The sequence below is a fragment of the Ruegeria intermedia genome, from assembly GCF_900129345.1.
In the GTDB taxonomy this organism is placed as follows: Bacteria; Pseudomonadota; Alphaproteobacteria; order Rhodobacterales; family Rhodobacteraceae; genus Ruegeria; species Ruegeria intermedia.
The window spans coordinates 1-55670 of sequence record NZ_FQVK01000003.1; the positions used below are offsets into that span (position 1 = coordinate 1).

The following is a 55670-nucleotide window of genomic DNA, read 5'->3' on the forward strand; positions in this document are numbered from 1 at the left end:
CAACCCGTCGCGACCAATCCCGGTCGCGGCATAACCGAGCGGGAAATCCACCTACAAAACGGCTCGAAACTGTTCAAACGAACCGAACCACCTCTCCCACCTCTGCCTTTGCCGTCACCGGCGGGCCGGACGGGGCCGCCTGCGCTCTCTGCGACACCTGCCGCACCCAGGTCGAGGGCGGTCTGGACCCCAACCACATGCGCTGCCTCGCCACCGCCATGTGGTCCGAGGACCCCGCCACGCAGGTTCTGGCCGCGCGCCTTCTGAAACGCCTCTCGGATCACGACTGGGCCCGCGACCTGTCCGAGCAACTCTGGCTGGACGAGGAAACCCAGGCCTGGGCCGACAACGTCCCAACCAAAAGTCAGCACCGCGACAGCAACGGTGCGCCGCTGGCTCAGGGCGATACCGTGGTTCTGATCAAGGACCTGCCCGTCAAGGGTGCCGGCTTTACCGCCAAGCGCGGCACGGCAGTGCGTGGCATCTCGCTTGTGCCCGACAACCCCGAGCGTATCGAAGGACGTGTCGAAGGCCAGCGCATCGTCATCCTGACCAAGTTCGTCAAACGCAAGTAATCTGACACAGAGGCGTCGCCGCAGGCCCCACGTCGCGCCTTCAATCATCAATTGACCCCTGCCGCGATTTGCGCCGCAGGGGGGGTGTTTCAGAAGGTCCGGGCCATCCCGGATGTGTCACCGCAGCACCGCGGCCTTTGGGTCGTGTCTGCGGTGCGTTTCAGCCCTGAAGGGACCTGACCTCGACATCGCCCTCGGCCTGCGCCTTGATGGCCAACGCGGCGGCGTGGCTGGCTGCGGCCGTGGTGTAGTAGGGGATCTTGTCATAGAGCGCGATCGAGCGGATCGCCTTGCTGTCCTCGATGGCCTGCGCGCCCTCGGTGGTGTTCATCACCAGCTGCACCTGACCGTCCTTCAGCATGTCCACCACGTCGGGGCGGCCTTCATAGACCTTGTTGACCACGTCACAGGGCACGCCCTGGCTGTCCAGCCAGGTCTGCGTGCCGCGCGTGGCCACCAGCGTAAAGCCTTGTTCCACCAGTACCTTCGCCGCCTCGAGCATTGCGGGGCCCTTGTCGGCGTCCTTGATCGAGATGAAGGCCCGCCCGGTGGACGGCAGCACCATGCCGGCACCCAGCTGCGCCTTGAGGAAGGCACGGGGGAAGTCGCGGTCCCAGCCCATGACCTCGCCGGTCGAGCGCATCTCGGGGCCAAGGATGGTATCGACGCCGGGGAAACGGGCAAAGGGCAGCACCGCCTCTTTGACAGAGAACCACGGCATGTTCGGGTCGGCCAGGGTCATCTGGTCGGCGATCTTGGTGTCCTGGCCTGCCTTGTAGGGCGGGCGCTGCGGGAAGTTAGACAGCGGCTCGCCCGCCATCACCCGCGCCGCGATCGAGGCGATGGCGCTGTCGGTCGCCTTGGCCACGAAGGGCACGGTGCGGCTGGCGCGCGGGTTGACCTCGATCAGGTAGATCTCGCCATCCTTGATCGCGAACTGCACGTTCATCAGGCCGACCACGTTCAGCGCCTTGGCCAGCTTATATGTCTGCGCCTTGATTTCGTCGATGACCTCGGTCGACAGCGAATAGGGCGGCAGCGAACAGGCCGAGTCGCCCGAGTGCACGCCGGCCTCTTCGATATGCTGCATGATGCCGGCCACATGCACATCCTTGCCGTCGCACAGCGCGTCCACGTCCAGTTCGACCGCCCCGGCCAGATAGCTGTCCAGCAGCACCGGGCTGTCGCCCGAGACCACCACGGCCTCGTTGATGTAGCGCTTCAGCTGATCCATGTCGCGCACGATCTCCATCGCGCGGCCGCCCAGAACGTAGGACGGGCGGATCACCAGCGGAAAGCCGATTTCCTCGGCGATTTCCAGCGCCTGCGCGTCGGTCGAGGCGATGCCGTTCTTGGGCTGCTTCAGCCCCAGCTCGTTGACCAGCGCCTGGAACCGCTCGCGGTCTTCGGCCAGGTCGATAGCGTCCGGCGACGTGCCCAGGATCGGGATGCCGGCCTGTTCCAGCGCGTTGGCCAGCTTCAGCGGGGTCTGGCCGCCGAACTGCACGATCACACCGTGCAGCGTGCCGTTCTCCTGCTCGACCCGCAGGATCTCCATCACGTGTTCAAAGGTCAGCGGCTCGAAATACAGGCGGTCCGAGGTGTCATAGTCGGTCGAAACCGTTTCCGGGTTGCAGTTGACCATGATGGTCTCATACCCGGCATCCGTCAGCGCGAAACAGGCATGACAGCAGCAATAGTCGAACTCGATCCCCTGGCCGATCCGGTTGGGGCCGCCGCCCAGAATGACCACCTTCTTGCGGTCGCTGGGACGGGCCTCGCATTCGACCTCGCCCATCGTGGGCGCCTCGTAGGTCGAATACATGTAGGGTGTCTGCGCTTCGAACTCGGCGGCGCAGGTGTCGATGCGCTTGAACACGGCCTTGACGCCCAGGTTGTGACGGGCGCGGCGCACATTGTCCTCGTCGCGGCCGGTCAGCTTGCCCAGACGGGCATCGGTAAAGCCCAGCATCTTGAGCCGGCGCAGACCGTCCTCGGTCATTGGCAGGCCGTCCTTGCGGACGGTGCGTTCCGCTTCGATGATCTCGCGGATGCGGGCCAGGAACCACGGATCGAACTTGGTGACCGCCTGGATCTCGTCATCCGACAGCCCGTGCCGCATCGCCTGCGCGATGGTGCGCAGCCGGTCGGGCGTCTGCTGGCTGATGGCCTTGATGACATGCGCCTTGTCGTCGCCGCTCTCGACCGGGTCCCACAAGCCGATGCTCAGACCCGGGATTTCAACCTCGTCGAAACCGGTCAGCCCCGATTCCATCGAGGCCAGCGCCTTTTGCATCGATTCGTGGATCGTGCGGCCGATGGACATGACCTCGCCTACCGATTTCATCGCGGTGGTCAAGTAAGGCTCGGATCCGGGGAATTTCTCGAAGGCGAATTTCGGGATCTTGGTGACCACATAGTCGATGGTCGGCTCGAAGCTGGCCGGGGTGACCTTGGTGATGTCGTTGTCCAGCTCGTCCAGCGTATAGCCCACGGCTAGCTTGGCCGCGATCTTGGCGATCGGGAAGCCGGTCGCCTTGGACGCCAGCGCCGACGAGCGCGACACCCGCGGGTTCATCTCGATCACCACCATGCGGCCGTCGGCGGGGTTCACCGCCCATTGCACGTTCGAACCGCCGGTCTCCACGCCGATCTCGCGCAGCACGGCGATCGAGCCGTTGCGCATGATCTGGTATTCCTTGTCGGTCAGCGTCAGCGCCGGGGCCACGGTGATCGAGTCGCCGGTATGCACGCCCATCGGGTCGACGTTTTCGATGGAACAGACGATGATGGCGTTGTCGGCGGTGTCGCGCACCACCTCCATCTCGTATTCCTTCCAGCCCAGCAGGCTTTCGTCCACGAGGATCTGGTTCACCGGCGAGGCATCCATGCCCGAGCGGCAATAATGGATGTAATCCTCGCGGTTGTAGGCCACGCCGCCGCCGGTGCCGCCCAGGGTAAAGGCGGGGCGGATGATCGCGGGCAGACCGATGTTTTCCAGCTCGTCCAGCGCCAGCTGAACGCCGGCATCCAGATCGGCGGTGCCGTCCTCGCGCTTGGGGGCGGTGACGATGGTGGCCTTGGGGTTTTCAAGGCCCAGGCGGTCCATCGCCTCGCGGAACAGCTTGCGGTCCTCGGCCATCTCGATGGCCTCGCGCTTGGCCCCGATCATCTCGACGCCGAATTTTTTCAGCACGCCCATCTCTTCCAGTGCCAAGGAAGTGTTCAGGCCTGTCTGACCGCCCATCGTAGGCAGCAGGGCGTCGGGGCGTTCCTTTTCGATGATCTTGGCGACGACCTCGGGCGTGATCGGTTCGATATAGGTGGCGTCGGCCAGTTCCGGGTCGGTCATGATCGTTGCCGGGTTCGAATTCACCAGGATGACCCGATAGCCTTCCTCGCGCAGGGCCTTGCAGGCCTGGGCGCCGGAATAGTCGAATTCGCAGGCCTGCCCGATGACAATGGGCCCCGCCCCGATGATCATGATCGACTGGATGTCGGTTCTCTTCGGCATGGCCTGGTCCCTTCGATTTTGCACGAGTCGCTGGCGCCGCCCAAGCGCCCAAATTGTCGTGCGTTATAGGGACCCGGGCAAAAGGTGCAAGGGGGATCGGAAACGGAAGCGAAATTGCCGCTTTCCCCCCTTTCCCTCGGCGCCGTATTCTCTATATGCCGCTGCACGGCAGATGAGGAAACAAGTGCGCATTCGTTTCGATCAGGGACCCGCCGGTCCGGGCACCGGTTTCGATCGGCCCGCCCAGGTGATCCGCGCCGACCGGGCGGAGCAGGTGCCCCAGGCGTTGGCGGCGCTGGATGACGCGCGGGCACAGGGCGGCTGGCTGGCCGGATATGCCAGTTACGAGTTGGGCTATGCGCTTGAGCCCAAGCTGGCCGCAAGGCTGCCCGCGACCCGTCGATTGCCGCTTTTGTGCTTTGGCGTGTTCGATGGCCCGAGCGTGCAGGATCTGCCGTCCGGTGCGGCCGGGCTGACTGCGTTCCAGCCGCGTTGGAGCGAGGCGCGCTATGCCGAAGCTTTCCGCGCCGTGCATGATGCGATCGGGGCCGGGGACATCTATCAGGCCAACCTGACCTTTCCCATCGACCTGGAAACCGAGGGCGACGGCGCCGCGCTCTATGCCGCGCTGACCGCCGGGCAGCCGGTCGGTCATGGCGCGCTGGTCCAGCAGGACGGGCTGCCCGATCTGCTCAGCCGCTCGCCCGAGCTGTTCTTTCGCACCGATACCGACGGAATGATCGAGACCCGGCCGATGAAGGGCACCCAGCCGCGCAGCGCCGACCTGGCCGAGGATGCGCGTCGGCGCGACTTCCTGTCCTCGGACGAAAAGAACCGGGCCGAGAACCTGATGATCGTGGACCTTCTGCGCAATGACATCAGCCGCGTGGCGCTGCCGGGAACCGTTCAGGTGCCCGAGCTGTTCAAGGTCGAGACCTACGCCACCGTGCATCAGATGGTGTCGCTGGTGCAGGCGCGGCTGCAGGTGGGGGCGGGGTTGTCCGACATCCTGACGGCGCTGTTTCCCTGCGGTTCGATTACCGGGGCGCCCAAGATCCGCGCGATGGAGATTCTGTCGGATCTGGAGCCCTGGCCGCGCGACATCTATTGCGGCACCATCGGCTGGGCCGCCCCGGACGGGCGGTCGGAGTTCAACGTCGCGATCCGGACCTTGATGGTCGAGGGCAATCGGGCCACGTTGAACGTCGGCGGAGGCGTCGTCTGGGACAGCACCGCCGCGTCGGAATACGAGGAAGCGCTATGGAAAGCCCGGTTCGCCCGCCAACTGAGCCTGATTTCCGCCTGATCGAAACCTTTGCGTTTCGGCCCGGGCAGGGCTTTGTACGTGTGACCCGTCACCTGCGGCGTATGGCGCGGACTGCGGACTGGCTGGGTGTTCGGTTCGACGTGCGGCGCGTCGGCGAAGTGTTGGACGGTGTGTCCGGCGCTGACCCGCTGCGGTGTCGGCTGACGCTGGACTTGACCGGTGTACCCAAGATCACCACGGGGTCTTTGGCAGACAACCCGCCGGGCTGGACGGTGGGCCTGGCGACGCCGCGGCTGACGTCCTCGGACATCTGGCTGCGCCACAAGACCACCCGCCGCGCGATCTATGATCAAGCGCGGGCGGAATTACCCGACGGCGTGGACGAGCTGTTGTTCCTGAACGAACGGGATGAACTGTGCGAGGGCACCATCACCAACCTGTTCGTGGAAACGGAAGACAGGCGCCTGTTGACACCTCCGGTTGCCGCGGGCCTGCTGCCGGGCATCCTGCGTGAGGAGTTGCTCGAAACCGGACGCGCGACCGAGGCGGTCCTGACCCTGCATGACCTGGCCGCCGCGCACCGGGTCTGGATGGGCAATTCCCTGCGCGGTTTGATCCCGGCCCGGGTGATATTGCCATGAGCGACCGCAGTTCTGCGCGTGGATTGCAGGTGTCGAACCTGCGCCTGAAGGCTGAATTCGTGGCGTTCTTTGTCGCGGTCCCCTTGCTGATCGCGGTTCTGTTTCCACCCGACTGGATGTTTCCGGCTCTGTTCTTCTTCACCGCCATCGGAATCGCCCTGCTGCATCGCACTCCGGGCTTTTCCTGGGCCGAGCTGCGCTATGGCTGGCGCAACTGGCGCTGGGCCGAGGTGATCGGGTTCTCCTTCGCAATGGCGGCGATCTGTTCGGCCCTGGTGATGGCCACGCGCCCCGATGCGGCTTTTTACCTGTTGCTGAACCGGCCCGAATTTCTGGCCGTGATCTGGCTGGGCTATCCGTTGCTGTCGGCGCTGCCGCAAGAGCTGCTGTTTCGCACGCTGTTCTATCGCCGCTATCACGCGATCCTGCCCGACGGCGCGGCCTTGCCGTTGCTGAACGCCGGGCTGTTTGCCTTTGCGCACCTGATGTATTGGAGCTGGATCGTCACCGTGATGACATTCGCGGGCGGGCTGCTGTTTTCATGGGCCTACCGCAAGCGCGGGTCGTTCTTCTATGCGGTGCTGCTGCACGCGATCGCGGGCAACATCATCTTTGCCGCCGGGCTTGGCGTGTTCTTCTATTCCGGCAACGTGCAGCGCCCGTTCTAGGGGCGCTACTCGGCGGCGTCGCGCATGTCCTGATCGGGTTGATACAGATAGTCCCGCGTCAACGGCGCCGCGTCGCGGCGATGGCCCAACTGCAGTTGGAAAACGGTCTGGTCGCGCTCCTCGAACACCAGGATGCAGGCGGTCAGATAGAACCGCCACATGCGGATGAACCGGTCGTCATACATCGCGCGCACCTGATCCAGATTGGTCTCGAACCGGTCGCGCCAGGCGCGCAGGGTCAGGGCATAATGCAGCCGCAGGCTTTCGACATCCAGGAACCACAGACCGGTGCGTGCCACGGGTCTGACGATTTCCTCGAGCGACGGGACATAGCCGCCCGGGAAGATGTACTTGTTCAGCCAGGGCGACTGGCCGGTGGGCGGCCCGTTGCGGCCGATGGAATGGATCAACGCCACGCCGTCGGGCTTCAACAGGGCGGCGACTCGGTCGAAATAGGTGCGCAGCTGTGGCGCGCCCACATGCTCCAGCATCCCGACCGAGACGATCCGGTCGAACTGATCCTGCATCTGCCGATAGTCCATCAGCCGGACGTCGATGCGGTCGGTCAACCCGGCCTGCTGCACCCGCGCGGTCGCGGTACGGTGCTGATTCCGCGACAGGGTCAGCCCGGTCACATGCACGCCGTGGTCACGCGCCAGCGTCAGGGCCAGACCGCCCCAGCCGCAGCCGATGTCCAACACGCGCATGCCGGGTTCGAGGCACAGCTTGCGCGCAATATGCGCCTTTTTGGCGGCTTGCGCCTGTTCCAAAGTCATCCAGGGCTGCTGAAAATAGGCGCAGCTGTACTGCATGTCAGGGTCCAGCATCAGCCGGTAGAAGTCGTCGGACAGGTCATAGTGATGCGCCACGTTGCGCCGCGCTGAGCGGACCGAGTTGCGCTGCAGGATCGGTCGCAGCAGATACCCGGCCCAGTCCTGGATCTGCTGCAGCAGGGGCAACGACCCGCTGGCCGCGCATCGGATCGCGATCCGCATGGCGCCTTCCAAACCGCCTTCGTCGACGGTCAGGGTACCGTCCATGTAGCCCTCGCCAAATGCCATCTCGGGGCTGTGCACCAGGCGCGCCATCAATGCAGGGTCATGCAGAGTGATATGCGCCTCTGGCTTCGTGGCGTCGCCATAGGTGCGCGCAGTCCCGTCCGGGAAGGTGACCCGCAGAGTTCCGCGGGTGATGAAACCCCGCAATACGCGATCCAAAACAGTTTGCCACATCGGCCGAAAACCTCCTTGCTCAAGGGGCCTGGCTCCCGCGTGCCGGGAAAGCTATTTGAGTTCACCTGTCCGAAACATAGCGATTTTTTTCGAATTTGTCTGCATTCCGGCCCGCATCGCGCCCCGACACTTGACTTCCCGACCCGATCGCGGTGTATCGGCGCGACGAATTCAGCGCCCGAAGGGATATCATCCATGCACGCTTATCGCAGCCACACCTGCGCCGATCTGACCGCCGCCAATGTCGGTGAAACCGTCCGCCTGTCGGGTTGGGTTCATCGGGTGCGAGATCACGGCGGCGTGCTGTTCATCGACCTGCGAGACCACTATGGCGTGACGCAGGTTCTGTGCGACGGCGACAGTGAAGCATTCAACGCTTTGGAGAAAGTGCGCTCGGAATGGTGCATCCGCATCGACGGCACGGTCAAGGCGCGCGACCCCGAATTGGTGAACCCCAAGCTGCCCACCGGCGAGATCGAGGTCTATGTCCGCGAACTGGAAGTGCTGGGCGCGGCCGAGGAACTGCCGCTGATGGTGTTCGGCGATCAGGAATATCCCGAGGAAACCCGCCTGCGCTATCGGTACCTGGACCTGCGCCGCGAGGCGATGCAGCGCAACATGGCACTGCGCTCGGACGTGATCGCCAGCATGCGCCGCCGCATGTGGGATCAGGGATTCCGCGAATACCAGACGCCGATCATCACCGCCTCCAGCCCCGAGGGCGCGCGCGACTTTCTGGTGCCCTCGCGCCTGCATCCGGGCAAGTTCTACGCGTTGCCGCAGGCGCCGCAGCAGTTCAAGCAGCTGATCATGGTGTCGGGCTTCGACAAGTATTTCCAGATCGCGCCCTGCTTCCGCGACGAAGACCCGCGCGCCGATCGCTCGCCCACCGATTTCTACCAGCTCGACCTCGAGATGTCCTTCGTCACCCAGCAGGACGTGTTCGACACGATCCAGCCCGTGCTGACCGGCATCTTCGAAGAGTTCGGCGGCGGCCGGAAGGTCGACAAGGTCTGGCCGCAGATCTCCTACAAGGACGCGGCGCTGTGGTATGGAACCGACAAGCCCGATCTGCGCAACCCGATCAAGATGCAGGTGGTGTCAGACCATTTCCGGGGGTCCGGTTTCGCGATCTTCGCCAAGCTGCTGGAACAGGAAGGCACCGAGATCCGCGCGATCCCCGCACCGGGGGGCGGCAGCCGCAAGTTCTGCGACCGGATGAACGCTTTTGCCCAGAAGGAAGGCCTGCCGGGTATGGGCTACATCTTCTGGCGCGAGGGCGAGAACGGGATGGAAGCAGCCGGCCCTCTGGCCAAGAACATCGGTCCCGAACGCACCGAGGCCATCCGTCTGCAACTGGGGCTGGGCAAAGGCGACGCGGCCTTCTTCCTGGGCGGCAAGCCCAAGGCCTTCGAAAAGGTGGCCGGCAAGGCCCGTGACGTCATCGGCGAGGAACTGGGCCTGACCGAAAAGGACCGGTTCGCCTTTGCCTGGATCGTGGATTTCCCGATCTACGAAAAGGACGAAGAAACCGGCGAAATCGATTTCGAGCACAACCCGTTCTCGATGCCGCAGGGTGGCATGGAGGCGTTGCAGGGCGACCCGCTCGAGGTCAAAGGCTATCAGTACGATTTGGCCTGCAACGGCTACGAGCTTGTGTCGGGCGCGATCCGGAACCACAAGCCCGAAATCATGCTCAAGGCCTTCGAACTGGCCGGCTATGGCGAGGACGAGGTCAAAAGCCGCTTTGGCGCGCTGTTCAACGCGTTCCACTATGGCGCCCCGCCGCATGGGGGCTGCGCCGCCGGCATCGACCGGATCGTCATGCTGCTTGCGGACGAGGCCAACATCCGCGAGGTGATGATGTTCCCGATGAACCAACGCGCGGAAGACCTGATGATGCAGGCGCCGTCGGACCCGACCTCGGATCAGTTGATGGAACTGGGCCTGCGCGTCATTCCGCAGGATTGATCCAGCCCGCTCGGACCTCTCCGTACCCGCTGCCAAACCAGGTTCAGCGGGTGCGCACGTATCCGCTGGCCTGTCAGGTTTTGCCGTGGGCGGCCGATCTGGGACGGTTGTTCCGGCCGGGATCCTTTCGGCTGGGCTAAGATCCCAAGGCCGCAAGCTTCAATCCAGCCATCCGGGCTGATTCTGTCGATTGACCCGAATGGCCCGCGCCTGTCGCCGGGATTGTCGGTACCACCAGGCGCACAGCAACGCGGTGGTGATGAAAAACGCCGTGGTCATTCAGATGGCCTCCCGTCGTTCAAGACGGTTTTGCACCAGCCCGGCGACACGGGCGGCCACGACCGTTACGGGGGCGCCTCTGACGCGTGATGTGGCCAGCTGTTGCGCCGCTTCGGCCAGAACCGAGTCACCGGCGTCGCGCGCGACGCCGCGCAGAAATTGCGCCGCGTAGTCCAACGTTCGGTCATCGGCGGGCCCGGTCAGAATGTCGGCGATGTGCGCCATGTCGTCCTGATAGGCCATCGGGTCCGCTGAGATTTCTTCGTCGCGGACTGCATGCAGGTTGCCGGGTCGCCGGTCCTCTGGCAGCAGTTGAAGGATTGTCTTTTGAAAATGCGCCAGCGATTTCAGCGGTTTGGCCATGAATCCATCGGCCCCGGCCCGCAGCGCCAGATCCTGCGCGCCGTCGTCACCGGACATGCCCAGAATGGCGCTGATGCGGGGGCTGGCGACGTCGAGTTCCGCGATCAGATCGGCCCCCGAGCCGTCGGGCAGGCCCATGTCCACGATGATCACGCTGGGGCGGTAGATCTGAAGATGCCGCCGGGCGGATCTGAGGCAGTCCGCGCGCCGGATACGGGCGCCGCTGTGCAGGCACATCAAGCGCAGGGCGTCGCAGGCATATCGGCTGTCCTCGACAACCAGGATCGTCTGCCCAAGCAACGGCCGTGCGGCGCTTGGTGCAGGGGTGGATGCGGCGAAGGGCACCGAATCGTCCATGGCAGAACTCCTTTCAGCAGATGCCTCACGCTAGGAAGATCTGGATAACACAGGGTTAACGCGCGCTTTGACGCACTTGCCCTTTTCAGGGGCTGCGCCCATAACCATCGACGACCCGAACGAAGGAGTTTGTCATGATCGGCCGCCTCAACCACGTCGCAATCGCGGTTCCCGACCTCGAGGCCGCTTCGGCGCAGTATCGAAACGCGCTGGGTGCCAAGGTCGGCGACCCGCAGGACGAACCCGATCACGGGGTGACCGTGGTGTTCATCGAATTGCCGAACACAAAGATCGAGTTGCTGTACCCGCTGGGTGACGACAGCCCCATCAAGGGGTTCCTGGAAAAGAACCCCTCGGGTGGCATCCATCACGTCTGCTACGAGGTCGAGGACATCATCGCCGCGCGCGATCACCTGAAGGCGACCGGTGCCCGCGTGCTGGGCAACGGAGAGCCCAAGATCGGCGCGCATGGCAAGCCCGTTCTGTTCCTGCACCCAAAGGATTTCAACGGCTGCCTCGTCGAATTGGAGCAGGTCTGAACTCGGCAGGGAGGTTCTTGTATGACCATTACGGCCGCGCTGGTTCTGTTCGCCGTCATCTGGTTTATGACCCTGTTGGTCGTGCTGCCCGTGCGCATCAAGACGCAGGGGGATCTGGGCGACATCGTGCCGGGCACCCATGCGGGTGCGCCGGAAGTTCACCACATGAAGAAGAAACTGTGGATCACCACCGGAATTTCGATCGTCTTGTGGGCGATCATTGCCGGAATCATCGTGTCGGGCGTCATCTCGATCAGGGATTTCGACTGGCTGAACCAGCTTGACCCCGTCGAGTGACTCCGGCGGGGTGCTTGCGTTTGCTTAGGGGAGTATCTGCTGTTGCCGAGGCGGGTACTGATCGTCGGATACGTGGTCCTGCTGGTGGCGCCGCTGGCCCTGGCGGGGATGCAGGGGCTTCCCCTCCGGTCCCTGTGGGATGAGCTTGCCACCGGCGCCGGTCTGGTTGCTTTGGCCATCCTGCTGGTCGAGTTCCTGTTGTCGGGCCGCTTTCGTCTGATCTCGCGTCGGATCGGCATGGATGTGACGATGCGTTGGCATCGGGTCCTGGCGCGCGTGGCCCTGGTGTTGGCCCTGATCCATCCCTTTCTGTATCAAGGCGCGCGCAACCCGCCCTATCCCTGGGACACCACCCGCCAGCTGACCCTGAACTGGGAGCCCGAGGCGATCCTGCCCGGCGCTGTCGCCTGGATGTTGCTGCCGGTCTTGGTGGGGTTGGCCCTGTCGCGGTCGGATCTGGGAAAAAAATACCAGAACTGGCGGTTGGGGCACGGATTGATGGCCCTGACCATTGCGGGTTTCGCCATCTGGCACGCGCTTCTGGCGGGCCGGTACAGCGCTGACCCGGTTCTGACCGGCTTCTGGCTGGCATCGGGGGCGGTTGCCGGTGCGTGCATGCTGCGGGTCTATCTTCTGGCGCCGCTGGCCCGGTTGCGCCGACCATGGCGCGTGACACGCGTCGGGCCGATTGCGGAACGCACCTGGGAACTGGTGCTGGCGCCGGACGGCCATGACGGGCTGAAATTCCAGGCCGGACAATTTGCCTGGCTGCAGGTCGGGCAGGGCCCGTTTTCAGTGAACGACAACCCGTTTTCCATCGCCTCGGCGCCTTCGGAGGGCCCCGAGATACGGTTTGTCATCAAGGAACTGGGCGACTTCACCCGCAGCTTGGGGCGGATTCCGATCGGTGCACCGGCCTATTTGGATGGTCCGTTCGGGCATCTGACCCCGGTCGAGCGTGACGCACCGGGCATGGCGCTGATCGCCGGGGGCGTCGGGATCGCCCCCATGCTGAGCATTCTGGACGAGTTGCGCGCGCAGGGCGATCCGCGCCCGGTGACGCTGATCTATGGCAACAGGTCGGCGGCACAGATCGTCGATTCTGACAGGCTTGCCGCGATGGAACGACGCGGGCATCTGCGCCTGGTTCACGTGGTTTCGGAACCGGCCGAGGACTGGACCGGTGAGGTTGGGGTGATCGACCGGCCTCTGTTGCGCCGTTTGTTCGACGATGAGGCGCGCCGAAGCTGGTTGTTCGTCCTGTGCGGCCCGCCCGGAATGCTGACTTCGGTACAGCAGGACCTGACTGCGCTGGGCGTACCCCGGCCCCGGATTCTGTGTGAATCCTTCGTCTATGATTGACGGGCTGCCTCGGGCCGGCCGTTCAGCGCGTGGAAGATATGGGTGAATGTGGCCGCTCCGAGGATCGGAATCACGAGGTTGACCAGCGGAAAGGTCAGCGGGATGGCCATCAACGTGCCGGCGATCCAGATGGTCGAGGCATGCCGTGCGCGCAACCGGCGCGCCCCGTCCCGGCCGACCCGGCGCATGGCGGCCAGCGTGAAATACTCGCGCCCCAGAAGAAAACCGTTCATGCCCCAGAAGATGAACGGCATGAGCGGCGGGAACAGGGCATAAAGCACCAGGGCCAGCAGGTTCGCGACGATCAGAACGCCCAGGAACCCCAGCGAATCCAGAACCGCGTCTGCGATCGGAATGCGGGGGACGGGCGGAAGGGCCGGATAGTGCTTGTCCTCGACGGCCTGGGCGACCTCGTCCAGGAACATCGAGGTGATCGCCGAAGCCACCGGAATCATCAGAAAGACCGGAAGGATCAGCACCAGCACGATGCCGGAGTAGTTGAGGACATCGTTCAGCCAGGGAACGGCCCCGACAAATGGCAGCGAAATATCAGAGCCCGACACGACGTTGATCAGCCAGATGGCCCCGGCGCAGGCCACGACCAGCAACAGGATCGTCAGGCCGATGCCGCGCATCAGGACCTTGCGGAACCGGGGGTCTCCGATCTGGCCGAGGGCGGCGAAAAAGGCGTTGAGAACGATCACTCGGACACCCATTCGGTGATCGCGTCCACATCCGGACGGGGGCGTTCGGGCGGAGCGGTGCTTTCGGTGGCGATGTGGATCAGCCCGGCAACCCGCTCGTTCGGCGCCAGGCCCAGACCGCGTTCGCAGAATTCCCGGTCATGTGATTGCCAGCCCGACAGCCAGTTTGCGCCCCAACCGGCGGCCAGCGCCGCGTTCAGCAGGCCCAGACAGACCGCCCCGGCCGAATAGGTCTGTTCGATCGCCGGGATCTTTTCCGACGGATTCTGAACCTCGATCACGGCAACGGCAAGTTGCCCCATGTCGAACTGGCTGCGGGCTTTTGCGATCTCTTCGGGGCTTTTGCCCAGGGCGTTTCCACGCTCTTCGGTCAGCGCGGACAGGCGGGGCATGGCGCCTTTCTCCAGAACGATGAACCGCCACGGCTCCAACTTGCCGTGGTCGGGGCAGCGGGCCGCCGCGGTCAGCAGCGGCATCAGTTGGTCGCGGCTCGGCGCGGGCGCAACCAGCGTCTTGGCCGGGCGAGAGCGGCGGGATTGCAGAAAGTCCAACGCGGCCGGGTTCTTCAGAGACATATGTTAACCTTTTTCACATGGGCCATTGGTATTTCGGGCAGACAAGGCGGCATTTCAAGGGCAAACTCTCATCCCGAAAGACTCAGGCGCAATTCAATCGACCAAATGGAAGACGTTGCATGGCCGGACCAAAGTTGAAACACCTGCCGGATCTGAGCCATCTGGCCAGGGAGGGGCAACGAATCGCCGTGCGCGCGACACCCAAGGCCGCGCGGGATCGCATGCAGGTGGATGGTTCGGTCATCCAGATCTGGGTCACGGCCCCGGCCGAGGATGGCAAGGCAAACAAGGCGGTGGCCCGAATTCTGGCCAAGGCGATGGGCGTCGCGCCCTCTCGACTGACCCTCGTGCAGGGGCAGACCGCGCGGGACAAGCTGTTCGCCTATGATCCTTGATCGTCCGTCTCACGAATCTGATAGACCCCTTCGGGCAGGTCCAGCGCGGCGGCAAGGTCGCGCAACTGCCCGACCGACAGCGTGATCTTCTGGATGCGGTCGGTCCGTGGGTCCAGCTGTTCGATGGTGACGCATTCGGCAAAGCTGTTGATGACCACGTCTTCCTGCAGGGGCGGCGGGCCTTCGTCCACCAGGGTGATGACCGTCGAGTCGAATTCATGTTCAATCGAAAACATGATTCAACAGTGCCCGGCCCGATGACCCAATGCAACCATCGATCGGTTCGCCCGCTGTGGCCTCTCGGGTTCGGCTGCGCTAGGCTTTCCGCCGGATCTGAGGGAAGGATATCGTGGATGCGCCGCGTTTTTGTCTTGCTGCTGCTGGCCTTGTCCGGGTGCGGCGCCGCCGTCGAGCGCCACGTTCTGGTGCCGGCCGAGGCCTGGGCGCCGAGCTCTCCTGCCTTGCGGGACAAGGCCGAAACCTTTCGCCAGGTCAGCCGCGCGGTTGCAAGGGCTGCGGGCGCGGAATGCCGCCGGCAGACGAAGGGCCAGAATTGTGACTTCGTGATCCTTGTGGACCTTGGGCCGTTTTCCCAGCCCAACGCCTTTCAGACGCTGGACGAGCACGGCCGGCCGCTTGTGATTTTCAACCAAGGCATGATCGGGTCGGCCCGCAACGGCGACGAGATGGCCTTTGTGATGGGCCACGAGGCCGCGCATCACATCATGGGCCATATCGCGCGCCAGATCGAAAACGCCAAGGAGGGTGCGCGCGTCTTTGGCGAGTTGGCCAAAGCCCAGGGCGAGGGGCCGGACGAGATCGAGCGCGCGCAACAACTGGGCGCCGAAGTGGGCATGCAGAGCTATGCCAAGGCGTTCGAGTTGGAAGCGGACATTTTGGGGACCGTCATCACCAACGAAGCGGGATACGATCCGCTGAAGGGAATGGCCTATTTCAGCCGCATCCCCGACCCGGGAGACCGTTTCCTGGCGTCGCACCCGCCCAATGCCAGACGGGTCGAGGTCGTGCTAAAGACCGCAGCCGATCTGGGGCTGGTGGAATGACGGAACTGACCCGCCTTGGCGTTGTTTTGACCGACCGGGGCTCGAAATATGCGGTTTCGGGCGCGTCGGTCGCAAGCCGTGACGACATCGATGCCGTGTTGCGGGCGTTGAAGGCTGACAAGCTGTATGCCAAGGCCACCCACAACACGTGGGCTGCTGTTCTGCCGACGGGTGCCCTCAAGGCCGATGATGGCGAAGCCGGAGCGGCCATGGTCATCCTGCGCATGATGCAGCGGGCGGGGCTGGAGAACCACGTGATCATCGTCACGCGCTGGTATGGCGGAAAGAAATTGGGTGGCGACAGGTTCCGGCGGGTTCAGGATGCGACGCGGGCCTATCTGGACCGTCTTGGGGCGACCGCTTGACCTGTATCAAGGGCCGCGCGGCGCATTTGCCGTATCGTCTAGGCCATCGGTATCAGGAAAGGCCGGGCCATGACACCCAAAGCGACGCTGAAGCGACATGCGGATTTGTTGGACCGGATGGCGGATCAGGTGGGCGTCGACCTGCAGCAAGCCGCGATTTCGGGCGCAGTTTCACTTGACCAGTTGTCAGATGCTGTGTTGCGGTGCGCCGAATGTCCGGACCCGGCCTGTTGCGCGCGCGGTCTGGCCGGCGAGGGGTTCGGGGGCAAGCCGCCGGAATTCTGCAGAAACCGCGAGATGCTTGGTCGTTTGCGTCGGATTTCTCGGGGGCAGTCATGAAGGTTCTGGGAGACACCGCGCGCCATCTGCGCCTTGTGCTGAAAATGGGGCGCGTCACCCGCACGGATCTGCTCGGTGCCTACCGGTCGGGTGGTCTGACGCAGCGGGATTGGGCACAAGCGGTTCAGCGCTGCCGCAGCTGCGGACGGGCAGAGATGTGCCGAGATTGGCTGTCAGGCGCGAAGATCGGGGCGCGGGTACCTTTCGCCTGTCCCAATCTCGGGCTGTTTCATCGAATTCGTGCAGAGACGGGTCAGGAGTCGTGATGCGGCACATACAACTGGGAGATATCGAAAAACACTTCTGGCTTGCCCGCTCTGTTGCCCGTCGCATGGGTGTTTCGCTGACCGAAGCCATGGCCGACGGGCGTCTGAGCCACCAGGCCTATGCCGAGATCGTCACCCGATGCAGGGCGGCCGACTGCAGCGAAGGCTGCGTCCTGTGGCTGGCCGAGCAACAGCACGAAATGACGCCCGAGCCGCCTTGTTGCGCGATTGCGGATGCTCTGAGGCAATTGCGCTGAGCGGCTAGAGCCGGGAATGCGTGCCGTCGCAAACCGGAGGGTTTCGGGTTTGCTTGCATCCACAAAAAAAGACCTTCCGCGTCGCTTCAGCCTTGTATGAGACGGGTTCGATTCCGGTGCCCTTGTGTGAACCGTCACACAGTGGCTGACGCTTGGACCGCCCGCACCGGCACCAGAAATCGGTTTTTCCTTCGATCACCTCGACTGGATAGGGGGCCTTGCGGGCGATCATCGGTGGTTCAGCCATCTTGCTTGTCCTTTCAGGGAAAAATCCTCAATTGGTTCGGGTTGCGCAGCATCCTGACGGATTGCCTTTGCCTGGGCAAGAAATGGGGCACACGGCATGGATTCGCCTTGGTTCACGACCGTGTGATCCAAAATGTTGCCACGCAGCCATATTGCCCGTATTCTGGATGCGGTCCCGAAAAGTTGGGCAATATCAGAAAAGTATTGAAGGATTGATGGACATGAAACTGAAATTCGCTGCCGCAGCCGCATTTGGCTTGATCCTGACCGCCTGCGGTCAGCAGGAAGAACCCACTCCGGTCTACGTCCAGCCCGATTACGACAAATACGGCACGCCCAGCTGCTCGGCCGGATACGAGCTGGCAACCACGGAAGCAGGCCAGACCGTCTGCAACCCGGTCAGCCAGTGAGGCTTTGCCAATTTTGACTTTCGCAGGCGGTCCCTCTGGGGCCGCCTGTTTTTCGTGGGCTGTGCCTCAGCGCAGCAACTTCCCCCACAGGTCGTATTCCCCGGCTTCGTCCACCTGAACCGTGACGATGTCGCCGGGACGAAGTGTCTCGAAATCGTCGTCGATGAACAGGTTTCCGTCGATCTCCGGCGCGTCGGCCTTGGTGCGGCAGATGGCGGCGTCCTCGTCCACCTGATCCACGATCACCTCGATCGTCTGGCCCACCTTGGCGGCCAGCTTCGCCTCGGAGATCGCCTGCGCCTTTTCCATGAAGCGTTCCCAGCGCTCCTGCTTGACCTCTTCGGGGACGTGATCGGGCAGGTCGTTCGAGCGGGCGCCATCGACGTTTTCGTATTTGAAACAGCCCACCCGATCCAGCTGCGCCTCGTCCATCCAGTCCAGCAGCGTCTGGAACTCGGCCTCGGTCTCGCCGGGGTAGCCCACGATGAAGGTCGAACGCAGGGTGATGTCGGGGCAGATCTCGCGCCAGGCGGCGATCTCGTCCAGCGTTTTCGCCGCTGCCGCGGGGCGCGCCATGCGTTTCAGAACGTCGGGGTGGGCGTGCTGGAAGGGGATGTCGAGATAGGGCAGCAGGTTGCAGCCCGCATCCGCCATCAGCGGGATCAACTCGCGCACATGCGGATAGGGATAGACGTAATGCAGCCGCACCCAGGCCTCCATCTGGCCCAGCTCGCGCGCCAGGTCGGTGATGTGGCTGCGCACCTCGCGGTCTTTCCACGGGTTCAAGTCATATTTGCGGTCCAGCCCATAGGCCGAGGTGTCCTGGCTGATGACCAGCAATTCGCGCACGCCGTTTTCCACCAGCTTTTCCGCCTCGCGTAGCACGGCGTGGGCGGGGCGGCTGGCCAGCTTGCCGCGCATGTCGGGGATGATGCAAAATCGGCACTTGTGATTGCAGCCCTCGGAAATCTTCAGATAGCTGAAGTGGCGCGGGGTCAGCTTGACGCCTGAAGCCGGCAGAAGATCGACGAAAGGGTTCGGGTCGGGCGGCACCGCGCTGTGCACGGCGTCCAACACCTGTTCGTATTGATGCGGGCCGGTCACGGCCAGGATGCGCGGGTGGTGTTCGCGGATATAGTCCGGCTCGGCCCCCAGGCAGCCGGTGACGATCACCTTGCCATTCTCCACCAGCGCCTCGCCGATCGCCTCGAGGCTTTCGGCCTTGGCGCTGTCGAGAAACCCGCAGGTATTCACGATCACCGCGTCGGCGCCGGCATAGTCGGGCGAGATGCCATAGCCCTCGGCCCGCAGGCGGGTCAGGATGCGCTCGCTGTCCACCAGCGCCTTGGGGCAACCCAGCGAGACCATGCCGATGGTCGGCTGATCGGCGCGGGGCGCGTCTGAGATGCGGGCGGCGGGCGCCAGGTCGGGGCGGAGGTTGGGTGGGTTGGTGCTCATGGCGCGGCATATAGTGGGGAAATCTTCCCCTTGCAAATCCCACGCGTCGGGCAGACATGGTTCAGGCAAAGGGCAACAGGGGTTCCAAGAAACCATGAAGTGGCTGTTTCGCATTCTTTTCATTCTGTTGGCCGCCATCGGATTGACCATCGGGGCATTGCTGATGATGCCGGGCGACAAGCTTGGCGCGATCCTGGAGGAGCAGGTCAAGGCCCAGACCGGGCGCGACCTTGCGCTTGAGGGCGACGTACGGATTTCATTCTGGCCCGTTCTGGGCCTGGAGACTGGACCGGTGCGATTTGCGAATGCCCCCTGGGCCGGACCCGAGCCGATGCTCAGCGCGTCCAGTCTGGAGGTGGGCGTTGATGCCTCGGCCCTTCTGGGTGGCGAGGTACGGATCGGTCGTGTTTTGGCGCGCGACCCGGTCCTGCGGCTGGAATTGTCCGATGGGCGCGGAAACTGGGAACTGGCACCCCGCCAACAGGCTGCGCCAGCCCAGGCCGCCTTGCCGCCCGACGGGCCGAAACCCGCATCGCAGCCCAGTTCCGTGACGCTGGACAAGCTGGAGCTGACCAATGCCCGGCTGATCTATGTCGAAGACGGCGCGGTTCGCATGGATTTCGCGAATGTGGATCTGTCGGCCAGCTGGCCCGACATTTCCGAGCCGATGCGGATGGACGCGGAAATGCCCGTGCCGGGTGGCGCGGTCGCGGTGTCGTTGAGCATATCGGACCTGCCGGCCTTTTCTTCAGGTCAGGCGACGCCGCTGGCGCTGGATCTGAGCGCCCCCGGCGGCCAGGTGAACTTTGACGGGCGCGTCAATCTGGCCGGGGAAATGGACGGGCGCACCCGGGTCACGACGACCGATACTCACAAGATGCTGGCCGCTTTTGGCCAGGCCGGTGTGACCGTACCCCTGGGCCTGGGCCGGGTGGCCGACGTGAGCGGACTGATGACCTATACCCGCGACGGGCGCATCGCGCTGCGCGACGTGCAGGTCGCGCTTGATCAGAACCATATCGCGGGCGATGCAGACATCCTTGTCGCCGCCACGCCGCAGATCACCGCAAACCTGACGGCCGGCCATCTGGATCTGTCGCGTGTCGCGGATGCGGATGCTGGTGCGCAGACCCGGCACCGACCCAATAGCGATGCTTCGAACGCCGGATCGTCACCACGGGGCGACGACGGATGGTCAAAGCAGCCGATCGACGCATCGGTTCTTGGCCTGGCCAATGGGCAGATCCGCCTGAGGGCCGAGTCGATCGCGGTTCCCGGGCTCGAGTTCGGCGCAAGCGACCTGACGCTCGGCCTCGACCGGTCGCGTGCGGTCCTGCAGATGAACCCGGCCACGCTGTTCGCGGGACAACTGACCGGGCAGGTGGTCGCCAACAACCGCAACGGATTGTCGGTCGGCGGCAAGCTGGCGGCGCAGGGGGTCGACCTGCAGCAGGCTTTGACGGCGCTGGCGGGGGTCGAACGGTTGTCGGGCAAGGCGGCGCTGGACCTGGAATTCCTCGGTGAAGGTCAGAGCGAAGACCAGATCATGCGCTCGGTCAGTGGCAAGGGCAGCCTGAAGGTGGGCAAAGGGGTCATCTCGGGGATCGACCTTGACCGTCTGATGGGGCGTGGCGATGGCGTGGGCGGGACGACGGTGTTCAACAGCCTGACGGCCTCATTCGTGATCCGCGACGGTAACCTCAGAAACGATGACCTGCTGATGCAGCTGGACAATTTCCGCGCGGACGGGTCTGGCCGAATCGGACTGGGGCGGCGGGATATCGACTATGTGTTCACGCCGGTGGCCCTGCGCGCCAATTCAGGCGAGGGGCTGGCCGTTCCCGTGCGGATCCAGGGCCCGTGGAGCAACCCGTCGATCAGACCGGATCTGAGCAAGGTGATCGAGGCGGCCACTGGCGAAGAGCTGAAAGAGCTGGAACAGGACGCCAAGCAGAAGGTTCTGAAGAAAGTCGGTGAAGAGCTGGATACGACCATCACCGACAGCGACCAGATCGAAGATGCGGTCAAGAAAAAGCTTGAAGAAGAGGCCGTGAAAGGCCTGCTGAAACTTCTGGGGAACAACTGATCCCGGGCAAAAGGGGGGGGTGCCGACGGCGGCACCCCCTTCGCCGTCAGATCGTCTGGTCGTAGTCGCCCACGCCGGGTTCGGTGCGGATCACGGCATCGATGTCGGCGAAAATGGCGCGCATTTCCTGCTCGCTCTCGCTGCTTTCACAGACCACCACCAGGTTGGGCGTGTTCGACGAAGCTCGCACCAAGCCCCAGCTGCCATTGTCCAGGATCACGCGCGCGCCGTTGACCGTGACCACCTCTTTGATGGGGCGCCCGGCCAGCGTTTCCTGCGCCTCGGCCTTGGCGACCAGTTTGTCGACCAGGCGGGCCAGGATGTCGTATTTCTCGGTGTCGGCGGCATAGGGCGACATGGTCGGGGTCGACCATGTCCTGGGCAGCGCGCGGCGCAGGTCCGACATGCTTTTGTCCGGGTTCCGGTCCATCAGCTTGCAGATTTCGACGGCCACCCGCATGCCGCAGTCATATCCGCGCCCGACGGGCTCGGCCAGGAAATAGTGGCCGGATTTCTCGAACCCGGCCAGCGCGCCGATTTCCTTCACACGCCGCTTCATGTGGCTGTGGCCGGTTTTCCAATAATCGGTCTTGACGCCAAGCGCCTGCAGTTCGGGATCGCTGGCGAACAGGCCGGTCGATTTCACGTCGGCCACGAAAGTGGCGCCGGGATGCAGCTTGGCCAGATCGCGCGCCATGATCACACCGACCTTGTCGGCAAAGATCTCTTCGCCTTCGTCGTCGACCACGCCGCAGCGGTCTCCGTCGCCGTCAAACCCCAAGGCCAGATCCGCGCCCGTCGCTTTGACGGTCGCGGCCATGTCGTGCAGCATCTCCATCGCTTCGGGGTTGGGGTTGTAGTTGGGGAAGGTGTAGTCCAGCCGGTTGTGGCTGGGTACGACCTCGACCCCGATCCGCTCGAAGACTTCCGGTGCAAAGGCCGATGCCGTGCCGTTGCCGGTGGCACAGACCACCTTGAGCGGGCGCGACATTTTGAAATCGCCGACCAGATCGTCGATATAGGCCTCTTTCACGCCATCGACGAATTCGTAGGATCCACCGGGGCGGGCCACGCCTTCGCCGTTCAGCACGATGTCGCGCAGTTCGGACATTTCATCGGGGCCATGGGTCAGCGGGCGGTCAAAACCCATCTTGACCCCGGTCCAGCCGTTCGGGTTGTGGCTGGCGGTCACCATCGCCACGGCCGGGACATCCAGATGGAACTGGGCGAAATAGGCCATGGGCGACAGCGCCGGGCCGATGTCCTTGACCCGGATGCCCGCCTGCATCAGGCCGAGGATCAGCGCGTTCTTGATCGCCAGAGAATAGTCGCGATAGTCGTTGCCGACCGCGATCTCGGGCTTGATCCCGCGCCGGTGCATCTGCGTGCCCAAGCCAAGGCCCAGTGCTGTCATGCCGGGCAGGTTGATTTCGTCGGGGTATTTCCAGCGCGCGTCATATTCGCGAAAGCCGGTGGGCGCGATCATCGCGTCGCGCAGAAAGCTCCAGGTGTTCGGTGTCACCTCGGACAAGGGTTTGGTCATAACAGGCCTCAATCATTAAATCTGAACTGGGTTGGCTTTGGCGAGGGCGTCGAACTGCATAAGTGTCCCGATCAGGTCGCCCATCTGGTCCAGCGGGATCATGTTGGGCCCGTCCGACGGCGCGTTGTCCGGGTCTTGGTGAGTTTCGATGAACACCGCACCAATGCCCAACGATACCGCGGCGCGGGCCATGACCGGCGCGAATTCGCGCTGACCACCCGACGATCCGCCCCGGCCACCGGGCTGCTGCACCGAATGCGTGGCGTCCATCACGACCGGATATCCTGTCTGCGCCATTTGCGGAAGCGACCGCATGTCGGCAACCAGAGTGTTGTAGCCAAAGGAAGTTCCGCGCTCGGTCAGCAGGATGTTCCGATTGCCGGTACTTTCGATCTTCTCGACGATGTTCGGCATCTCCCATGGGGCCAGGAACTGACCCTTCTTGACGTTGACCGCCTTGCCGGTTTCTCCCGCAGCCAACAACATGTCGGTCTGACGGCACAGGAACGCGGGGATCTGCAGGGTATCCACCGCTTCGGCCGCGACGGCGCATTGTGCTTCGGTGTGAACGTCGGTCAGGACCGGAACCCCCATCGTCTTGCGGATGTTGTCCAGAACCTTGAGGCCCGCATCGATCCCCATTCCGCGCTTGCCGGACAGAGACGTGCGATTGGCCTTGTCATACGAGGCCTTGAAGACGTATTGCGCTCCGGCCTTGTCACAGATTTCCTTCATCCGACCAGCGATCATCTGGGCATGGTCGGCGGATTCAAGCTGACACGGCCCGGCGATGACGGTCAGCGGAAGATCGTTGCCGACCGTCAGGTCGGCGATTTTTACATGTTGCATGTGCTCTACGAAGATACCTGTTCACGGAGGACTGACGCGGTCAGCGAGATCATCAGGTAGATACCAGCAAACAGCAGGAATGCCAAAATCGTATTTTCGAACTTGCGCGGATAGCTGGGCTCCTGGCTGGGCACCGGGTTGACCGAAACGGTCAGGTATCGGACCTGACGGTTGGCCTCGGTCCGGGTGTTCTCCATCTGCTGCATGGCGGTCTGCAACATCATGTCCCGGGCCGCAAGATCAGCCTGGGCCATCTGGATGCGAACGCTCAGCCGCGCCAAAGAGTTCTCGCCGGCAGACGCATCCAGCATCTCGGCGTTCAACTCCTCCAGCACCGCCTGCAAGCGCTCGATATCGGCGCGCACGCCGTCGACCTTGGCCTGGTTCGGGCGCGGGTTGTCCAGCAGGGCGGCCAGTTGCAGTTCCTTGTCCTGCAGCTGAATCTCGATTTCATTGATGCGAGCGCGCAGGCTGGCGATCACGTTCTCCGGGTCCAGAACGGCCCCTTCAAGCTGCAACTCGATCAGGTCTTCCTGCGCCTTGCGTCGGGCCGCCTGTGCCGCTTCGAAGCTTTCGACGGCGTCGCGCATCTGGTCTTCGCGTTTCTTCTCGGACAGGGCATTCACACGGTCTTCGGCATAGGAAATCAGTTTCTCCGAGAACAGGGTCGCCGTTTCCGGATCCGGTGCCGCGACTTCCATCCGAATCACGCCTTCGGTCGGATCATAGCCGATGGTGATCATGCGCTTGTACAGCTTGAAGGCGTCTTCCAGGGTCGCATCCGGTTCAAGCCGTTGGATGGGGTCGATCCAGTCTTGCTGAAAGACCTTCGAAAACCCGGCGTCACGATCCAGAAGCAGCAGCGCCTCTTTCGATTCCAGGAAGGATTGAACCGAGATCGAATCCTGGGTCGTCGCAAATTGCGTCCCGGCCAGCAACCCGCCGATGCTGCCCGGGCCGCCATCGGCCTGCAGGATCAGAAATTCCGAATTGCTGGCATACATCGGCGTTGCCACCTTGTAGAAATAATATCCGACCACCAGTGTCGGCAGCAGCACGAAGGCGGCCAGGCGGGCGAACAGACCGATCAGCTTGCGCCGCCGCCGCCGGGCAATGTCTTTCTGGATCTGGCCAATCTCGAACGCACGACGCTCGGCCGGGCTCAGTTCGGGGCCTGGCAGATTCGCGGTCTTTTCCTTGACCGTCTGCGGCAGGTGGATCTTGACCTGATCCTTGGGTTTGCCGTCCGGGGCAGGGGCATCGTCCGGTTGGCCGACGATATCCAGCAGATTCTTGCGGGGGAACGGGTCGATCCCCTTTTTGCGCAGCAGCCGCACAGCGTCACAGTCCGACGTTGCCGCCAGGCCGTGTTTCTGCGCCATGCGCCGTGCGATTCGCAGTTGCCGCCCCGTAAGCCCCTCGCGCTTGATCGCGTCCAGCTCGGTTCCCGCCGGCGTTTCGGGCGCGCCCTGCGTCGCCTTGCGAATGCGCGAAATGGCCTCGGCCCGGGCTTCGACCGTTCCTTCGCCCTTGGCAGCCCGGTTCGGGTCGTATTTCTTAGCCTTGGGTTTGGTAGTCATACACCTGTTTCGCTTCTTCCAGAGACTCAAAAACGTGAAGCCGACCGTCCAGTAAGACGGCCGCCTGCCTGGCGAATTTCTCAAGAACCTTGGGGTCGTGCGATACGATCACCAGAGTCGTCGTCCGCAGGCGCTCCTGCAGGATCGAACCCGCCTTCTTGTTGAATTCCACATCCGTGGTTGCCGGCATGCCCTCGTCGATCAGGTACATGTCAAAGTCCAGCGCCAGCATCAATGCGAAGGTGAATCTTGCGCGCATCCCCGAGGAATAGGTGGCCAGCGGCTGGTCGAAATATTCGCCCAGACCACACAGCCAGCTGCAATAGGCTTCGACATAGTCCGGGTCCATTCCATAGATCTTGGCGATATAGCGCGCGTTCTCCAGCGCCGACAGGCGTTTGGACACGCCGCCGGTAAACCCCATCGGGAAAGAGACCCGGCAGTCGCGGCGAATCACGCCTTCGTCCGGCTTTTCGAGGCCCGCCATCATGTTGATGAGCGTCGTCTTTCCGGTTCCGTTCGGGGCAAGGATGCCCAGCGATTTTCCCAGCTCGACCCGAAACGAGGCCCGGTCCAGGATCACCTTGCGGCGTGTCCCGGTCCAGAAGGATTTGCTGACATTTTCAAACTCGAGCATTTCCGGCCTGCGCAACCTGTTCTTTCCGGTCCGGCCAAGACTGTCCGGCCAAAGACCCTTTGTTATCGGGCCATGTTGGCTACATTATGTCGAATTGTGAAACAAATCTTCAATGCGCGCGGAAAACTGTTCCGTACGATTGTGACATGCACTTGGCCGAAATGTCCGCTGGAGGCCAAAGCCCGGTTCAACAGAAGAAGGTGCGCGGAGTTCATGGAAAGCCTGTCCGACCAGATCCGGTCGTGCCGATTGTGCGCCGAGCGGTTCGCCGCAACGGCAACCGGACACAGCCCGCGACCGGTGGTGTGGTTCCGTCCCGGCGCCCGGATCCTTGTCGCGGGGCAGGCGCCGGGCGCGCGGGTCCACGATTCAGGCCGGCCGTTTACCGATCCGTCCGGCGACCGGCTGCGCGATTGGCTGGGGCTCGGCCCGGCCGAGTTCTATGATCTTTCGCGGGTCTCGATCGTTCCGATGGCCTTTTGTTTTCCCGGCTATGACGCGCGGCAGGCCGATCTTCCGCCGCCGCCCATCTGCCACAGGACCTGGCATGCCAAGGTCATGCGGGAATTGGGGGCGGTCCCTTTGACCGTGCTGGTCGGCGGTCATGCCCATCGGTTCCACCTGGGCACCCGATCCTCGGTCACCGAGACGGTCCGGGCCTGGCGGGACCATGCGCCGCGGGTCTTCGCCTTGCCTCATCCGTCGTGGCGCAATACGGGATGGCTGAAGAAAAACCCCTGGTTCGAGGCCGAGCTGCTGCCGGTTCTGCGCGCCCGGGTGCAAGAGGTGCTGAATGACTGATACCACGGCCCTGGACACAGCCCATGCCGCGATGGAGGCCCGCCCGCAGGACGATGCGGCACGGCTGCGATTCTTCGATCGGCTTGCCGATTCCGAGCTGTTTCTGATGCTGACCGAAGAGGCGCGCGGCGAAAACATCTCGCCCGAGCTGTTCGAGGTCGCCGACGGGCGCTTCGTCCTGGCCTTCGACCGCGAGGAACGTCTTGTGCAGTTCGCAGGCAGGCCGGCACCCTATGCGGCGCTGTCGGGCCGGGTTCTGGCCGGGATGCTGGGCGGGCAGGGGATCGGGCTGGGCCTGAACCTCGAGGTGGCGCCATCGTCGATGCTGATCCCGGCCGAGGCGCTGACCTGGCTGGCCGAGACACTCAGCCACGCGCCGCAGGCGGTCGAGGCGCGGCTGGAGGAGTTTCTGCCGCCTGCCGGCTTGCCCGATGCGCTGTTGACGGCGTTGGATGCCAAGCTGGCAACGGCGGTCGGGCTGGCCTCGGCCGCCTACCTGGTGGCGACGCGCGCCCGGGACGGCGGGGCCGGGCATCTGCTGGGTTTCGTCGATGCGGACCAAGGCGCGGAACCGGCGCTGGCCAAGGCGGTTTCCGAGGCGCTGACCTTTTCCGGGATCGAAGCCGGGGCTTTGGACGTTGGGTTCTTTGCCGATGGCGATGCCGCGACCGAGGCGCTGTCGGCGGTCGGGCTGCGGTTCGACATCCCGCAACCGACCCGCCCGGAAGCTGTCCGCGCCGCGCCCGGAAGCGATCCGGAGAAACCGCCGATCCTGAAATGAAAATGCAGCGCCGGGGCGCTGCATCTTCGGTCAGATGGCTGAGAAAAGCGCCGGCCTATTCGGCGGCCTGTTCCAGCTTGTCCTGCGTGCGCGTCTCGAAATCACTGGCATCGTGGCGTTCGCGCAGCTGGGTGTGCGGCTCGCCGAAGGCACGGTTGACCATCCGGCCGCGCTGCACCGCAGGGCGTGCGTCGATCTCTTTCGCCCACCGCATCACGTTCGTGTAGGATTCGACATCCAGGAACTCGGCGGCGTCGTACAGACGGCCCAGAACCAGTTGCCCGTACCACGGCCAGATCGCCATGTCGGCGATGGAATAGTCGTCACCGGCAATGAAGGGTTTGTGCGCCAATTCGCGGTCCAGAACGTCCAGCTGGCGCTTGGTTTCCATGGCAAACCGGTTGATCGGATATTCCCATTTCTCGGGCGCGTAGGCATAGAAATGGCCGAACCCGCCGCCCAGATAGGGCGCGCTGCCCATCTGCCAGAACAACCAGTTCATCACTTCGGTGCGCTCCGGGCCGGATTTCGGCAGAAACGCACCGAATTTCTCGGCCAGGTGGAACAGGATCGACCCGCTTTCGAACACGCGCACCGGCTTGTCGCCCGACCGGTCCAGCAGGGCGGGGATCTTCGAGTTGGGATTGATCTCGACAAAGCCCGAGCCGAACTGATCGCCCTCGCCGATATTGATCAGCCATGCATCGTATTCGGCGCCGTCATGGCCCAGGGCCAGCAGTTCTTCCAGCATCACGGTGACCTTGACCCCGTTCGGAGTAGCCAGCGAATACAGTTGCAGCGGATGCTTGCCCACGGGCAGATCTTTGTCATGGGTGGCGCCCGCGATGGGGCGGTTGATGCTGGCAAATCGTCCGCCGCTTTCGCTGTCCCAGGTCCAGACTTTCGGGGGGGTATAGGTGGATGTGTCGCTCATCTTCTGCCTTTCATGCCTAAGCCGGGCGCGCCGGGTCGTCCCAGAGGTAGTATCGTCACGCCCCGAGGCCAACCCCCGACGTTGCGCGTTTCGTGAAACAAACCCCCGCAATTCGGTCACGTTTTCTCGTGGCCGGTCACAGCAGCGTTAGCTGGGCTGTGCGACCGGGGGGATTCCAATATTCTCGGCTGCGAAGACCACGCGGACACCGCCTCCAGAACAAGGATCACCTACATGAACCGTTTTGCACTAACTTTTGTCGCCGCCATGATGCTGGGCGTTCCGGCCTTTGCCGGGCCTCAATATGTCGACGGGACCGGGTATGCCGTATCCGGCTATGACGTCGTCGCCTACCGCGACCTCGAACAGGTGCCCATCGGGCAATCCCAACCCGAAGCCGTGCGCGGCCGCGCCGACATCACGGCCGAATACAACGGGGCCACCTGGGCTTTCGCGTCCGAGGAGAACAGGGCGAAGTTTCTTGAAAATCCCGCCTATTACGCCCCGCAATATGACGGGCACTGCGCCTATGGCGTGTCCAAGGGGGGCAAGGTGCCGGGCAACCCCAACCTGTGGCGCATCGTGGATGACAAGCTGTACCTGAACATCACCGATGTCGTGGTCGGTTTCTGGGAAGAGGACGTGCCGGGCAACATCAACCTGGCCGAAGGTAACTGGCCCGAGATCGAGCCGGCGGACGCCTCGACCAGCGTCATTCCCAAATTCACCTCGGCCGGACCGATACAGAACTGATCCTTTGTACCGAAGATCGCGGGCCCGGCGGGACTTGCCGGGCCTTTTCGCGTTTTCAGAACGCCTCGCTCATGTGCGGATCGGCCTCGAACCGGATCCGCACGCTTTTCGCCCCGGGGAACTTGCGCTGGCGGATCGTGTCGGGAACCACGACCTCTCCCGCGCCGGATGACGTAGCCTGAAAAGACAGGATCTCGGCCTCGAACTTGCGGCCGCTGGTCAGAATCGAGGTCGGCAGGGCGACCCGGTTCTTCCCCTCGCAGACCGGCGTGGCCACGAAGAACGTCAGATCGCGCCCCCGGCACCCCACGGCCGAGGGAATGTGGTCTGCGTTGGTCTGCTCCGAATTTCGGCAGGGCGCGGGGTGATCGTCATGCGGCAAGGCGCCGCCGGCCCCGAGAAGCGATCGACACGACTCCAGCGCATCTTCGGCCAATTCGACCAGACGCGCCCTGAGCTTGGGGCGGCGCGGCCGTGCCGGGCCGGCGGCCTTGGTGGCCAGCCCTTCGCTTCTGAGGAAGTCAAAGGCCGCTTTGGCCTCGGCAAACCGTGCGCAATCCCCGCCGGTGCGGTCGGGATGGGCGCGAAAGGCGATGTCGCGCCATGCGTTGCGAATGTCAGATGCCGTTGCGGTCTGATCCAAGCCAAGCGCCCGCAATGCATCAACCCGAGCCTGAATTTTGTCGACTGGCTCCATACCCAAATCACTCTTTAAAACACGTTCCCGTATGTTCCGGTACAACCGGTGTTTGTGTCAAATAAATTAGATGATTGGGCGCTTCTGGACAACAGTCCGAGGTTTGCGCGGCAATTGTGTTCGTAGCGGGTTTTACGCTGTCGCCCGACGGAAAAAAGGGGGCCGCCTGGGCGGCCCCAGCACAGGGGATTTCGGCAAGAAAGGTCAGGCGACGTGTTGCAGATCGACCTTGGGCGTGATCCCCAGGGCGAAACACACGTCGCGCGTCAGTTCGGGGCGGTTGAGCGTGTAGAAATGCAGCTTGTCCACGCCGCCCTCGATCAGGTCCGAACACAGTTCGGTGCACAGCGCGGTGGCCAGCAGGTCGTGCCGGTCGTCGCGGATGGCCTTTTCAAAGGCATCCTCGACCCAGCCGGGAACGCGGGCACCGCAGCGTTTCGCGAATTTCCGGGCGCCGGTCCAGTTCTCGATTGGCAGAATGCCCGGCACGATCGGCTTGTCGATCCCCGCCTTGGCGCAGGCATCGCGAAAGCGAAAGAAGGTCTCGGCTTCGAAGAAGAACTGGGTCAGCGCCTCGTCGGCGCCGGCATCCAGCTTGGCCTTGAGCCAGTCGATATCGGCCTGTGCGTCGGAGGCCTCGGGGTGGATGTCGGGATAGGCCCCGACCCTGATCTTGAACTTGCCGGTCTGGGCCAGCGCGGCGATCAGTTCGACCGAGGTCGCGAACCCGTCCGGGTGCGGGGTGAACCGGTCCTGTCCCTTGGGCGGGTCGCCGCGCAGGGCGACGATGTCGGTGACGCCGGCGGCGGCGAATTCCTCGGCGATGCCTAGGGTCTCGTCACGTGAGGCATCGACACAGGTCAGGTGCGCGGCCACCGGCAATCCCGACGATTTGTGCAACGTCGCCACGGCGTCGCGCGTCAGCTCGCGCGTGGTGCCGCCCGCGCCATAGGTGACCGAAACGAATCGCGGCCCCAGCGGTGCCAGGGTCTGAACCGTATCCCACAGCCGGAACGACGCTTCGAGCGTTTGTGGCGGGAAGAATTCAAAGGAGATCTCGGGCTTGGTCATCGGTGTCTCGCTGTTTGTGACCAGGCCCTTGTGCCACGATGCTGACTGTGAGACAAACTCATATTCCTCAAGAACAACATGAGTTCGACTTCAAATGCACATCGAGTTCCGGCACCTGCGCACGATCAAGGCCATCCATGACTGCGGCGGACTGGCGCGCGCGGCCGATCAGCTGAACATCACGCAATCGGCGCTGAGCCATCAGATCAAGGGGCTTGAGGATCAGGCCGGGGTCGAGCTGTTCCTGCGCCGGTCGAAGCCGATGAAACTGTCGGCGGCGGGGCTGCGCCTGCTGCGCCTGGCCGAGCAGATCCTGCCGCAGGTCGAGGCCATGCAGGAGGAGTTTTCCTCGCTGCGCGACGGGCGTACGGGGCGGATGCACATCGCGATCGAATGCCACGCCTGTTTCGAGTGGCTGTTCCCGGTGCTCGAGGCCTTCCGCAAGTCGTGGCCGGATGTCGATGTCGATATCCGGCCGGGTCTGGCCTTTGACGCGCTGCCCGCGCTGCAGAAGGAAGAGGTCGATCTGGTCGTCTCCTCGGACCCCGAAGACCTGCCGGGCGTCGAATTCATCGAGCTGTTCGACTACAACCCCGTTTTCGTCGCCGCATCGACCCATCCGCTGGCCGAGAAACCGTATATCGAGGCCGAGGATTTCCGCGGCCAGACCCTGATCACCTATCCGGTCGAACGGACCCGGCTGGACGTGTTCAGTCAGCTGCTGATCCCCGCGCGGGTCGAACCGGCGGCGATCCGGCAGGTCGAGCTGACGGCGGTGATCCTGTTGCTGGTCGCATCGAACCGAGGAATTTCGGTCCTGCCCGACTGGGTCGTGCGCGAGGTCAAGTACAACTCGGACTATGTGACCCGCCCGCTGACCAAGGATGGCATCACGCGGCGCCTCTACGCCGCCGTGCGCACCGAGGACATGGAAAAGCCCTTTGTGCAGGAGTTGGTCAAGCTGGCCAGCCAAGAGGCGCGCAAGTTGCAGGCGCAATAGGGCCGCGGCCCCGCGCGAAACGGTGGGCTGCCATGCGCATCATTCCTCTTGGCAAGGGGCCGTTGCGCCAGTATACGCGCGGTTTGACCGGACAGGAGCCTCGGAACAATGGTTGGCAGTGCAAATCTCAACATCATGATCAAGGCCGCACGCAAGGCGGGCCGATCGCTGGTAAAGGACTTTCGCGAAGTCGAGAACCTGCAGGTGTCGATGAAGGGCGCGGGCGATTTCGTCTCGAAGGCTGACATTGCCGCCGAGAAGATCCTGAAAGAGGAACTGCTGGGCGCGCGTCCCACCTATGGCTGGCTGGCCGAGGAGGGCGGCGAGATCGAGGGCGAAGATCCGACCCGGCGCTGGATCGTCGATCCGCTGGACGGCACCACCAACTTCCTGCACGGCCTGCCGCACTGGGCCATTTCGATCGCGCTGGAGCACAAGGGCAAGGTCGTCGCCGGCGTGATCTATGACCCGGCCAAGGACGAGATGTTCTTTGCCGAAAAGGGCGAGGGCGCCTGGATGAACGACATGCGTATCCGCGTGTCGGGCCGGCATCGCATGATCGAGTCGATCTTTTCGACCGGCCTGCCGTTCGGCGGACGCTCGGATCTGCCGGCCACGCTGCAGGATCTGGCCCGGCTGATGCCGGTCTGCGCGGGCGTGCGCCGCTGGGGCGCCGCGGCGCTGGACTTGGCCTATGTGGCCGCTGGCCGCTATGAAGGGTTCTGGGAACGTCGCCTGAATGCCTGGGACATGGCCGCGGGCATCATCATCGTGAAAGAGGCCGGCGGTCTTGTGCAGCCGATGAACCCCGAAGGCAGCATACTGGACGATGGCGAAGTGATCTGCGCCAACGAACCGATCTTCGACCAGTTCGCCAAGGTGATCCGGGGCTGAGCCTTCCGCTCAATAGGTTCGGTCCGAGGGGTGGTTGCCCCCGTCATTCCACGGAATCGGGCCATGCGTGCGCGGGTTGCCGCCATCGATGCATCCCAGGTTGACCCCGCATTCCGCGGGGTCTGATCGCCTCTGGTGATAGACATATATCCCGCAGGTCTTGCAGAAATGGTGCTTCGCCGTGTGCGTGCCCCATGTGTAGAGGCTCAGATTTTCTGCGCCCTGCAGGATGCGCAAGCTCTCGGTGACGGCGGTCACGGCGGCGGCCCCGCGGCGGATGCAGAAGGAACAGTCGCACCGGGCGGCCGTGGACAGGCCGCCGGGGAACTCGGCTTCGATTTTCACGGCGCCGCAATGGCAGGTGGCGGTCATTCGGGTCATCTGCGTGGCACTCTTGGAATGCGGGACTGGCTGAGCTTGTAGCGGTGTTCGGGATGCGGAGGGTGACCGTGGGTGCGGTTCCAATAGGCTGGCCCGCCGCGTTTCAGCCACAGCGGGATGCACAGGATCAAACCGATCACGAAGCCGCCCGAATGCGCCCAATAGGCCACACCGCCGGCGTCAGGGTTGCTGGACACGCTGCCCAGGAACTGCATGCCCAGCCAGACACCCAGCATCACGAAGGCCGGGATGGTGAAGACCCGCACATAGACGACCAGAATCAGCAGGATGTCCACGCGCGCCTTTGGGAACATCAGCAGGTATCCACCCATCACAGCGGCAATTGCGCCGGACGCGCCGATGGTGGGAACCAGCGACCCGGGGGCCGTGACGATGTGGATCAGCCCGGCGCCGATGCCTGCGACCATGTAGAACAGCAGGAAGGGCAGGTGGCCCATCTCGTCCTCCATGTTGTCGCCGAAGATCCACAGGAAAAGCATGTTGCCGATCAGGTGCATCCAGCCGCCATGCAGAAACATCGACGTCACCAACGTCTCGAGCGCCACGCCGTCGCTGATGCGGGCGGGGATGATCGCATAGTCGAAATAGAACCGGTTGATCAGCCGGGCGTCGTCCATGATCCCGACATAGCTGAGGAAAATCAGGACATTCGCCGCGATCAGCGCATAGACGACATAGGGCGTGCGCCCCGAGGGGTTGTGGTCTCGAATTGGAAACATGGGGGGACGCTGGGCTTTTCCCGGCCCAGCGTCAAGTCAGCTTATGCCGCACCGCCCAGAAGTGCGGCGTTTCCTCCAGCGGCCGTGGTATCGACGCAGACATGGCGCTCGGCCATCACCCGCGACCGGTCGGGCAAGCCGGGGATCAGCGGCAGGATGGGGCCGGTTCTGCGCGACAGATGCAGTTCGATCTGGCGCGCGGTGTCCGCATCGCCCCACCACAGAACGCCTGCAATTCCCTGCAGGTCTTCCAGCCGGTGCAGGGCCAGCGCCCCCTCGGCCCGGATTGCCGTGCCGCCCAGCGCGAGAATGGCGTCCGCCTGCGCCTTGGCCGCCTCGGGGCCGGGGCCCAGGCACAGGAACGGCGCGCGGGGAAACTCGGTCAGCCGGTTCGATTCGCCGGTCGGTCCGGGCATCGAGCGGGTTGTCGGCGCGGCCGGCTGCCCGATCGGTGCGGGCAGGTCGGAGGGCGCGGACCATTCCGCGGCCACGACCTGTCGGTCCGGGGCGCAGAAACGGACCAGATAGTTCGGGCCGCCCGCCTTGGGGCCGGTGCCCGACAGCCCCTCGCCGCCGAAGGGCTGCGAGCCGACGATGGCGCCGATCTGGTTGCGGTTCACGTAAATATTGCCGGCGTGGATCGCCTCGGTGACGTGTTGTACGCGGTCGTCGATGCGGGTGTGCAGGCCGAAGGTCAGGCCGTAGCCGGTGGCGTTGATGTCGGCGATCACCTGGTCGATCTCGTGCGACTTGAAGCGCGCGACATGCAGCACGGGGCCGAAGATCTCGCGTTCCAGCGCATTGATGCCGGGGACCTCGATCAGCGTGGGCGCCACGAAGATCCCCTGAGGCGGCAGCGCCAGTTCCTTCAGAACACGACCCTCGGTGCGGGCCTTGGCGACGTGGTCGGCGATGCCCTGACGCGCCTGTTCGTCGATCACCGGGCCGCAATCGGTCGAGAGCAGCCACGGATCGCCCACCGAGAGGGCGTCCATCGCGCCCTTGAGCATGGTCAGAACGTCATCGGCGATATCGTCCTGCAGATACAGGCAGCGCAGGGCCGAGCAGCGCTGGCCCGCCGACTGGAAGGCGCTTTCTATGATCGACTGCACGGCCTGTTCGGGCAGGGCGGTGCTGTCCACGATCATCGCATTCAGCCCGCCGGTTTCGGCGATCAGCGGTGTGCCGGGCTGCATGTGCTCGGCCATGGCCGCGCGGATTTTCAACGCCGTCGCGGTCGAGCCGGTGAAGGCCACGCCCCAGACGCGCGGGTCGGATGTCAGCGCGGCACCCACCGACGGCCCGCCCGGCAGCAGTTGCAGCGCATCGCGCGGGACGCCGGCCTGATGCAGCAGCTGCACGGCCCGGTGGGCGATCAGCGGGGTCTGCGGCGCGGGCTTGGCCAGCACGGCGTTGCCGGTGGCAAGCGCCGCCGCGATCTGGCCGGTGAAGATGGCCAGCGGGAAGTTCCACGGGCTGATGCAGGTGAAGGTGCCCGCGGGCTCGCCTTTGAGGATGTTGGCGGCGTAGTAGCGCAGGAAGTCCACCGCCTCGCGCAGTTCGGCCACCGCGTCGGGCAGCGATTTGCCGGCCTCACGTGCCAGAAGGGCGAAGAGCTCGCCATAATGCTCCTCGTAGAGGTCGGCGGCGGCATTCAGGACGCGGCCGCGCTCGGCCGCTGAGGCCTGCCACGGAGCAGCTGCGGCCAACGCCAGTTCCACATCCGCGGCACTGGCCGGGGCGACCGCGCCGGGCCGGTCCTCGGGCAGGGCGGGGTTGATGACAGGTTCTTCGGCCTCGGGCGTCGCATCACCGGCCAGCAGGGGCTGCGCGAACCAGTGATGCGCGCGAAAGGCGTCGCGGGCGGCATCGATCCGGTCCAAAGTCGGCGTATGGGTCAGGTCGAACCCGCGCGAGTTCGGGCGCTCGGGCAGGAACAGCTCGGGGCCGGTGGGCAGGTGTTTCGCGGGCTCTCGAACCGCCTCGAACGGGTCGGCGGCGACCTCTTCGGGGGGGACGTTCTCGTCCACGATCTGGTTGACGAACGAGCTGTTGGCGCCGTTTTCCAGCAGGCGCCGCACCAGATAGGCCAGCAGGTCGCGATGCGCGCCCACCGGCGCGTAGATGCGGCAGCGGGTGTTGTGGCGCTCCATCACCAGGCGGTGCAGGGTTTCGCCCATGCCGTGCAGGCGCTGGAACTCGAAGGGCTGGTTCTTGGCCATGTGCAGGATCGCGCTGACCGTGTGGGCGTTGTGGGTGGCGAATTGCGGATAGATCCGGTCGGTCATGCCCAACAGCTTGCGGGCATTGGCGATGTAAGAGATGTCGGTGGCCGCCTTGTTGGTGAAGACCGGGAAGCCGTCGACGCCCGCGACCTGTGCGCGCTTGATCTCGGTGTCCCAGTAGGCGCCTTTGACCAGACGCACCATCAGCTTGCGGTCGTGGCGCTCGGCCATGTCGTAAAGCGTGTCCAGCACCAGCCCCGCGCGCGGGCCATAGGCCTGCACCACGATGCCGAATCCGTCCCAGCCGGCGAGCGCCGGCTCGGCCATCACCGCCTCGATCACCTGCAGCGACAGCGACAGGCGGTCGGCCTCTTCGGCGTCCACGTTCAGGCCCATGCCGGCGGCCTTGGCCAGCAGGGCAAGGGCCCGCAGGCGCGGCACCAGTTCGTGCATCACGCGCTCTTCCTGGGCCACTTCGTAGCGGGGGTGCAGGGCCGACAGCTTGACCGAGATGCCGGGGTTGGCGCGGATGTCGTCATGGGTGCAGGCCTCGGCAATCGCGGCGATGGCACGGGAATATGAAAGGTGATAGCGCGCGGCGTCCGCCTCGGTGCGGGCGGCCTCGCCCAGCATGTCGTAGGAATAGGTATAGCCCTTGGCCTCCATCCCGGCGGCGCGTTTCATGGCGGACTGGATGGTTTCGCCCAGAACGAACTGACGGCCCATTTCCTTCATCGCGCGTCCGACGGCGGTGCGGATGACCGGCTCGCCCAGCCGCTTGATGGCGCCGCGCAGGGCGCTGACCGGCGAGGCCTTGCCTTCGTCCAGCACCTTGCCCGTCAGCATCAGCGCCCAGGTCGAGGCGTTGACCAGCGACGACGACGAGTGGCCCAGGTGCTTGCCCCAATCCGAAGGGGCGATCTTGTCCTCGATCAGCGCGTCGATCGTGTCGGCGTCGGGTACGCGCAGCAGCGCCTCGGCCAGGCACATCAGCGCGATGCCCTCGTCGGTCGACAGGCCGTATTCCGCCAGAAACACCTCCATCAGCCCCGGCGCGGTGCTGGAACGGATGTCGCGCACCAGTTGCGCGGCCGCCGCGCAGATGGCGGTGCGGTCCGCTTGGGTCAGGGCGGCCTGATCGGTCAGGGAGTTCAGCAACGCGGTCTGGTCCGCGTAGGTCATGGAATCGATGGTGTGGCGCAGGCTGTGAGTCATGTGTCCTCCGGTCTTTCACGCAGTATACTTGCGATTTTGCGGGACAACGGACCGAAAATGAAGTATCTGGCACCCGATGTCCTGAATATCGGATCAAATGCCATGCGAAACGACTTTCCGGGTCTGGACCGGTTTGACCGCGCGATTCTGTCCATCGTGGCCGAGGACGGCCGGATCTCGGTCGCTGATCTGGCCCGGCGGATCGGGCTGTCGAAATCGCCGACACAGGCGCGGCTGAAACGGCTCGAGTCCGAGGGGGTCATCACCGGCTACCGGGCCATGCTGGACCCGATCCGCCTGGGCCTGGACCATGTGGCCTTTGTCGAGGTGCGCCTGACCGACACGCGGGAAAAAGCGCTGGCCGAGTTCAACGCGGCTGTCCGCAAAGTGCCCGAGATCGAACAAGCGCATATGATCGCGTCGAATTTCGACTATCTGCTGAAGGTGCGGACCGGGTCGATGACGGAATATCGTGCGGTTCTGGCCGAAAAGATCTCGTCGCTTCCGCATGTGGCCAGCACCTCGACTTTCGTGGCGATGGAGGCGGTGAAAGAGACCGGTCTGGCCGATGCCATCGATGGTGTGGCTTGACGAAATCCGGTGGCGCACCACCCTTGGCGCATGAGACAGCTTGTTCTTTCCGCGGTACTGAGCGCGAGCATTGCGATTCCGGCGCTTGCTGAAACCTGTCCTCCCGCGCCCGATCACGCGGCGCGGCTGGGCGAACTGATCGACCAGATCCAGCAGGCCGATACCGAGATGGCCGCCCGCGAGATCTCGAACCAGATGTGGGAGTTGTGGGCCGATGCGCCCGACGAGGCCGCGCAGGCGGTGCTGGACAGGGGCATGTCACGCCGCAGCGCCTGGGACCTGCTGGGCGCGTTGCAGGATTTCGACCGGCTCATCGCCTATTGCCCGAATTATGCCGAAGGGTACAACCAACGCGCCTTCGTCAATTTTCTGCGGCAGGATTTCAAGGCGGCCCTGACCGATCTGGATCGTGCGATCGAGTTGTCGCCCAACCACATCGCGGCGATCAGCGGCCGCGCCCTGACCTTGATGGGCCTGCACCGGATCGACGAAGCGCGCGAGGAACTGGCCCGCGCGCTGGCCCTGAACCCGTGGCTGCCCGAACGTCACCTAGCCGCCGAGGGCGGGCCATTGGCCCCTGTGGGGCAGGATCTTTGAACCCGATGACGGCCACCTCCGGCGCAGGCCGGAGGCGGCGTTGAACCCTGGGCCGGATCAGCCCAGAACCTCGTTGTCATTGCGCTTGATCGCGATGATCGCCGAACGCGGCGTACCGCCATCGGGCCAGTTCTTGCCGGGATGCTGGATGCCCACGAACATCGTGCGCCGATCCGCCGACCAGGTCAGGCCGGTGACTTCGCAGCCCGTAGGGCCGGTCATGAACCGTGCGATCTCGCCGGTGACCGGATCGCCGACCAGCATCTGGTTGTTGCCGTGCCCGGCAAAATCGCCTTCGTTGTCGTCATTGCCGTCGGTCTGGATCCAGACCAGTCCGGTGCTGTCGATCATCATGCCATCGGGCGAGTTGAACAGGTTGCCCGCGTTCACGTTGTCCGATCCGGCATAGGCATCGGAATGCACCGTCGGGTTGCCCGCCATGACATACAGATCCCAGTCAAAGCCATCGGCGGCGTGGTCGTCATCCGCCGGGCGCCAGCGGACGATCTGGCCGTATTTGTTGGACTGGCGCGGGTTGGGGCCGTTGACCGAGGTGTCATCACCGCCCGCATTCGGCTTGACGCCGCGGTTCTTGTTGTTGGTCAGGCAGCAATAGGCCTCGGCCGCCACGGGGCTGGTGGCCACCCATTCGGGCCGGTCCATGGTGGTGCCGCCCGCCTTCGAGGCCGCCATGCGGCTGAAGATCAGGATCTCGGCCGGCTCCATCCCGGTGGTCTCGGGCGTCAGCGGAACCCATTGACCGGTACTGTCGTCGTTGAACCGTGCGACGTAAAGCGTGCCGTCATCCAGCAGCCCCTCGGTTTCGCCGCCGGGAGTGTAGATGCCATTCGAGACATAGCGGTACAGGTATTCGCCGCGCTCGTCATCGCCCATATAGACCACCACGCGGCCATCCCGGGCCAACTCCACGGCGGCGTTTTCGTGCTTGAAACGCCCCAGACCGGTGCGCTTGACCGGCGTGCTTTCGGGGTCGGTCGGGTCGATCTCGACCACCCAGCCGGCGCGGTGCGGCTCGTTGGGGTTCTTCGCGGTGTCAAAGCGCGGGTCGAACAACTCGTAACCGTTCCAGCTCTGGGCCTTGATGCCATAGCGTTTGAAGCCATCCGCGACCTTGGGGTCGTAGCTGGCTGTCTCGTCGCTCGAGCCGAAATAGCCGTTGAAGTTTTCCTCGCAGGTCAGATAGGTGCCCCAGGGCGTCTTGCCCGCGCCGCAGTTGTTCAGGGTGCCCAGCGACCGGGTGCCGGTCGGGTCGGCCTCGGTCTTCATCAGGTCGTGCCCGGCGGCGGGGCCTGCGATCTTCATGGGCGTGTTGTGGTGGATCCGGCGGTTGAACGGGCTGTCCTTGACGACGGTCCAGCCATCGGGACCTTCGGCGATCTCCATCACGGTCACGCCCTGGATGTTCTGCAACTTGCGCACGTCATCGGCGCTGGCGGGTTTGCCCTCCTGCGCGGCGGGCAGGTTGATCTTGCGGTTGGGGTATTCGTGGTTCACCGCGATCAGTTGATGGCCACGGTAGGAAAACGCTTCCATCCCGTCGGTATTCTCGCCGAACACGCGGTCGGACTTTTCGACAGGGCCGCCATCGGTGATGTCATAGCCTTCGGCGTCCGAGAACAGCGGATCGCCCCAGCGGATCAGCACCTTCCAATCATAGCCCTCGGGCACATGGACCGTCCCGTCGGTCTGGGCCGGGATCGGGGTGAAGGCAAACCGGGACGCGCCTTGCGCCTGCGCCGAGGTCGAGCCCAGCAGGCCGGCGCCCATTGCGGCAGCCCCGGACCCGAAGGCCAGGACGCCGCCCAGGAACCCCCGGCGCGACAGGGCACGTTCCACGACGCGGTCAAATTCGTTCTCGGCGGGACGGGGGAAATGCAGCTCGTCCCAGTCGTCGGCGGACAGGGCGGTGGGATCAACGTCTTTCATGGGATGGCTCCTGGCTGTCGGAATGGATTCGTGAAACGGATTTAGACACTGAGTATGACAAACACTTGAAAGGTCGGGCGGCCGGCTGCACGAAACCGCCAACCGGCGGCACCTTCAGCCCAGGGCGGCATGGGCGGGTAGGTCGGCGGGAAAAGCGGGCCACCGGCCGATTTCAGTGCTTGACGACCGCCCGGGCATGGACTACTCAGCCCAGCACCAAGCGGGTATAGCTTAATGGTAAAGCCCCTGCCTTCCAAGCAGGTTATGTCGGTTCGATTCCGTCTACCCGCTCCAGTCTCCCCAGTGATGCTTGCGTCAAATGGCCCTTGTTCGGGGACGATTTGCGGCCCACCGCTTGACCCGGCGGGCCTGTGCCGCCAAGAAGCCCCGACAACCCGAAAATGAAGCAAGGGCCAGGCATGGCAAGACCGCAGCGCTCCAATCACGCAACCAAACAGGCACCCGGTTCGCAGGACGAACGCCCCGGATCGCGGAAACTGGGCGTTCTGGCCTCGCTCTGGCCGTTCATGCGACCTTACCGCCTGTTGATGATCGGGGCGACGCTGGCCTTGGTTCTGACGGCCAGCATGACGCTGACGCTGCCGCTGGCGGTGCGGCGGGTGGTCGACAATTTCCGCATCGAAGATGGCGAATTGCTGGATTGGTACTTCCTGGCGGCGCTGGGCATTGCCGCGATGCTGGCCGTGGGCACAGGGGTCCGCTATGCGCTGGTGACGCGGCTGGGCGAGCGGGTCGTGGCCGACATCCGCAAGGCCGTGTTCGTCCGTGTGATCGGGATGAGCCCGGCCTTCTACGAACGCATCATGACCGGCGAGGTGCTCAGCCGGATCACAACCGACACGACGTTGATCCAGTCGGTACTGGGCTCGTCGGTCTCGATCGCGCTGCGCAACATGCTGCTGTTCATCGGCGGTCTGGTTCTGATGCTGCTGACCTCGGCCAAGCTGACGGGGCTGGTGCTGTTGCTGATTCCGGTGGTGGTGGTGCCGATCCTGGTGCTGGGGCGGCGCCTGCGGGCCATCAGCCGCGAGAACCAGGACTGGATCGCCGCCAGTTCCGGCAACGCGGGCGAGGCGCTGGGCGCGGTGCAAACCGTGCAGGCCTTTACCCACGAGGATGCCAGCCGCAAGCAGTTTGCCGACCTGACCGAGACCGCCTATCAGGCGTCCCTGCGCCGCATCCAGACGCGGGCGGTTCTGACGGTGATCGTGATCTTTCTGGTGTTCTCGGGGATCGTCGGTGTGCTGTGGATGGGGGCGAACGATGTGCGCAACGGTGTGATGACCGAAGGCGTGCTGATCCAGTTCGTGATCTACTCGATCATTATGGCCGGGTCCGTGGCCGCCCTTTCCGAAATCTGGAGCGAGCTGCAACGCGCCGCCGGCGCCACCGAGCGGCTGGTCGAGTTGCTGAACGCCGAGGATACGGTCAACGATCCGGCGCAGCCCAAGGCGCTGCCGCAGCCGGTCAAGGGGCAGATCACCTTTGACAACGTGACCTTCCGCTATCCGGCCCGGCCGGATGTTCTGGCACTGGACGATCTGTCGCTGACCGTGAAGCCGGGCGAGACCGTGGCCTTCGTCGGCCCCTCGGGCGCGGGCAAGACGACCGTGATCCAGTTGATCCAGCGGTTCTACGACCCCGAGGCCGGTCAGGTCAGCCTGGACGGGATCGACTTGCGCGAGATGCGCCGGGCGGATTTCCGGCAGCACATGGCGTTGGTGCCGCAGGACCCGGTGATCTTTGCGGCCTCGGCGCGCGAGAACATCCGGTTCGGACGTCTGGACGCCTCGGATGCCGAGGTCGAGGCCGCCGCCCGCGCCGCCGCGGCGCATGACTTCATCTCGGCCCTGCCCGAAGGCTATGACAGTTTCGTCGGCGAACGCGGCGTGATGCTGTCGGGCGGTCAGAAGCAGCGCATCGCCATCGCGCGGGCCATCCTGCGCGACGCTCCGGTTCTGCTGCTGGACGAGGCGACATCGGCGCTGGACGCCGAGAGCGAGCGCGCGGTTCAGGCCGCCGTCGACCAGATGCGTGCCGGGCGCACCACCCTGATCGTGGCGCACCGTCTGGCCACCGTGAAAAAGGCCGATCGCATCGTGGTGATGGAGAACGGCCGGATCGTGGCGCAGGGCACCCATGACGATCTGGTGGCGCAGGGTGGGCTCTATGCGCGTCTGGCGCGGCTGCAGTTCACCGATGGCGTAGCCGCCGAGTGAAGTGACGCCCCGGCATTTCACGAACCGCCGCAGCGTCATTCTACATTTTCCCGTTGCCCGAGGGTCAGCCCTCGGTTGCGCGCGGCTGCGTTTGCTTACATCTTGAAAGCGACGGACAGCCTGCGAAAAACGCAGGGCAGAAATGGGGAGGAACCACATGGCCTTTGTGGGCAAGGAAGACAAAATCAGGATCGAGCAGGAAATGCCGTGGGAGGACCGCGACGTCCCCGTCACGTTCCATCAACTGCTGACGCGGACGGCCGCCAAGTTCCCGGATCGCAACGCGATCAGTTTCCAGATCCTGTCCGGTCCCAAGGACAAGGCCGAAACCCTGACATGGTCGCAACTGCTGGCCAAGACGAACCAGGCGGCCAACCTGTTCCGCTCTTTGGGGGTCAAGGAAAACGACGTGGTGGCCTATGTGCTGCCCAACTGCAACGAGACGCTGGTCACCATGATGGGCGGCGCGGTGGCCGGGATCGTGAACCCGATCAACCCGCTGCTCGAGCCCGAGCAGATCGCGTCGATCCTGCGCGAGACCAAGGCCAAGGTCGTGGTCACGCTGAAGCCTTTCCCGAAAACGGACGTCGCGCAGAAGGTCGCCGAGGCCGTGCGCCACGCGCCGGGTGTCAACACCGTGTTGGAGATTGACCTGAACCGGTACCTGACGCCGCCGAAATCGTGGATCGTGCCTTTGGTCCGGCCCAAGATGGCCGACAAAGAGCATCTGGCCCACGCCGATTATCTGGATTTCAACAAGGAACTGGCGAAGCAACCCACCACGCTGACCTTTGAGGACAGCAAAGAGGATCGGGTAGCCTGCTACTTCCATACCGGCGGCACCACCGGCATGCCCAAGGTCGCGCAGCACAAATACTCCGGCATGATCTACAACGGGTGGCTGGGCCATACACTGCTGTTCTCGGAAGAGGACGTGATCATGTGCCCGCTGCCGATGTTCCACGTCTTTGCCTGCCATGTGATCGTGATGGCGGCAGTGTCGTCGGGCGCCCATGTGGTGTTCCCGACCCCCGCCGGGTATCGCGGCGACGGCGTGTTCGACAATTTCTGGAAGCTGATCGAGCGCTGGAAGGTTTCGTTCATCATCACCGTGCCCACGGCGATCTCGGCCAAGATGCAGCGTCCGGTGGATGCCGACATTTCAACCGTCAAGACGGCCTTCTCGGGGTCGGCTCCGCTGCCGATCGAGCTGTTCCGCCGGTTCGAGAAAGCGACCGGTGTGACCATCGTCGAAGGCTATGGCCTGACCGAGGCCACCTGCCTGGTGTCCTGCAACCCGGTGGATGGCGAGAAGAAAATCGGCTCGATCGGGATTCCGTTCCCGTACACTGACGTCAAGATCCTGCGCGACAGCCCCGACGGCCCCAAGGAATGTGCGGTGGACGAAGTGGGCGAAATCTGCGTGTCGAACCCGGGCGTCTATGCCGGGCACACCTATACCGAGGAAGACAAGAACGTCGATCTCTACTATTTCGACAAATACCTGCGCACCGGCGACCTGGGCCGGTTCGATGCGGACGGGTATCTGTGGATCACCGGCCGCGCCAAAGATCTGATCATTCGCGGCGGCCATAACATCGACCCGGCCGAGATCGAAGAGGCCTTGCTGGGCCATGACGCGGTGGCCTTTGCCGGCGCCATCGGCCAGCCCGACGCCCATGCGGGCGAGGTGCCCTGTGCCTTTGTCGAACTGATCGAAGGCGCCAGCGTGACCGAGGAAGAGCTGCTGGAATACTGCAAGATCCACGTGCACGAACGCGCGGCGCATCCCAAGCACATGACCATCCTGCCCGAGCTGCCGAAGACGGCGGTGGGCAAGGTCTTCAAGCCGGAACTGCGCAAACAGGCGATCGCGCGGGTCTACAACCAGGCGCTGGAAACCGCCGGCGTTCCGGCGCGGGTCGTGTCGGTCATCGACGACAAAAAGCGTGGCCTTGTCGCGCAGCTTGACGCGAACGGCGCATCCGAGGACGATGTGAACCAGGTGCTGGGCAACTTCACCCGGCCATGGGAATGGGCCGACTGATCCGGAGGGGCAATGGACTATGAACGTCTGATCGACGAGGAGACCTGGGCGTTCATCCGGCGCACCGCCGAAAGCTATCCCGAAGACGCGGTGGATCGGTCCATCGAGGACCAGCGCCGCGTCTACGACGACATGTGCCGCGCGTTTCGGCAGCCGCGTCCACCGGGCGTCGAAACACGGGACAGCTCGGCCGATGGGGTCGGGGTGCGCATCTATACCTGCGGAGATCCCACCCGAACCGTCGTCTACATGCATGGCGGCGGTTTCGTCGTGGGCGGGCTGGACAGCCACGATGACGTCTGCGCCGAACTGTGCGCTCAAACCGGATATCGGGTGGTGGCGGTCGACTACCGGCTGTGTCCTGAACATGTGCATCCGGCGCAGTTCCAGGATTGCTGGACCGCGGTGAACTGGGTGCAAGCCGAATTCGGCGATCCGCTGGTTCTGGCCGGGGACAGCGCGGGCGGAAATCTGGCCGCAGCCGTCGCCCATCACGCGCACGGGCGCATCGGGAACATCCTGGGGCAGGTTCTGATTTATCCCGGTTTGGGTGGCGACCCGAACCAGGGATCGTATATCGAACACGCCCACGCCCCGATGCTGACGCGCGACGAGGTCCTGTTCTATGAAAAAGTCCGGTGCGGCGGCGCCGTCCCGGAACATGACCCCACATTCGCCCCCCTGCACGATACCGACTTCTCCGGGCTGCCGCCGACGGTGGTGGTGACCGCCGACTGCGATCCCCTGCGTGATGACGGGGCCACGTACTGCGCCAAAATCACCGCCGCCGGCGGGCAGGCGCATTGGATCAACGAGGCTGGCTTAGTGCATGGCTACCTGCGCGCCCGCCATTCCGTGACCCGCGCCGCCGACAGCTTCGAACGGATCTCGATCGCGGTCGAGGCGCTGGGGCAGGGGTTGTGGAACTACGACTGACCGCGCTCAGCGCAGGAACGGCCTGGCCTTCATCGTCTCGGCCACCGGAGCGCCCATGCGGGTCAGGATCGTGGGTGCCAACTGCAGCTGGTCGATGACCGTTTCCGCATCGGGGCCCTCGGCATCGCCGAAGTAGTACAGTGCCGTTTCCTGCTGCAGCGCACTGCGCCCGCCGTGGTGGCCGCGCTCGTCCTGGCCATGATCGGCGGTCACGATCACCTCGTATCCCAACTGCCGCCAGCGGGGGATGAAAGGGGCCAGCATTTCGTCGATGACGAAACAGGCGTGATCCATCTCTTCACAGTCGTGGTAGAACCGGTGGCCCATGCTGTCGAGCGTGCAAGTATGGAGAATGCCGTAATCCAGCCCGAACCGCAGGCACAGGTTGGTCAGGGTCGCGAACAGGTCGACATCCGACGGCGTCATCTGGTTGGCCTTGCCATAGCCCGTCATCGAGTGGAAGCGGCCATGGTTGATGGTGGCGCTGTCCGATTCGTCATATTCGACATCCCGCACATAGTCGAAAGGGTGGCGGTTGAAGAACTGCGACCAGAAGCTGTGGGTGACGGCCCCGGTCACGCCGCCGGCCTCGCGCACCTGGCTGAAGATGTCCTTGTGGTCCAGCCGGAACACGTTGCCGTTTCCGGTGCAGCCATGCTCCTGCGGGGTCACGCCCGTGTGGATCGAGGCATAGCAGCTGGCCGAGATCGACGGCAGCACCGAACGCAGCTTCCAAACCCGCGCCTCGCCGCTGTCGACCCAGCCTTCCAGGTTGCCGAACAGACGGCGAAAATTGCGCCACGGCACCCCGTCCAGGATGATCAGAAGAAGCTTGCGGTTCATGTCGGGGCTTTTCGTTGGTCTGCGTCCGGCCACCCTATGGGATTCGGTCTGTTCCCATCCGTCCGTTCGCGCCATGGATGGCAAAATCCCGACACGCAAGGTGCCGGGATTCGGTGGTTTTTCCAAGGCCGGTCAGTTGCCGGCGCTCTCCATCTTGCGGTGGGCCACGACCTCTTCCAGCCAGCCCAGATGCATTTCCGGCACCGAGCTGAGCAGCAGATCGGTATAGTCGTCGAACGGCGGGCTCAGCACCTGTGATTTGGGTCCATAGCGCACCACGCGCCCCTGATACATCACGGCGATGCTGTCGCTGATCGCGCGCACCGTCGCCAGGTCATGGGTGATGAACAGATAGGCCACGTCCTCGATCTTCTGCAGGTCCAGCAACAGCTTGAGAATGCCGTCCGCCACCAGCGGATCCAGTGCCGAGGTGACTTCGTCGCAGATGATCATCCTGGGCTTGGCCGCCAGCGCGCGGGCGATGCACACACGCTGTTTCTGACCACCCGACAACTCCGCCGGATATCGGTCGATGAAACCTTCGCCCAGCTCGATCTCGTCCAGCAGTTCAACGATGCGCTTGCGCTTCTCGGCGCCGCGCATGTTGAAGTAGAACTCGAGCGGCCGGCCGATGATGGTACCCACCGTCTGGCGCGGGTTCATTGCAACATCGGCCATCTGGTAGATCATCTGCAGCTCGCGCAGGTCCTCGCGCGAGCGTCCCGCCAGATCGGGGCTGAGCTTGCGCCCGGCAAAGGTGATCTCGCCGTCGCGCGGGGGCAGCAGGCCGGTGATCACCCTGGCCAGAGTCGACTTGCCCGACCCCGATTCCCCCACGACCGCCAGCGTCTGGCCGGGATGGACTTCGACATTGACGTTGTGCAGCACGTCGAAGTTCAACCCCTTGTAGCGGGCCGTTATGCCATCGACCTGCAGCACGGGTTCGGGCGTGGGCTGTTTTTCCTCGTGTTCGATCGAACGGACCGAGACCAGCGCCTTGGTGTATTCTTCCTGCGGGTTGTTGATGATCTGGTCTGTGGTGCCGTATTCGACCGTATCACCCATGCGCAGCACCATGATGTCATCGCTGACCTGCGCCACCACCGCCAGGTCATGGGTGATGTAGAGCGCGGCGACGCCGGTATCGCGGATCGCTTCCTTGATCGCCATCAGGACGTCGATCTGGGTTGTCACGTCCAGCGCCGTGGTGGGTTCGTCGAACACCACCAGATCCGGCTCGGGGCACAGCGCCAGCGCCGTCATGCAGCGCTGCAGCTGGCCGCCCGAGACCTGGTGCGGATAGCGGTTGCCGATGTTGTCCGGGTCGGGCAGGCCGAGCTTGGCGAACAGCTCACGCGCTCGCGCCTCGGCCTCTTTGCGGGTGAACTTCTTCTTTTCCACCGCGGCTTCGACCACCTGATCCATGATCCGCTTGGCCGGGTTGAAGGAGGCCGCCGCCGATTGCGACACATACGTCACCTCGCCGCCGCGCAGTTTGCGGATATCCGACAGCGACGTCTTGAGGATGTCGCGCCCGTTCACCCAGACCTCGCCGCCGGTGATCTTCACGCCGCCCCGGCCATAGGCCATCGAGGCCAGCCCGATGGTCGATTTGCCCGCACCGGATTCCCCGATCAGCCCCAGCACCTTGCCGCGCTCGAGGTCAAAGCTGACCCCGTGCACGATTTCGATGTCGCGGGGCTTTTCGCCCGGCGGATAGACGGTTGCGCCGATCTTGAGGTCACGGACCTTGAGAAGGGTATCGCTCATCCCCGGCCTCCTTTCAGCGATGTGGTGCGGTTCAGGATCCAGTCGGCCACCAGGTTGACCGAGATGGCCAGCGTGGCGATGGCCACGGCCGGATACAGCGCCGCGCCGATGCCATAGACGATGCCGTCCTTGTTTTCTTTCACGATGCCGCCCCAATCGGCCAGAGGGGGCTGAACGCCCAGGCCCAGGAAGGACAGGGTCGAGACGAACAGCACCATGAAGATGAAGCGCAGGCCCAGTTCGGCCACAAGCGGTGACAGCGCGTTGGGCAGGATCTCGCGGAAGATGATCCAGCCGCGGCCCTCGCCGCGCAGCTTGGCGGCCTCGACATAGTCCATGACCTCGATGTCAACGGCCACGGCCCGGGCCAGACGATAGACGCGGGTGGCGTCCAGCAGGCCCATGACCACGATCAGAACCGGGATGGTGACCGGCACCATGGCCAGAACCACCAGCGCGGTGATCAGCGACGGGATCGACATGATGAGGTCCACGGTCCGCGACATCACCTGATCGGCCCAGCCCCCCAGCACGGCGGCCAGAAAGCCCAGGATCGAACCGGTGACGAAGCTGAGGATGGTGGCGGCGGTGGCGATGAAGATCGTCGTGCGCCCGCCATAGATCATGCGGCTGAGAAGGTCGCGGCCGATATTGTCGGTGCCCAGCCAGAATTGCGAACTCGAGGGCTCCCACACGTCGCCCACAACCTCGGCCATGCCGTAGGGCGCCAGGAAGGGCGCAAAGACGGCGACGATGAAATACAGGGCGGTGAAGGCCAGCCCGATCATTGCAGAGATTGGGATGTTCTTCATTTCGGATGCCTCAGCCTTGGGTTGGCCAGGATCGCGACGATGTCGGCCACCATGTTCAGCCCGATGTAGATGGCGGCAAAGATGACGCCGCAGGCCAGCACCACCGGCACGTCGCGTTTGGTCACGTGGTCCACCAGATACTGCCCCATGCCGGGATAGACGAACACCACCTCGACCACGACGACGCCGACGACCAGATAGGCCAGGTTCAGCATCACCACGTTCACGATGGGGGCGATGGCGTTCGGGAAGGCATGGCGCCAGATGACCTTGAAGTTGCTCAGGCCCTTCAACTCGGCCGTTTCGACATAGGCCGACTGCATCACGTTCAGGATCGCGGCGCGGGTCATGCGCATCATATGCGCCAGGACCACCATGGTCAGAACGATGACGGGCAGCGCGATGGCGTTCAGTTTCTGCCAGAAGGACATGCTGTCGTTGATCATCGCCAGCGGCGAGAACATGCCCAGTTTGACGGCCACGAAATAGACCAGGACATAGCCGATCAGGAACTCGGGGATCGAGATCGTCGTCAGGGTGACGGCCGAGATCAGCTTGTCGGGCCAGCGGTTGCGATAGCGCACGGCCAGAAGGCCCAGGAAAATGGCCAGCGGAACCGAAACCAGCGCGGCCCAAAACGCCAGGAACAGCGTGTTGCCCAGCCGGCTGCCCACCGATTCAGCGATGTCGAGGCCATTGGTCAGCGAGGTGCCCAGATCGCCATGCAGGATACCCGTAAGCCATTCGGCATAGCGGGTCAGGGCGAGGCGGTTCAGGCCCATTTCTTCGCGCAGATTGGCCAGCGCCTCGGGGGTTGCGGACTGGCCCAGGACGGCTTGCGCGGCGTCGCCGGGCAGGGCTTCGGTCAGGCCGAAAATCAGGGCCGATGCACCGAACAGAAGAAGGAGTCCCAGCGCAATGCGCTGGGAAACCAGTTTGATGATGGGATGCATGCGTTCGTACCCGGATCAGGCGAACCACATCTTGCGCGAGACCTGACCGTTCATCAGCTCGCCATTGGGGTCGGTCTCCCAGCCGTCCAGCTGGTTGCTGACCGCATCCACGAAGTCGTTGAACATCGGGCAGATCAGGCCGCCCTGATCGCGCACCATCATGCCCATCTGGCTGTAGATGGCCTTGCGCTTGGCCGGGTCCAGCTCGGCCCGGGCGGCGAACAGCAGGTCGTCGAATTCCTTGACCTTGAACCGGGTGTCGTTCCAGTCGGCCGTCGACAGATAGGCGGTCGCGTACATCTGGTCCTGCACCGGGCGTCCGCCCCAGTAGGATGCGCAGAACGGCTGAACGTTCCAGACCTCGGACCAGTAGCCGTCGTTGGGCTCGCGCTTGATTTCCAGCGGGATGCCGGCCTGCTGGGCGGTCTGCTGGAACAGGGCGGCCGCATCCACCGCGCCCGGGAAGGCCGCGTCGGCCACGCGCAGGATGATGGGCGAGCCGTCGTGGCCCGACTTCTTGTAGTGCTCGGCTGCCTTATCGATGCTGAATTCGCGCTGCGGGATGGTTTCATCGAACAGCGGATAGGCTGCATTGATCGGCATGTCGTTCCCGATCGAGCCATAACCGCGCAGCACCTTTTCAACCAGTTCTTCGCGGTTGATCGCGTATTTCAGCGCCAGGCGCAGTTCGTTGCTGTCGAACGGCGCGGTGTCGCAATGCATGATGAAGACATAGTGCCCCCGGCCCGGCGTGGACTGGACGGTCAGCGTCGGCGCCCGGCCCAGCAAATCGGCCACCTTGGGTTCGATCCGGTTGGCCATGTGGACCTGTCCCGACTGCAGGGCCGCGGTGCGCGCGGTGCTGTCGTTGATGACCACGTTCTCGACGCTGTCGAAATGGCCGTAATCGCTCCAGTGGTTTTCGAATTTGCTGAACAGGTGGCGCACGCCGGGTTCGTCGACTTCCAGCTTGTAGGGGCCGGTGCCGATGCCTGCGGCCGGATTGTCCATGCCGCCGTCGGGCTGAATGATCAGGTGGTAGTCCGCCATCAGATAGGGCAGGTCGGCGTTGGACTCGTTCAGGGTGACCTGGAAATACTCGCCATCGGCCTTCATCGAGGCGATGCCCTTCATGATCCCCAGCGCGCCTGACTTGGAATCCTCGTTCGAGTGGCGCTGCATGGTCTTGAGCACATCCTCGCTGGTCATGGTCTTGCCGTTGTGGAACTCGACCCCCTGACGCAGTTTGAACGTCCAGACCTTGCCGTCCGAGCTGCCTTCGACGCTTTCGGCCAGGCGCGGCTCGATCGTGCCGTCCGCGGCAACCTCGACCAGTGTGTCGCCGAAATGGCGGCCGTTCATGTAGGGCACCGAGCTGGCATAGGTGGCCGGATCCAGCGAGTTGGTCGACTCACCGCCCTGCAGGCCCAGCTTGAGGTCGCCGCCCTTCTTGGGGCCGGCGGCGCGGGCGGCATCCGCAAAGATGGTGCTGGCCATGGCCGCCGACACACCCAGTGCCGCGGCCTTGCCCATGAATTCGCGGCGGGTCAGTTTCCCGGCGGTCACCTGGCTGGCCATGTGAGTGAGTTGATCGTTCATTCAAGTTACTCCCAGTTGCTTGAGTATATCGCCCGTTGGGGGCTTTTTATTGACGCATGAGTCAACGTTCGCGCATTTCACGCCACCGGGCAAGTTGAAATCTCGGGTGCCGCGGCGCCGGGCCATCACATCTGATCGCGCGGGATGCTGTCCTCCAGTGTTTTCGAGAAGACGGGCGTATCATTCTCGAACGCGTCGAGCGTCGCCCGCAGGTGAAAATGGGTGTGGTCCGACCACATCTCGCAGCGCGCCTCGGAGCGCAGGCGCAGCGCGTCGCGTTCCAGCTCCTGCACCCAGGCGCATTCGCCGCGCGCGCTCAGGGGATCGTCGGGGTGGATGGTCCATTTCTCTTGCGCGGTGCCGCCGCTGATCAGGCCGTGGTCGGCATCCTGGACCAGTCCGAAATCGTCCTCGATGACCAGGTGGATCAAGCCGGTGGTCATGTCCGTTTCGACGCGGCGGGCGTGGTTCGAGGGACGCAGGTGGTGGACCTGCCACGCGGCTTCGGCGTCGGGCGGCGGAAAGACGCATTCATCGCCATCGGCCCGGGGGCGGAGGGGCAGGGTCAGGTTGCCGCCGCTCAGGTGCAGTTCGGCGGTTTCGGGCGAGGGCCAGATCAAGGGCCAGTACGCGCTCGAGATCGCGATGCGCAGGCGGTGCCCCTTGGGCACGCGATAGGCGATGTGGTCGAGATTCAGCGCGATGTCGCAGGGCTCTCCGGGCGTCAGGGCGCGCGGGTCGCCATGGCCGTCGCGGTGGGTCAGGTTCAGCACGCCATAGGTGATCCGGGTCGAGGCGCCATCTGGATGCACATGGTTCAGGCGCACGGCGATCTGTGCCTGGGGTCTGTCGGCGGAAAGTGTCAGGCGGATATGCGGCGCACCGACCAGATTCATGTCTTCGGCCAGTGGCGCGGTGTCGAAACAGGCGGACAGAGCGTCATCGGCCCGCTGGTCGCCCGGCATGTCGGGGCCCAGCCAGATGGCGCAATACTCGCCGCCATCCATGCCGCAATGATGGGGCGAGCGGATACGGGCATCCAGCGGCCCGTCCATGCCCAGCCCGGTATCAGACAGCGGCAGGGTGACGGTCGGCAGGTGGGACGTGGCGCCGGTATCCTCGGCGATCCAACGGCCCGGACGTTCGGCATACCAGCGCGCCGGGCGCACGCCATCCATCAGATAGGCGCGATAGGCCGGGTCCTGTTCAACTCCGGTCTCTTTGTCCTTCAGCCAGCGGTCCCACCAGCGCAGCGCCTCTTGCAGAAAGCCGATGCGTGGTTCGGGCACGGCAAAATGCGGGTATTTGTGTACCCAGGGGCCGACGATGCCCTTGACCGGCGCACTCAGGTTCTCGACCAGCCAGGGCACCGTGTTCTTGTAGGCATCGCCCCAGCCGCCCACCGCCAGCGTCGCGGCCCGGATCGCGCCGGGGTCTTCGCAGACCGAGCCATGTCGCCAATAGGTGTCGCGGGTCTGATGCCGCAGCCAGACCGAGGGCAGGAAGGGCTCGGCCCTCAACCGCTGCAGCCACATCTCGCGCCAGTCGTCGCGCAGCGCGGGGTCGGGCGGGCGGGACGAGTACGACCACATGGTCGCCCCCCCAGCCCAGGTTCTCGTTCAGCAGGCAGCCGCCCTTGTAGTGGATGTCTTCGGCATAGCGGTCGGCGGTCGAACACAGGGTGATGATGGCCTTCAACGGCGCGGGTCGCAGTGCCGCCACCTGCAGCGCGTTGAAGCCGCCCCAGCTGATCCCCATCATCCCGACCGAACCGCTGCACCAGGGCTGTCGGGCCAGCCATTCGATCACTTCGACGGCGTCGTCCAGTTCCTGCTGGGTATATTCATCCTCCATCAGGCCCTGGCTGTCGCCATTGCCGCGCATGTCGACGCGGATGCAGGCGTATCCCCGTTTGGCAAACCAGGGATGGGTCAGGGCATCGCGCGCCGTCGTGCCGTCGCGCTTGCGATAAGGCAGGTATTCCAGGATGGCGGGCACCGGGTGCCGCGCCGCATCGACAGGGCGCCAGATCCGCGCCGACAGGCGGCAGCCGTCCGACAGAATGATGCCCTGATCCGGAACCTCTTCGATCTCGGACAGTGAGTTCTTCGCCTGCGTCATGCGCCCAGTCTCGGGCGCATCGGCAGATGGTGTGAGGGCAAAAGCGTCAATTCATTCCTTCGTTGCGACAAGCAGATCCATGACATTGGTACCCGTGGGGCCGGTCACCAGCAGAGCGCCCGCCCGGTCAAGGAACGACCCTGCATCAGCCGCGCGCAAGGCTTGGTTCGCCCCATCGGCCCATGTCGCGCCGGTCACGACACCGCCGGCCGCATCGGTCGGCCCGTCGGTGCCGTCGGTTCCGCCGACCACGACGCACAGCCCCTCGCATCCCTGAATCTCGCGCGCCAGCGCCAGGGCCAGCGCCTGGTTGCGCCCGCCTCGGCCCGGGTTTTCGGGCAGGACAACGGTCGGCTCTCCGCCGAAGATCATCGCGCCCGGCGGCATCTGGCGCAGCCGCGCGCCGATATCTGCGGCGACGGACAGATAGTCGTCGTGCAGGGCCTCTTCCTCGGTCAGAACGTCCAGACCGGCGGCACGTGCCGCGTTGGCTGCGGCACGGCGCGCATGGGCGTTCGAGGCAATGATCTGGACGTTCGCTTCGAATTGCGGGGCTTCGGGCAGGGCGCCGATGCCCGATCCGATGACGCCGATATCGTCCCCCGGCACGTCCGAGATGGCCAGGACCGTCGCGCGTGCTCCGCCGAAACCGGCCAGCAGACCGCCACCCTTGATCCGCGACATCTCGCGCCGACGGGCGTTCATGGCGGTGATGTCCAGCCCCTCGGACAGCAATTGCGCGTTCAGCCGCGCCAGATCTTCCAGGGTGGCCCCCGGCACAAGATCCTCGGCCAGCGAAGACGCACCGCCCGAGACCAGCAGCAACAGATGCGTGCCGGGCTCCATGGCCTGAACCGCCGCGCGCAGAGCCTGGCCGCCCTTCAGGCTGCGGGCGTCGGGCACGGGGTGAGAGGCTTCGATGACCTGTAAGTGCGACGCCAGCCCCTCGGCATGGCCGTCTTTCGTGACCACAAGGCCCGGTGTCTTGCCGAAATGATCCTGCGCCGCGTTCATCATCGCCGCCGCGGCCTTGCCCACCGCCAGAATCCGATCGGGGCGCGGAATATCGGGCAGCGCCGCCTTGACCGCGCCATAGCCGTCAACGGCGGCAACGCCCGCCTTCCAGATCGCGATCGCCTGATCCTGCATCGTCATCACATGTCCATCCAGATCGTAACCGGGCCGTCATTGACCAGAGACACCGCCATATCCGCTCCGAAAGACCCGGTTTCGGTCGGAACGCCAAGCGCGGCCAGCGCGCGGGCAAAGTGTTCGTACAGTCGTTCGCCGGTCGCGGGATCGGCTGCCGCCGCAAATCCGGGCCGGTTCCCGCGCGAGGTGTCGGCGGCCAGCGTGAACTGGCTGACCACAAGGGCCGATCCGCCCATATCCAGCACTGACCGGTTCATCTTGCCCGCGTCATCCTTGAAGATCCGCAGCTTGGCAATCTTTGCCGCCAGTTGCTCGGCGCGGGTCTCGTCGTCGCCCTGCATGGCGCAGACCAGAATCAACAGCCCCGGCCCGCACTGGCCGATGACTTCCCCCTCGACCGAGACCGATGCCTCGGACACCCTTTGTATCAATGCGCGCATGACAGTGTCTTTCTCAAACTCCGCTCACTCGGCCGAAGCCCCACGCCAGGTGACGAACTCGTCCAGCGTGGCGCGCTCGGTCCGGAATTGGTTGGCCGGATGATCGGTATCCGGATAGCCGAAGGAAATCGCGCACAGGATCAGCCGGTCATCGGGGATGTTGAAATAGCGGTGCAGGAACGGCCCATAGGCGGCCACCGCCGCCTGCGGGATCGTGGCGATGCCCAAGGCCTGTGCCGCCAGGGTAAACGCCGTGACAAACCCGCCGCAATCCATCGCGCCATAGGGGCC

General features: G+C 64.3%; 54 protein-coding genes, 1 tRNA gene and 1 pseudogene (1 of these 56 running past the window's edge). 27 read left to right on the plus strand and 29 right to left on the minus strand.

The features are described from left to right. On the plus strand, positions 1–575 hold a 575-nt coding region (locus F3H26_RS02885), incomplete at its 5' end, for an alkylphosphonate utilization protein (protein ID WP_223162413.1). A 160-nt stretch (positions 576–735) separates the two neighbouring features. Here the strand turns inward: F3H26_RS02885 and carB are convergent. Further along, positions 736–4089, minus strand: coding sequence for a carbamoyl-phosphate synthase large subunit (gene carB, locus F3H26_RS02890; protein ID WP_149774577.1), 3354 nt, complete (start codon positions 4087–4089; stop codon positions 736–738). 184 nt (positions 4090–4273) lie between these two features. Here carB and F3H26_RS02895 point away from each other — a divergent pair, with 184 nt between their 5' ends. Genes F3H26_RS02895 through F3H26_RS02905 form a run of 3 tightly spaced genes read left to right on the plus strand, consistent with a single transcriptional unit; the run spans position 4274 to position 6665 of the window. After that, entirely contained in the window at positions 4274–5395 is a 1122-nt protein-coding gene (locus F3H26_RS02895; RefSeq protein ID WP_262504543.1) for an aminodeoxychorismate synthase component I, read from the plus strand. Next, on the plus strand, positions 5350–5997 hold the full coding sequence (locus F3H26_RS02900) for an aminotransferase class IV family protein (protein WP_149774579.1): 648 nt from the start codon (positions 5350–5352) through the stop codon (positions 5995–5997). The genes F3H26_RS02895 and F3H26_RS02900 overlap by 46 nt, the downstream gene beginning before the upstream one ends. Beyond that, a complete protein-coding gene (locus tag F3H26_RS02905; protein ID WP_149774580.1) occupies positions 5994–6665 on the plus strand; it encodes a CPBP family intramembrane glutamic endopeptidase in 672 nt (223 codons plus the stop codon). Before F3H26_RS02900 ends, F3H26_RS02905 begins: the two co-directional genes overlap by 4 nt. A 5-nt stretch (positions 6666–6670) precedes the next feature. Here the strand turns inward: F3H26_RS02905 and F3H26_RS02910 are convergent, their stop codons facing one another. Beyond that, positions 6671–7897 (minus strand): SAM-dependent methyltransferase, encoded by a 1227-nt coding sequence (locus F3H26_RS02910; RefSeq protein WP_149774581.1) that lies wholly within the window; start codon positions 7895–7897, stop codon positions 6671–6673. A gap of 195 nt (positions 7898–8092) precedes the next feature. Between F3H26_RS02910 and aspS the strand changes: the two genes are divergently transcribed. After that, positions 8093–9868, plus strand: a complete 1776-nt coding sequence (gene aspS, locus F3H26_RS02915) for an aspartate--tRNA ligase (protein WP_149774582.1) — start codon at positions 8093–8095, stop codon at positions 9866–9868. Between the two features lie 279 nt (positions 9869–10147). On the opposite strand, the gene F3H26_RS02920 is transcribed toward aspS, so the two are convergent. Next, a complete protein-coding gene (locus tag F3H26_RS02920) occupies positions 10148–10867 on the minus strand; it encodes a response regulator (protein ID WP_149774583.1) in 720 nt (239 codons plus the stop codon). Positions 10868–11001: 134 nt separating this feature from the next. On the opposite strand from F3H26_RS02920, the gene mce reads away from it, so the two are divergent. The 3 genes from mce to F3H26_RS02935 are packed head-to-tail and all read left to right on the plus strand — an operon-like array spanning position 11002 to position 13065. Beyond that, entirely contained in the window at positions 11002–11406 is a 405-nt protein-coding gene (gene mce / locus F3H26_RS02925; protein WP_149774584.1) for a methylmalonyl-CoA epimerase, read from the plus strand. 21 nt (positions 11407–11427) lie between these two features. Then, a complete protein-coding gene (locus F3H26_RS02930) occupies positions 11428–11703 on the plus strand; it encodes a DUF1467 family protein (protein WP_149774585.1) in 276 nt (91 codons plus the stop codon). A 42-nt stretch (positions 11704–11745) separates the two neighbouring features. Then, positions 11746–13065, plus strand: coding sequence for a ferredoxin reductase family protein (locus tag F3H26_RS02935; RefSeq protein WP_149774586.1), 1320 nt, complete (start codon positions 11746–11748; stop codon positions 13063–13065). On the opposite strand, the gene F3H26_RS02940 is transcribed toward F3H26_RS02935, so the two are convergent. Then, complete coding sequence (locus tag F3H26_RS02940; RefSeq protein ID WP_149774771.1) at positions 13056–13766, minus strand: EI24 domain-containing protein; 711 nt, start codon at positions 13764–13766, stop codon at positions 13056–13058. The genes F3H26_RS02935 and F3H26_RS02940 overlap by 10 nt on opposite strands. After that, the gene (locus F3H26_RS02945; RefSeq protein ID WP_149774587.1) at positions 13766–14344 is read right to left on the minus strand and encodes a nitroreductase family protein; all 579 of its coding nucleotides are present in this window, start codon (positions 14342–14344) and stop codon (positions 13766–13768) included. The genes F3H26_RS02940 and F3H26_RS02945 overlap by 1 nt, the downstream gene beginning before the upstream one ends. A 119-nt stretch (positions 14345–14463) precedes the next feature. Between F3H26_RS02945 and F3H26_RS02950 the strand changes: the two genes are divergently transcribed. Next, positions 14464–14739 carry a DUF167 domain-containing protein gene (locus F3H26_RS02950; RefSeq protein ID WP_149774588.1) on the plus strand — a complete coding sequence of 92 codons (276 nt, stop codon included), beginning with the start codon at positions 14464–14466 and terminating at the stop codon, positions 14737–14739. On the opposite strand, the gene F3H26_RS02955 is transcribed toward F3H26_RS02950, so the two are convergent. Then, positions 14727–14975, minus strand: a complete 249-nt coding sequence (locus F3H26_RS02955; protein ID WP_149774589.1) for a hypothetical protein — start codon at positions 14973–14975, stop codon at positions 14727–14729. The genes F3H26_RS02950 and F3H26_RS02955 overlap by 13 nt on opposite strands. Positions 14976–15092: 117 nt before the next feature. On the opposite strand from F3H26_RS02955, the gene F3H26_RS02960 reads away from it, so the two are divergent. From F3H26_RS02960 to F3H26_RS02980, 5 genes are all read left to right on the plus strand, one after another. After that, positions 15093–15803, plus strand: coding sequence for a M48 family metalloprotease (locus tag F3H26_RS02960; protein WP_149774590.1), 711 nt, complete (start codon positions 15093–15095; stop codon positions 15801–15803). Continuing rightward, complete coding sequence (locus F3H26_RS02965) at positions 15800–16168, plus strand: YigZ family protein (protein ID WP_149774591.1); 369 nt, start codon at positions 15800–15802, stop codon at positions 16166–16168. The genes F3H26_RS02960 and F3H26_RS02965 overlap by 4 nt, the downstream gene beginning before the upstream one ends. Positions 16169–16237: 69 nt before the next feature. Continuing rightward, positions 16238–16507 carry a DUF6455 family protein gene (locus F3H26_RS02970; RefSeq protein ID WP_149774592.1) on the plus strand — a complete coding sequence of 90 codons (270 nt, stop codon included), beginning with the start codon at positions 16238–16240 and terminating at the stop codon, positions 16505–16507. Next, on the plus strand, positions 16504–16773 hold the full coding sequence (locus F3H26_RS02975; RefSeq protein ID WP_149774593.1) for a DUF6455 family protein: 270 nt from the start codon (positions 16504–16506) through the stop codon (positions 16771–16773). The genes F3H26_RS02970 and F3H26_RS02975 overlap by 4 nt, the downstream gene beginning before the upstream one ends. Then, positions 16773–17030, plus strand: a complete 258-nt coding sequence (locus F3H26_RS02980) for a DUF6455 family protein (RefSeq protein WP_149774594.1) — start codon at positions 16773–16775, stop codon at positions 17028–17030. Before F3H26_RS02975 ends, F3H26_RS02980 begins: the two co-directional genes overlap by 1 nt. A gap of 4 nt (positions 17031–17034) precedes the next feature. On the opposite strand, the gene F3H26_RS02985 is transcribed toward F3H26_RS02980, so the two are convergent. Next, entirely contained in the window at positions 17035–17277 is a 243-nt protein-coding gene (locus tag F3H26_RS02985) for a CDGSH iron-sulfur domain-containing protein (protein WP_149774595.1), read from the minus strand. A 220-nt stretch (positions 17278–17497) separates the two neighbouring features. On the opposite strand from F3H26_RS02985, the gene F3H26_RS02990 reads away from it, so the two are divergent. After that, entirely contained in the window at positions 17498–17686 is a 189-nt protein-coding gene (locus F3H26_RS02990) for a hypothetical protein (protein WP_223162414.1), read from the plus strand. A 66-nt stretch (positions 17687–17752) separates the two neighbouring features. On the opposite strand, the gene rimO is transcribed toward F3H26_RS02990, so the two are convergent. Continuing rightward, positions 17753–19144 (minus strand): 30S ribosomal protein S12 methylthiotransferase RimO, encoded by a 1392-nt coding sequence (rimO, locus tag F3H26_RS02995; RefSeq protein WP_149774597.1) that lies wholly within the window; start codon positions 19142–19144, stop codon positions 17753–17755. Between the two features lie 94 nt (positions 19145–19238). On the opposite strand from rimO, the gene F3H26_RS03000 reads away from it, so the two are divergent. Next, positions 19239–21230 (plus strand): AsmA family protein, encoded by a 1992-nt coding sequence (locus F3H26_RS03000; RefSeq protein WP_149774598.1) that lies wholly within the window; start codon positions 19239–19241, stop codon positions 21228–21230. Between the two features lie 46 nt (positions 21231–21276). On the opposite strand, the gene F3H26_RS03005 is transcribed toward F3H26_RS03000, so the two are convergent. Genes F3H26_RS03005 through F3H26_RS03020 form a run of 4 tightly spaced genes read right to left on the minus strand, consistent with a single transcriptional unit; the run spans position 21277 to position 25839 of the window. After that, positions 21277–22773, minus strand: coding sequence for a phosphomannomutase/phosphoglucomutase (locus tag F3H26_RS03005; RefSeq protein WP_149774599.1), 1497 nt, complete (start codon positions 22771–22773; stop codon positions 21277–21279). A 15-nt stretch (positions 22774–22788) separates the two neighbouring features. Further along, the gene (gene kdsA / locus F3H26_RS03010; RefSeq protein ID WP_149774600.1) at positions 22789–23622 is read right to left on the minus strand and encodes a 3-deoxy-8-phosphooctulonate synthase; all 834 of its coding nucleotides are present in this window, start codon (positions 23620–23622) and stop codon (positions 22789–22791) included. 5 nt (positions 23623–23627) lie between these two features. Continuing rightward, complete coding sequence (locus tag F3H26_RS03015; RefSeq protein ID WP_149774601.1) at positions 23628–25202, minus strand: capsule biosynthesis protein; 1575 nt, start codon at positions 25200–25202, stop codon at positions 23628–23630. Further along, complete coding sequence (locus tag F3H26_RS03020) at positions 25180–25839, minus strand: ABC transporter ATP-binding protein (protein ID WP_149774602.1); 660 nt, start codon at positions 25837–25839, stop codon at positions 25180–25182. The genes F3H26_RS03015 and F3H26_RS03020 overlap by 23 nt, the downstream gene beginning before the upstream one ends. A 213-nt stretch (positions 25840–26052) precedes the next feature. Between F3H26_RS03020 and F3H26_RS03025 the strand changes: the two genes are divergently transcribed. Both F3H26_RS03025 and F3H26_RS03030 read left to right on the plus strand, forming a co-directional pair. Then, positions 26053–26640: a uracil-DNA glycosylase family protein gene (locus F3H26_RS03025; RefSeq protein ID WP_149774603.1), complete on the plus strand. Its 588-nt coding sequence runs from the start codon at positions 26053–26055 to the stop codon at positions 26638–26640. Beyond that, the gene (locus F3H26_RS03030; RefSeq protein WP_149774604.1) at positions 26633–27421 is read left to right on the plus strand and encodes an SseB family protein; all 789 of its coding nucleotides are present in this window, start codon (positions 26633–26635) and stop codon (positions 27419–27421) included. The genes F3H26_RS03025 and F3H26_RS03030 overlap by 8 nt, the downstream gene beginning before the upstream one ends. Before the next feature lie 55 nt (positions 27422–27476). Here the strand turns inward: F3H26_RS03030 and yghU are convergent, their stop codons facing one another. Continuing rightward, complete coding sequence (gene yghU, locus F3H26_RS03035; RefSeq protein ID WP_149774605.1) at positions 27477–28355, minus strand: glutathione-dependent disulfide-bond oxidoreductase; 879 nt, start codon at positions 28353–28355, stop codon at positions 27477–27479. Positions 28356–28589: 234 nt separating this feature from the next. Here yghU and F3H26_RS03040 point away from each other — a divergent pair, with 234 nt between their 5' ends. Further along, positions 28590–29108, plus strand: a complete 519-nt coding sequence (locus F3H26_RS03040; protein WP_149774606.1) for a YHS domain-containing (seleno)protein — start codon at positions 28590–28592, stop codon at positions 29106–29108. A 55-nt stretch (positions 29109–29163) separates the two neighbouring features. Here F3H26_RS03040 and F3H26_RS03045 read toward each other — a convergent pair whose 3' ends face one another. Both F3H26_RS03045 and metF read right to left on the minus strand, forming a co-directional pair. After that, positions 29164–29751 carry a J domain-containing protein gene (locus F3H26_RS03045; RefSeq protein ID WP_223162415.1) on the minus strand — a complete coding sequence of 196 codons (588 nt, stop codon included), beginning with the start codon at positions 29749–29751 and terminating at the stop codon, positions 29164–29166. 258 nt (positions 29752–30009) lie between these two features. Continuing rightward, complete coding sequence (gene metF, locus F3H26_RS03050) at positions 30010–30876, minus strand: methylenetetrahydrofolate reductase [NAD(P)H] (RefSeq protein ID WP_149774608.1); 867 nt, start codon at positions 30874–30876, stop codon at positions 30010–30012. A 94-nt stretch (positions 30877–30970) separates the two neighbouring features. Between metF and F3H26_RS03055 the strand changes: the two genes are divergently transcribed. Both F3H26_RS03055 and F3H26_RS03060 read left to right on the plus strand, forming a co-directional pair. Continuing rightward, positions 30971–31876 carry a LysR family transcriptional regulator gene (locus F3H26_RS03055; protein WP_149774609.1) on the plus strand — a complete coding sequence of 302 codons (906 nt, stop codon included), beginning with the start codon at positions 30971–30973 and terminating at the stop codon, positions 31874–31876. Positions 31877–31984: 108 nt separating this feature from the next. Further along, positions 31985–32770: an inositol monophosphatase family protein gene (locus tag F3H26_RS03060; RefSeq protein ID WP_149774610.1), complete on the plus strand. Its 786-nt coding sequence runs from the start codon at positions 31985–31987 to the stop codon at positions 32768–32770. 9 nt (positions 32771–32779) lie between these two features. On the opposite strand, the gene F3H26_RS03065 is transcribed toward F3H26_RS03060, so the two are convergent. Genes F3H26_RS03065 through putA form a run of 3 tightly spaced genes read right to left on the minus strand, consistent with a single transcriptional unit; the run spans position 32780 to position 37331 of the window. After that, entirely contained in the window at positions 32780–33151 is a 372-nt protein-coding gene (locus F3H26_RS03065) for a GFA family protein (RefSeq protein ID WP_149774611.1), read from the minus strand. Beyond that, positions 33148–33891, minus strand: a complete 744-nt coding sequence (locus tag F3H26_RS03070) for a rhomboid family intramembrane serine protease (protein WP_149774612.1) — start codon at positions 33889–33891, stop codon at positions 33148–33150. The genes F3H26_RS03065 and F3H26_RS03070 overlap by 4 nt, the downstream gene beginning before the upstream one ends. Before the next feature lie 41 nt (positions 33892–33932). After that, entirely contained in the window at positions 33933–37331 is a 3399-nt protein-coding gene (gene putA / locus F3H26_RS03075; RefSeq protein ID WP_149774613.1) for a bifunctional proline dehydrogenase/L-glutamate gamma-semialdehyde dehydrogenase PutA, read from the minus strand. Positions 37332–37433: 102 nt separating this feature from the next. On the opposite strand from putA, the gene F3H26_RS03080 reads away from it, so the two are divergent. Both F3H26_RS03080 and F3H26_RS03085 read left to right on the plus strand, forming a co-directional pair. Next, positions 37434–37922 carry an Lrp/AsnC family transcriptional regulator gene (locus F3H26_RS03080; protein WP_149774614.1) on the plus strand — a complete coding sequence of 163 codons (489 nt, stop codon included), beginning with the start codon at positions 37434–37436 and terminating at the stop codon, positions 37920–37922. Between the two features lie 30 nt (positions 37923–37952). Beyond that, the gene (locus F3H26_RS03085) at positions 37953–38519 is read left to right on the plus strand and encodes a tetratricopeptide repeat protein (protein ID WP_149774615.1); all 567 of its coding nucleotides are present in this window, start codon (positions 37953–37955) and stop codon (positions 38517–38519) included. Between the two features lie 57 nt (positions 38520–38576). Here F3H26_RS03085 and F3H26_RS03090 read toward each other — a convergent pair whose 3' ends face one another. Beyond that, a complete protein-coding gene (locus F3H26_RS03090; protein ID WP_149774616.1) occupies positions 38577–40466 on the minus strand; it encodes a PhoX family protein in 1890 nt (629 codons plus the stop codon). 220 nt (positions 40467–40686) lie between these two features. Between F3H26_RS03090 and F3H26_RS03095 the strand changes: the two genes are divergently transcribed. From F3H26_RS03095 to F3H26_RS03110, 4 genes are all read left to right on the plus strand, one after another. Then, positions 40687–40760 (plus strand) — tRNA-Gly (locus F3H26_RS03095). A gap of 125 nt (positions 40761–40885) precedes the next feature. Further along, entirely contained in the window at positions 40886–42706 is a 1821-nt protein-coding gene (locus tag F3H26_RS03100) for an ABC transporter transmembrane domain-containing protein (protein ID WP_149774617.1), read from the plus strand. Between the two features lie 157 nt (positions 42707–42863). Further along, complete coding sequence (locus F3H26_RS03105) at positions 42864–44753, plus strand: acyl-CoA synthetase (RefSeq protein WP_149774618.1); 1890 nt, start codon at positions 42864–42866, stop codon at positions 44751–44753. Positions 44754–44765: 12 nt separating this feature from the next. Further along, on the plus strand, positions 44766–45689 hold the full coding sequence (locus F3H26_RS03110) for an alpha/beta hydrolase (protein ID WP_149774619.1): 924 nt from the start codon (positions 44766–44768) through the stop codon (positions 45687–45689). A gap of 6 nt (positions 45690–45695) precedes the next feature. Here F3H26_RS03110 and F3H26_RS03115 read toward each other — a convergent pair whose 3' ends face one another. From F3H26_RS03115 to F3H26_RS03155, 10 genes and pseudogenes are all read right to left on the minus strand, one after another. After that, positions 45696–46532 (minus strand): alkaline phosphatase family protein, encoded by an 837-nt coding sequence (locus F3H26_RS03115; protein ID WP_149774620.1) that lies wholly within the window; start codon positions 46530–46532, stop codon positions 45696–45698. Between the two features lie 132 nt (positions 46533–46664). Next, entirely contained in the window at positions 46665–48302 is a 1638-nt protein-coding gene (locus tag F3H26_RS03120) for an ABC transporter ATP-binding protein (protein WP_149774621.1), read from the minus strand. After that, positions 48299–49114, minus strand: a complete 816-nt coding sequence (locus F3H26_RS03125) for an ABC transporter permease (protein WP_149774622.1) — start codon at positions 49112–49114, stop codon at positions 48299–48301. Before F3H26_RS03125 ends, F3H26_RS03120 begins: the two co-directional genes overlap by 4 nt. Further along, positions 49111–50067: an ABC transporter permease gene (locus F3H26_RS03130; protein WP_149774623.1), complete on the minus strand. Its 957-nt coding sequence runs from the start codon at positions 50065–50067 to the stop codon at positions 49111–49113. Before F3H26_RS03130 ends, F3H26_RS03125 begins: the two co-directional genes overlap by 4 nt. Positions 50068–50082: 15 nt before the next feature. Continuing rightward, the gene (locus F3H26_RS03135; protein ID WP_149774624.1) at positions 50083–51666 is read right to left on the minus strand and encodes an ABC transporter substrate-binding protein; all 1584 of its coding nucleotides are present in this window, start codon (positions 51664–51666) and stop codon (positions 50083–50085) included. Between the two features lie 125 nt (positions 51667–51791). Continuing rightward, complete coding sequence (locus F3H26_RS19965) at positions 51792–52844, minus strand: CocE/NonD family hydrolase C-terminal non-catalytic domain-containing protein (protein ID WP_394349760.1); 1053 nt, start codon at positions 52842–52844, stop codon at positions 51792–51794. 183 nt (positions 52845–53027) lie between these two features. Then, positions 53028–53787, minus strand: a pseudogene (locus tag F3H26_RS19970) (CocE/NonD family hydrolase); the annotation flags it as partial. 51 nt (positions 53788–53838) lie between these two features. Further along, the gene (locus F3H26_RS03145) at positions 53839–54942 is read right to left on the minus strand and encodes a DUF4147 domain-containing protein (protein ID WP_149774625.1); all 1104 of its coding nucleotides are present in this window, start codon (positions 54940–54942) and stop codon (positions 53839–53841) included. Beyond that, positions 54942–55379: a D-aminoacyl-tRNA deacylase gene (gene dtd, locus F3H26_RS03150; RefSeq protein WP_149774626.1), complete on the minus strand. Its 438-nt coding sequence runs from the start codon at positions 55377–55379 to the stop codon at positions 54942–54944. Before dtd ends, F3H26_RS03145 begins: the two co-directional genes overlap by 1 nt. Before the next feature lie 24 nt (positions 55380–55403). Next, positions 55404–55670: the end of a nitroreductase gene (locus F3H26_RS03155; protein ID WP_149774627.1), read on the minus strand. It continues 414 nt past the right edge of the window; 267 of the gene's 681 nt are visible here — the last part of the coding sequence; its start codon lies off the right edge, out of view; it ends in the stop codon at positions 55404–55406.

What these genes read in the sequence shown, in the direction of transcription:
- carB (WP_149774577.1), bottom strand. Translation starts at nt 4,089, where the DNA reads ATGCCGAAGAGAACCGACATCCAGTCGATCATGATCATCGGGGCGGGG.
- F3H26_RS02900 (WP_149774579.1), top strand. Translation starts at nt 5,350, where the DNA reads ATGGAAAGCCCGGTTCGCCCGCCAACTGAGCCTGATTTCCGCCTGATC.
- F3H26_RS02905 (WP_149774580.1), top strand. Translation starts at nt 5,994, where the DNA reads ATGAGCGACCGCAGTTCTGCGCGTGGATTGCAGGTGTCGAACCTGCGC.
- F3H26_RS02910 (WP_149774581.1), bottom strand. Translation starts at nt 7,897, where the DNA reads ATGTGGCAAACTGTTTTGGATCGCGTATTGCGGGGTTTCATCACCCGC.
- aspS (WP_149774582.1), top strand. Translation starts at nt 8,093, where the DNA reads ATGCACGCTTATCGCAGCCACACCTGCGCCGATCTGACCGCCGCCAAT.
- F3H26_RS02920 (WP_149774583.1), bottom strand. Translation starts at nt 10,867, where the DNA reads ATGGACGATTCGGTGCCCTTCGCCGCATCCACCCCTGCACCAAGCGCC.
- mce (WP_149774584.1), top strand. Translation starts at nt 11,002, where the DNA reads ATGATCGGCCGCCTCAACCACGTCGCAATCGCGGTTCCCGACCTCGAG.
- F3H26_RS02930 (WP_149774585.1), top strand. Translation starts at nt 11,428, where the DNA reads ATGACCATTACGGCCGCGCTGGTTCTGTTCGCCGTCATCTGGTTTATG.
- F3H26_RS02945 (WP_149774587.1), bottom strand. Translation starts at nt 14,344, where the DNA reads ATGTCTCTGAAGAACCCGGCCGCGTTGGACTTTCTGCAATCCCGCCGC.
- F3H26_RS02950 (WP_149774588.1), top strand. Translation starts at nt 14,464, where the DNA reads ATGGCCGGACCAAAGTTGAAACACCTGCCGGATCTGAGCCATCTGGCC.
- F3H26_RS02955 (WP_149774589.1), bottom strand. Translation starts at nt 14,975, where the DNA reads ATGTTTTCGATTGAACATGAATTCGACTCGACGGTCATCACCCTGGTG.
- F3H26_RS02960 (WP_149774590.1), top strand. Translation starts at nt 15,093, where the DNA reads ATGCGCCGCGTTTTTGTCTTGCTGCTGCTGGCCTTGTCCGGGTGCGGC.
- F3H26_RS02965 (WP_149774591.1), top strand. Translation starts at nt 15,800, where the DNA reads ATGACGGAACTGACCCGCCTTGGCGTTGTTTTGACCGACCGGGGCTCG.
- F3H26_RS02970 (WP_149774592.1), top strand. Translation starts at nt 16,238, where the DNA reads ATGACACCCAAAGCGACGCTGAAGCGACATGCGGATTTGTTGGACCGG.
- F3H26_RS02975 (WP_149774593.1), top strand. Translation starts at nt 16,504, where the DNA reads ATGAAGGTTCTGGGAGACACCGCGCGCCATCTGCGCCTTGTGCTGAAA.
- F3H26_RS02980 (WP_149774594.1), top strand. Translation starts at nt 16,773, where the DNA reads ATGCGGCACATACAACTGGGAGATATCGAAAAACACTTCTGGCTTGCC.
- F3H26_RS02985 (WP_149774595.1), bottom strand. Translation starts at nt 17,277, where the DNA reads ATGGCTGAACCACCGATGATCGCCCGCAAGGCCCCCTATCCAGTCGAG.
- F3H26_RS02990 (WP_223162414.1), top strand. Translation starts at nt 17,498, where the DNA reads ATGAAACTGAAATTCGCTGCCGCAGCCGCATTTGGCTTGATCCTGACC.
- rimO (WP_149774597.1), bottom strand. Translation starts at nt 19,144, where the DNA reads ATGAGCACCAACCCACCCAACCTCCGCCCCGACCTGGCGCCCGCCGCC.
- F3H26_RS03000 (WP_149774598.1), top strand. Translation starts at nt 19,239, where the DNA reads ATGAAGTGGCTGTTTCGCATTCTTTTCATTCTGTTGGCCGCCATCGGA.
- F3H26_RS03005 (WP_149774599.1), bottom strand. Translation starts at nt 22,773, where the DNA reads ATGACCAAACCCTTGTCCGAGGTGACACCGAACACCTGGAGCTTTCTG.
- kdsA (WP_149774600.1), bottom strand. Translation starts at nt 23,622, where the DNA reads ATGCAACATGTAAAAATCGCCGACCTGACGGTCGGCAACGATCTTCCG.
- F3H26_RS03015 (WP_149774601.1), bottom strand. Translation starts at nt 25,202, where the DNA reads ATGACTACCAAACCCAAGGCTAAGAAATACGACCCGAACCGGGCTGCC.
- F3H26_RS03020 (WP_149774602.1), bottom strand. Translation starts at nt 25,839, where the DNA reads ATGCTCGAGTTTGAAAATGTCAGCAAATCCTTCTGGACCGGGACACGC.
- F3H26_RS03025 (WP_149774603.1), top strand. Translation starts at nt 26,053, where the DNA reads ATGGAAAGCCTGTCCGACCAGATCCGGTCGTGCCGATTGTGCGCCGAG.
- F3H26_RS03030 (WP_149774604.1), top strand. Translation starts at nt 26,633, where the DNA reads ATGACTGATACCACGGCCCTGGACACAGCCCATGCCGCGATGGAGGCC.
- yghU (WP_149774605.1), bottom strand. Translation starts at nt 28,355, where the DNA reads ATGAGCGACACATCCACCTATACCCCCCCGAAAGTCTGGACCTGGGAC.
- F3H26_RS03040 (WP_149774606.1), top strand. Translation starts at nt 28,590, where the DNA reads ATGAACCGTTTTGCACTAACTTTTGTCGCCGCCATGATGCTGGGCGTT.
- metF (WP_149774608.1), bottom strand. Translation starts at nt 30,876, where the DNA reads ATGACCAAGCCCGAGATCTCCTTTGAATTCTTCCCGCCACAAACGCTC.
- F3H26_RS03055 (WP_149774609.1), top strand. Translation starts at nt 30,971, where the DNA reads ATGCACATCGAGTTCCGGCACCTGCGCACGATCAAGGCCATCCATGAC.
- F3H26_RS03060 (WP_149774610.1), top strand. Translation starts at nt 31,985, where the DNA reads ATGGTTGGCAGTGCAAATCTCAACATCATGATCAAGGCCGCACGCAAG.
- F3H26_RS03065 (WP_149774611.1), bottom strand. Translation starts at nt 33,151, where the DNA reads ATGACCCGAATGACCGCCACCTGCCATTGCGGCGCCGTGAAAATCGAA.
- F3H26_RS03070 (WP_149774612.1), bottom strand. Translation starts at nt 33,891, where the DNA reads ATGTTTCCAATTCGAGACCACAACCCCTCGGGGCGCACGCCCTATGTC.
- putA (WP_149774613.1), bottom strand. Translation starts at nt 37,331, where the DNA reads ATGACTCACAGCCTGCGCCACACCATCGATTCCATGACCTACGCGGAC.
- F3H26_RS03080 (WP_149774614.1), top strand. Translation starts at nt 37,434, where the DNA reads ATGCGAAACGACTTTCCGGGTCTGGACCGGTTTGACCGCGCGATTCTG.
- F3H26_RS03085 (WP_149774615.1), top strand. Translation starts at nt 37,953, where the DNA reads ATGAGACAGCTTGTTCTTTCCGCGGTACTGAGCGCGAGCATTGCGATT.
- F3H26_RS03090 (WP_149774616.1), bottom strand. Translation starts at nt 40,466, where the DNA reads ATGAAAGACGTTGATCCCACCGCCCTGTCCGCCGACGACTGGGACGAG.
- F3H26_RS03100 (WP_149774617.1), top strand. Translation starts at nt 40,886, where the DNA reads ATGGCAAGACCGCAGCGCTCCAATCACGCAACCAAACAGGCACCCGGT.
- F3H26_RS03105 (WP_149774618.1), top strand. Translation starts at nt 42,864, where the DNA reads ATGGCCTTTGTGGGCAAGGAAGACAAAATCAGGATCGAGCAGGAAATG.
- F3H26_RS03110 (WP_149774619.1), top strand. Translation starts at nt 44,766, where the DNA reads ATGGACTATGAACGTCTGATCGACGAGGAGACCTGGGCGTTCATCCGG.
- F3H26_RS03115 (WP_149774620.1), bottom strand. Translation starts at nt 46,532, where the DNA reads ATGAACCGCAAGCTTCTTCTGATCATCCTGGACGGGGTGCCGTGGCGC.
- F3H26_RS03120 (WP_149774621.1), bottom strand. Translation starts at nt 48,302, where the DNA reads ATGAGCGATACCCTTCTCAAGGTCCGTGACCTCAAGATCGGCGCAACC.
- F3H26_RS03125 (WP_149774622.1), bottom strand. Translation starts at nt 49,114, where the DNA reads ATGAAGAACATCCCAATCTCTGCAATGATCGGGCTGGCCTTCACCGCC.
- F3H26_RS03130 (WP_149774623.1), bottom strand. Translation starts at nt 50,067, where the DNA reads ATGCATCCCATCATCAAACTGGTTTCCCAGCGCATTGCGCTGGGACTC.
- F3H26_RS03135 (WP_149774624.1), bottom strand. Translation starts at nt 51,666, where the DNA reads ATGAACGATCAACTCACTCACATGGCCAGCCAGGTGACCGCCGGGAAA.
- F3H26_RS19965 (WP_394349760.1), bottom strand. Translation starts at nt 52,844, where the DNA reads ATGGATGGCGTGCGCCCGGCGCGCTGGTATGCCGAACGTCCGGGCCGT.
- F3H26_RS03145 (WP_149774625.1), bottom strand. Translation starts at nt 54,942, where the DNA reads ATGACGATGCAGGATCAGGCGATCGCGATCTGGAAGGCGGGCGTTGCC.
- dtd (WP_149774626.1), bottom strand. Translation starts at nt 55,379, where the DNA reads ATGCGCGCATTGATACAAAGGGTGTCCGAGGCATCGGTCTCGGTCGAG.